General features: G+C 44.8%; 45 protein-coding genes (1 of these 45 running past the window's edge). 26 read left to right on the top strand and 19 right to left on the bottom strand.

Features of this window, described 5'->3' with window-relative positions; translation table 11 throughout:
• From ACF8EG_RS24005 to ACF8EG_RS24020, 4 genes are all read left to right on the top strand, one after another.
• A partial coding sequence (locus ACF8EG_RS24005) for an N-6 DNA methylase (RefSeq protein ID WP_392419824.1) occupies positions 1-1,056 on the top strand: 1,056 nt, incomplete at its 5' end.
• Positions 1,046-2,344, top strand: a complete 1,299-nt coding sequence (locus tag ACF8EG_RS24010) for a restriction endonuclease subunit S (protein WP_392419826.1) — start codon at positions 1,046-1,048, stop codon at positions 2,342-2,344. The genes ACF8EG_RS24005 and ACF8EG_RS24010, both read left to right, overlap by 11 nt.
• Positions 2,344-3,273 carry a COG2958 family protein gene (locus ACF8EG_RS24015; RefSeq protein ID WP_392419828.1) on the top strand — a complete coding sequence of 310 codons (930 nt, stop codon included), beginning with the start codon at positions 2,344-2,346 and terminating at the stop codon, positions 3,271-3,273. The genes ACF8EG_RS24010 and ACF8EG_RS24015 overlap by 1 nt, the downstream gene beginning before the upstream one ends.
• Before the next feature lie 16 nt (positions 3,274-3,289).
• Positions 3,290-6,514, top strand: a complete 3,225-nt coding sequence (locus ACF8EG_RS24020) for a type I restriction endonuclease subunit R (RefSeq protein ID WP_392419830.1) — start codon at positions 3,290-3,292, stop codon at positions 6,512-6,514.
• A gap of 871 nt (positions 6,515-7,385) precedes the next feature.
• On the opposite strand, the gene ACF8EG_RS24025 is transcribed toward ACF8EG_RS24020, so the two are convergent.
• The 9 genes from ACF8EG_RS24025 to rpsU form a co-directional block, all read right to left on the bottom strand.
• Complete coding sequence (locus ACF8EG_RS24025) at positions 7,386-9,590, bottom strand: AAA family ATPase (protein ID WP_130250695.1); 2,205 nt, start codon at positions 9,588-9,590, stop codon at positions 7,386-7,388.
• Positions 9,581-10,045, bottom strand: a complete 465-nt coding sequence (locus ACF8EG_RS24030) for a hypothetical protein (RefSeq protein ID WP_130250694.1) — start codon at positions 10,043-10,045, stop codon at positions 9,581-9,583. Before ACF8EG_RS24030 ends, ACF8EG_RS24025 begins: the two co-directional genes overlap by 10 nt.
• The gene (locus ACF8EG_RS24035; protein ID WP_130250693.1) at positions 10,045-10,683 is read right to left on the bottom strand and encodes a hypothetical protein; all 639 of its coding nucleotides are present in this window, start codon (positions 10,681-10,683) and stop codon (positions 10,045-10,047) included. The genes ACF8EG_RS24030 and ACF8EG_RS24035 overlap by 1 nt, the downstream gene beginning before the upstream one ends.
• Positions 10,676-13,795 (bottom strand): hypothetical protein, encoded by a 3,120-nt coding sequence (locus tag ACF8EG_RS24040; RefSeq protein ID WP_130250692.1) that lies wholly within the window; start codon positions 13,793-13,795, stop codon positions 10,676-10,678. Before ACF8EG_RS24040 ends, ACF8EG_RS24035 begins: the two co-directional genes overlap by 8 nt.
• Positions 13,785-15,182 carry a site-specific integrase gene (locus ACF8EG_RS24045; protein WP_242525377.1) on the bottom strand — a complete coding sequence of 466 codons (1,398 nt, stop codon included), beginning with the start codon at positions 15,180-15,182 and terminating at the stop codon, positions 13,785-13,787. The genes ACF8EG_RS24040 and ACF8EG_RS24045 overlap by 11 nt, the downstream gene beginning before the upstream one ends.
• Positions 15,183-16,331: 1,149 nt before the next feature.
• Entirely contained in the window at positions 16,332-18,194 is a 1,863-nt protein-coding gene (gene rpoD, locus ACF8EG_RS24050) for an RNA polymerase sigma factor RpoD (RefSeq protein WP_005453778.1), read from the bottom strand.
• A gap of 99 nt (positions 18,195-18,293) precedes the next feature.
• Positions 18,294-20,054 carry a DNA primase gene (dnaG, locus tag ACF8EG_RS24055; RefSeq protein ID WP_005453774.1) on the bottom strand — a complete coding sequence of 587 codons (1,761 nt, stop codon included), beginning with the start codon at positions 20,052-20,054 and terminating at the stop codon, positions 18,294-18,296.
• 148 nt (positions 20,055-20,202) lie between these two features.
• Positions 20,203-20,646 carry a GatB/YqeY domain-containing protein gene (locus ACF8EG_RS24060; protein WP_005453780.1) on the bottom strand — a complete coding sequence of 148 codons (444 nt, stop codon included), beginning with the start codon at positions 20,644-20,646 and terminating at the stop codon, positions 20,203-20,205.
• Between the two features lie 28 nt (positions 20,647-20,674).
• A complete protein-coding gene (gene rpsU, locus ACF8EG_RS24065; RefSeq protein WP_001145625.1) occupies positions 20,675-20,890 on the bottom strand; it encodes a 30S ribosomal protein S21 in 216 nt (71 codons plus the stop codon).
• A gap of 230 nt (positions 20,891-21,120) precedes the next feature.
• Between rpsU and tsaD the strand changes: the two genes are divergently transcribed.
• Entirely contained in the window at positions 21,121-22,137 is a 1,017-nt protein-coding gene (gene tsaD / locus ACF8EG_RS24070; protein ID WP_011105657.1) for a tRNA (adenosine(37)-N6)-threonylcarbamoyltransferase complex transferase subunit TsaD, read from the top strand.
• Between the two features lie 157 nt (positions 22,138-22,294).
• Positions 22,295-23,110, top strand: coding sequence for an alpha/beta fold hydrolase (locus tag ACF8EG_RS24075; RefSeq protein ID WP_392419834.1), 816 nt, complete (start codon positions 22,295-22,297; stop codon positions 23,108-23,110).
• Positions 23,111-23,131: 21 nt separating this feature from the next.
• On the opposite strand, the gene plsY is transcribed toward ACF8EG_RS24075, so the two are convergent.
• On the bottom strand, positions 23,132-23,743 hold the full coding sequence (plsY, locus tag ACF8EG_RS24080) for a glycerol-3-phosphate 1-O-acyltransferase PlsY (protein WP_005479185.1): 612 nt from the start codon (positions 23,741-23,743) through the stop codon (positions 23,132-23,134).
• Between the two features lie 248 nt (positions 23,744-23,991).
• On the opposite strand from plsY, the gene folB reads away from it, so the two are divergent.
• Genes folB through ACF8EG_RS24095 form a run of 3 tightly spaced genes read left to right on the top strand, consistent with a single transcriptional unit; the run spans position 23,992 to position 25,649 of the window.
• Positions 23,992-24,351, top strand: coding sequence for a bifunctional dihydroneopterin aldolase/7,8-dihydroneopterin epimerase (gene folB, locus ACF8EG_RS24085; protein ID WP_005465889.1), 360 nt, complete (start codon positions 23,992-23,994; stop codon positions 24,349-24,351).
• Positions 24,348-24,830 carry a 2-amino-4-hydroxy-6-hydroxymethyldihydropteridine diphosphokinase gene (gene folK / locus ACF8EG_RS24090; RefSeq protein WP_005497038.1) on the top strand — a complete coding sequence of 161 codons (483 nt, stop codon included), beginning with the start codon at positions 24,348-24,350 and terminating at the stop codon, positions 24,828-24,830. The genes folB and folK overlap by 4 nt, the downstream gene beginning before the upstream one ends.
• 15 nt (positions 24,831-24,845) lie before the next feature.
• Positions 24,846-25,649 (top strand): undecaprenyl-diphosphate phosphatase, encoded by an 804-nt coding sequence (locus tag ACF8EG_RS24095; RefSeq protein ID WP_025505331.1) that lies wholly within the window; start codon positions 24,846-24,848, stop codon positions 25,647-25,649.
• 52 nt (positions 25,650-25,701) lie between these two features.
• On the opposite strand, the gene ACF8EG_RS24100 is transcribed toward ACF8EG_RS24095, so the two are convergent.
• Positions 25,702-26,922 (bottom strand): multifunctional CCA addition/repair protein, encoded by a 1,221-nt coding sequence (locus ACF8EG_RS24100; protein WP_140111047.1) that lies wholly within the window; start codon positions 26,920-26,922, stop codon positions 25,702-25,704.
• Between the two features lie 138 nt (positions 26,923-27,060).
• Here ACF8EG_RS24100 and ACF8EG_RS24105 point away from each other — a divergent pair, with 138 nt between their 5' ends.
• Both ACF8EG_RS24105 and ACF8EG_RS24110 read left to right on the top strand, forming a co-directional pair.
• Positions 27,061-28,680, top strand: coding sequence for an ExeA family protein (locus tag ACF8EG_RS24105; RefSeq protein ID WP_025557402.1), 1,620 nt, complete (start codon positions 27,061-27,063; stop codon positions 28,678-28,680).
• Positions 28,680-29,363: a general secretion pathway protein GspB gene (locus ACF8EG_RS24110; protein WP_005455433.1), complete on the top strand. Its 684-nt coding sequence runs from the start codon at positions 28,680-28,682 to the stop codon at positions 29,361-29,363. The genes ACF8EG_RS24105 and ACF8EG_RS24110 overlap by 1 nt, the downstream gene beginning before the upstream one ends.
• 93 nt (positions 29,364-29,456) lie before the next feature.
• On the opposite strand, the gene ACF8EG_RS24115 is transcribed toward ACF8EG_RS24110, so the two are convergent.
• The 3 genes from ACF8EG_RS24115 to ACF8EG_RS24125 all read right to left on the bottom strand — a co-directional run bounded on the left by ACF8EG_RS24115 (position 29,457) and on the right by ACF8EG_RS24125 (position 32,316).
• Positions 29,457-30,068, bottom strand: coding sequence for a TIGR04211 family SH3 domain-containing protein (locus tag ACF8EG_RS24115; protein ID WP_005455434.1), 612 nt, complete (start codon positions 30,066-30,068; stop codon positions 29,457-29,459).
• 177 nt (positions 30,069-30,245) lie between these two features.
• Positions 30,246-31,505, bottom strand: a complete 1,260-nt coding sequence (locus ACF8EG_RS24120) for an inorganic phosphate transporter (RefSeq protein WP_005479165.1) — start codon at positions 31,503-31,505, stop codon at positions 30,246-30,248.
• Between the two features lie 130 nt (positions 31,506-31,635).
• Positions 31,636-32,316: a TIGR00153 family protein gene (locus tag ACF8EG_RS24125; RefSeq protein ID WP_005479163.1), complete on the bottom strand. Its 681-nt coding sequence runs from the start codon at positions 32,314-32,316 to the stop codon at positions 31,636-31,638.
• A 212-nt stretch (positions 32,317-32,528) separates the two neighbouring features.
• Here ACF8EG_RS24125 and ACF8EG_RS24130 point away from each other — a divergent pair, with 212 nt between their 5' ends.
• On the top strand, positions 32,529-34,064 hold the full coding sequence (locus tag ACF8EG_RS24130) for an inorganic triphosphatase (RefSeq protein ID WP_020840070.1): 1,536 nt from the start codon (positions 32,529-32,531) through the stop codon (positions 34,062-34,064).
• Positions 34,065-34,126: 62 nt separating this feature from the next.
• Here the strand turns inward: ACF8EG_RS24130 and ACF8EG_RS24135 are convergent, their stop codons facing one another.
• Positions 34,127-34,945 (bottom strand): potassium channel family protein, encoded by an 819-nt coding sequence (locus ACF8EG_RS24135; protein ID WP_005497048.1) that lies wholly within the window; start codon positions 34,943-34,945, stop codon positions 34,127-34,129.
• Positions 34,946-34,993: 48 nt separating this feature from the next.
• Between ACF8EG_RS24135 and ACF8EG_RS24140 the strand changes: the two genes are divergently transcribed.
• From ACF8EG_RS24140 to hldE, 3 genes are all read left to right on the top strand, one after another.
• Positions 34,994-36,250 (top strand): methyl-accepting chemotaxis protein, encoded by a 1,257-nt coding sequence (locus ACF8EG_RS24140; RefSeq protein WP_005455439.1) that lies wholly within the window; start codon positions 34,994-34,996, stop codon positions 36,248-36,250.
• 108 nt (positions 36,251-36,358) lie between these two features.
• Positions 36,359-39,202: a bifunctional [glutamate--ammonia ligase]-adenylyl-L-tyrosine phosphorylase/[glutamate--ammonia-ligase] adenylyltransferase gene (gene glnE, locus ACF8EG_RS24145; RefSeq protein WP_392419838.1), complete on the top strand. Its 2,844-nt coding sequence runs from the start codon at positions 36,359-36,361 to the stop codon at positions 39,200-39,202.
• A gap of 77 nt (positions 39,203-39,279) precedes the next feature.
• Positions 39,280-40,710, top strand: coding sequence for a bifunctional D-glycero-beta-D-manno-heptose-7-phosphate kinase/D-glycero-beta-D-manno-heptose 1-phosphate adenylyltransferase HldE (gene hldE / locus ACF8EG_RS24150; RefSeq protein ID WP_005497052.1), 1,431 nt, complete (start codon positions 39,280-39,282; stop codon positions 40,708-40,710).
• A 209-nt stretch (positions 40,711-40,919) separates the two neighbouring features.
• Here the strand turns inward: hldE and vpoC are convergent, their stop codons facing one another.
• Positions 40,920-42,248: an efflux RND transporter outer membrane protein VpoC gene (vpoC, locus tag ACF8EG_RS24155; RefSeq protein ID WP_005455451.1), complete on the bottom strand. Its 1,329-nt coding sequence runs from the start codon at positions 42,246-42,248 to the stop codon at positions 40,920-40,922.
• A 229-nt stretch (positions 42,249-42,477) separates the two neighbouring features.
• Between vpoC and nudF the strand changes: the two genes are divergently transcribed.
• From nudF to parC, 6 genes are all read left to right on the top strand, one after another.
• Positions 42,478-43,128, top strand: coding sequence for an ADP-ribose diphosphatase (gene nudF / locus ACF8EG_RS24160; protein ID WP_021454359.1), 651 nt, complete (start codon positions 42,478-42,480; stop codon positions 43,126-43,128).
• Positions 43,128-43,571 carry a DUF1249 family protein gene (locus ACF8EG_RS24165; RefSeq protein ID WP_005482022.1) on the top strand — a complete coding sequence of 148 codons (444 nt, stop codon included), beginning with the start codon at positions 43,128-43,130 and terminating at the stop codon, positions 43,569-43,571. Before nudF ends, ACF8EG_RS24165 begins: the two co-directional genes overlap by 1 nt.
• Before the next feature lie 61 nt (positions 43,572-43,632).
• Positions 43,633-44,439 (top strand): 3',5'-cyclic-AMP phosphodiesterase, encoded by an 807-nt coding sequence (cpdA, locus tag ACF8EG_RS24170; protein WP_069505209.1) that lies wholly within the window; start codon positions 43,633-43,635, stop codon positions 44,437-44,439.
• Between the two features lie 48 nt (positions 44,440-44,487).
• Positions 44,488-45,072 (top strand): esterase YqiA, encoded by a 585-nt coding sequence (gene yqiA / locus ACF8EG_RS24175; RefSeq protein ID WP_020840076.1) that lies wholly within the window; start codon positions 44,488-44,490, stop codon positions 45,070-45,072.
• A 252-nt stretch (positions 45,073-45,324) separates the two neighbouring features.
• On the top strand, positions 45,325-47,205 hold the full coding sequence (parE, locus tag ACF8EG_RS24180) for a DNA topoisomerase IV subunit B (protein ID WP_005457157.1): 1,881 nt from the start codon (positions 45,325-45,327) through the stop codon (positions 47,203-47,205).
• 3 nt (positions 47,206-47,208) lie between these two features.
• The gene (gene parC, locus ACF8EG_RS24185) at positions 47,209-49,494 is read left to right on the top strand and encodes a DNA topoisomerase IV subunit A (protein ID WP_069505207.1); all 2,286 of its coding nucleotides are present in this window, start codon (positions 47,209-47,211) and stop codon (positions 49,492-49,494) included.
• A gap of 42 nt (positions 49,495-49,536) precedes the next feature.
• Here parC and degS read toward each other — a convergent pair whose 3' ends face one another.
• The 3 genes from degS to zapG form a co-directional block, all read right to left on the bottom strand.
• Positions 49,537-50,601 (bottom strand): outer membrane-stress sensor serine endopeptidase DegS, encoded by a 1,065-nt coding sequence (gene degS, locus ACF8EG_RS24190; RefSeq protein ID WP_005490480.1) that lies wholly within the window; start codon positions 50,599-50,601, stop codon positions 49,537-49,539.
• A gap of 196 nt (positions 50,602-50,797) precedes the next feature.
• Positions 50,798-52,165, bottom strand: a complete 1,368-nt coding sequence (locus ACF8EG_RS24195) for a Do family serine endopeptidase (protein ID WP_005457169.1) — start codon at positions 52,163-52,165, stop codon at positions 50,798-50,800.
• 336 nt (positions 52,166-52,501) lie between these two features.
• A complete protein-coding gene (gene zapG / locus ACF8EG_RS24200; protein ID WP_005457173.1) occupies positions 52,502-52,945 on the bottom strand; it encodes a Z-ring associated protein ZapG in 444 nt (147 codons plus the stop codon).
• A 196-nt stretch (positions 52,946-53,141) separates the two neighbouring features.
• On the opposite strand from zapG, the gene zapE reads away from it, so the two are divergent.
• The 5 genes from zapE to ACF8EG_RS24225 form a co-directional block, all read left to right on the top strand.
• Positions 53,142-54,245, top strand: coding sequence for a cell division protein ZapE (gene zapE, locus ACF8EG_RS24205; RefSeq protein ID WP_017449190.1), 1,104 nt, complete (start codon positions 53,142-53,144; stop codon positions 54,243-54,245).
• 252 nt (positions 54,246-54,497) lie between these two features.
• Positions 54,498-54,926, top strand: a complete 429-nt coding sequence (rplM, locus tag ACF8EG_RS24210) for a 50S ribosomal protein L13 (protein ID WP_005396465.1) — start codon at positions 54,498-54,500, stop codon at positions 54,924-54,926.
• Positions 54,927-54,941: 15 nt separating this feature from the next.
• Complete coding sequence (gene rpsI / locus ACF8EG_RS24215) at positions 54,942-55,334, top strand: 30S ribosomal protein S9 (RefSeq protein ID WP_005458217.1); 393 nt, start codon at positions 54,942-54,944, stop codon at positions 55,332-55,334.
• Between the two features lie 546 nt (positions 55,335-55,880).
• Entirely contained in the window at positions 55,881-56,471 is a 591-nt protein-coding gene (gene petA / locus ACF8EG_RS24220; protein WP_005479718.1) for a ubiquinol-cytochrome c reductase iron-sulfur subunit, read from the top strand.
• A protein-coding gene (locus ACF8EG_RS24225) for a cytochrome bc complex cytochrome b subunit (RefSeq protein ID WP_005479717.1) crosses the window boundary here: on the top strand, positions 56,471-57,671 show its 5' portion. The gene runs 65 nt beyond the window's last position; the window shows 1,201 of its 1,266 coding nt (coding positions 1-1,201); its start codon is at positions 56,471-56,473; its stop codon lies beyond the right edge, outside the window. Before petA ends, ACF8EG_RS24225 begins: the two co-directional genes overlap by 1 nt.

Genomic DNA, 57,671 nt, shown 5'->3' on the forward strand with positions numbered 1-57,671 from the left:
TTTACGCCAGCTTCAATTGTTAGCTTAATTGTAGAAATGATTGAACCGTTTGAAGGTCGTGTCTATGACCCTGCAATGGGTAGTGGTGGCTTCTTTGTGCAATCAGAGAAGTTTATTGAACGTAGAGCCAACCAAAAAGAAATCGACCCGCTGACGCAAAAACAAAGAATCTCGATTTACGGTCAGGAGTACAATTACACCACATGGCAGCTTGCTGCGATGAATATGGCAATCCGTGGCTTGGATTACGATTTTGGCAAGGAACCTGCCAGTACTTATACCAATGACCAGCACCCTGATTTACGTGCCGATTTCATAATGGCAAACCCTCCTTTCAACATGAAAGAGTGGAATACAGGTGTCGATGATAACGATCCACGCTGGGTATATGGCACTCCACCATCAGGTAACGCCAACTTTGCTTGGATGCAGCATATGCTCTACCACCTTGCACCAGATGGTTCTCAAGCCTTACTTCTTGCTAATGGCTCGATGAGTTCAACCACCAACAACGAAGGCGAAATTCGTGCGGCCTTGGTCGAGAACGATTTGATCGAGTGTATGGTTGCGCTTCCGGGGCAACTGTTTACCAACACGCAGATTCCGGCTTGTATCTGGTTCTTAACCAAAAACAAGAAAGCACGTACTGATAAATCAGGTCGTAAGCTACGTGATCGAAAAGGCGAAGTACTATTCATAGATGCGCGTAACCTTGGCTATATGAAAGACCGTGTACTGCGCGATTTCACTCGTGATGACATCCAGAAAGTTGCTGACCTTTACCATGCTTGGAAAACAGGCGAAGAAGTTAATGGTGTGGCTTACGAAGACCAAGCAGGCTTTTGCAAATCCGCAGCGTTGGAAGATATTAAGAAACAGGATTTTGTACTCACTCCGGGACGTTACGTTGGTGCGGCTGAAGAGCTAGAAGATGGCATTCCATTTGGTGAGAAGATGGCAGCACTAACCGCTAAGTTGAGCGAGCAGTTTGAAGAGTCAGCAATGCTTGAAGCCGAGATCAAGAAGAACCTAGCGGGGTTGGGTTATGAGCTGTAATTGGCCTCTAGTATCTCTAGCTGAAGTAACGTCAAAAATTGGTGATGGCTTACATGGAACGCCAAAATACGATGATAACGGTGAGTATTTCTTCATTAATGGAAACAACTTATCAAATGGTTCCATTATCATTAATGAAAGTACAAGACGTGCATCTGAAGAAGAATACCTGAAACACAAAAAGGACTTAAATGATCGAACTATCTTGGTTTCAATCAACGGCACGCTGGGAAATATTGGTACTTATCAAGGAGAGAAAGTCTTTTTAGGTAAGAGCGCCTGCTATTTGAACGTATTGCCAGAAGTCGATAAAGATTTCATAAGGTATGTTTTAACGGGCAATGATTTTCAATATTACATACACAATCTCGCTACAGGTTCGACTATTAAAAACGTCGGACTCAAATTGATGAGAGAGTATTCATTTAAGCTACCCGATCTTAAAACACAAAAATCCGTATCTTTAGTCTTGGGGGCAATTGATTCGAAAATTAATACGAATACAAAAATCAACCAAACCCTAGAACAAATGGCCCAAGTCATCTTCAAATCATGGTTTGTCGATTTCGACCCCGTGAAAGCCAAAATGAATGGCGAGCAACCCGAGGGTATGGATGAGGCTACTGCCTCGCTATTCCCCGAAAAGCTAGTTGAGTCTGAGCTTGGCCTGATCCCTGAAGGTTGGGAAATCAAACCGATTAAAGACCTTTGTACCAAAGTTCAAAACGGTGGTACGCCTAAAAGAAACGAAAAATCATATTGGGATGACGGCACGATTCCATGGTTAACCTCTGGTGAGGTTCGGCAGTCAATTATAACTGCGGTTGAGAATAGGATTACCCAATTAGGTTTAGATAAGTCTTCTGCTAAATGGGTGCCTGAGCTATCAACGCTTGTAGCACTCTATGGTGCTACTGCTGGGGAAGTATCCTTAACATCAATACCTTTGACGACGAACCAAGCTGTATGTGCATTAATGCCTAAAAAAGAACACCAGTGGTATAACTATCTTCAACTCAAAAATAGAGTTGCTGAGTTAGCTGGAAAGGCTGTTGGCTCTGCACAACAAAATATTAGTAAAGGGTTGGTTGAAAGTACGGAAGTATTGTCAGTTCCTGAATCATTGTTAGAAACATTTAACTCTCAAGTAGAAAATCTCTTCAGGCTTCGTATCTGTAATTTGAATGAAAATGTTGAGCTAGCAAAACTGCGAGACACACTGCTTCCTAAATTGCTTTCCGGCGAAATCGAGTTAGGAAAAACTCAAGAATTAATAGAGGTCGAATAGTGGCAACCCGAGTAGAAATGATTATCGAAACGCTGAAAGCGAATCCCGACAAGAAGTTTACTGCTCGGGATTTAGCAAAAGAGTTTGTGCTTCGTTACCCAGAAGAAATTGCCGAAAAGCAAACCAATCCTCGTTATGATACCGATGAAAAGTTGATCGCCCAGTTGGCGGCAGAAGTCGGTGGTCAACGAACCCGTGCCGCTCAAAAAGCGTGCGCTAACGTAGCGACTCGCGATAAGCCACGTCCACGTATTTACTATTGGAACGAGAATCCCGACTTAGTTTCTGTTGATGACAGCCATGATGAATTGGAAGAGCCGGAAGTCGACACCCCTCTAGTGTCTCAAAGCTTCAGTGAGCACGATCTCTACCCAATGTTGATTGAGTACCTCAGCAAGGATTTGGGTCTTTACTGTCAGCGCATTGACGAGCGTAAATCTAAAAACTCTCATGGCAACGGTGGCAATCACTGGTTACATCCTGATGTGGTGGCGCTAGAGCCGCTCGACCAAGGTTGGGATGAAATTGTGAGAAGCTGTGTGCGCAGTGGGAATCACAGCTCGGTTCGACTTTGGTCTTTTGAAGTGAAGAAGCATCTTACCAAAGGCAATGTACGAAAATACTTTTTCCAAGCCGTATCGAATTCGAGTTGGGCCAATTTCGGCTACCTTGTTGCCACAGGCTTAAATAGCGACGTTGAAGGTGAGCTGCAAATGTTGTCGAGCTTGCACGGGATTGGCGTGCTGATTCTGGATACTGAATCTTTGTTTGATAGCCAAATACTCATTCCAGCTCAAGAGAGAGTCAACGTGGATTGGCAATCTGCGAACCGAATCGTCTCTGAAAATAGGGATTTCCACCATTACATTGAGCAGGTTGGCATTTATAACCAAACCGGACGGTTGATTAAGAGCGCATGGAATAAATAATAAGGATAAAGGCTTAATGATTACTGAAGACCAACTAGAACAACAATGCCTCGATTGGTTTAAAGAGCTAGGTTACCAATACCAAAATGGCTATGACATCGCACCAGATGGTGATACGCCTGAACGTGAAAACTATCAGCAAGTCACGCTACAGGCGCGTTTAGTCTCTGCCTTGGAAACCTTAAACCCAAATGTGCCCAGTGATACCTTAATCGAAGTGGCGAAAACTGTTGCCACGCCGCAAACGCCTGTACTGATTAAAAACAACAAACTCTTTCACCAATATTTAATCGAAGGTGTGCCTGTTGAATACTCGGTAATGGAGCAAGAACAGTGGGTGACCAAGCATACTCATGTTCGATTAATTGATTTTGAGAACCGCGAGAATAACGAATTCTTAGTGGTCAATCAGTTCACCATCACGGGCACCAAAGTCAAGCGCAGACCAGATGTGATAGTCTTTATCAATGGCTTGCCTTTGGCAGTGATAGAGCTGAAAAACCCAGCCGATGATCACGCCGACATTTGGAATGCTTACAATCAAATCCAAACTTATAAAGAAGAAATCGCTGATCTCTTTGTGTTCAATGAAGCGCTGGTCATTTCTGATGGCTGGACGGCGCGAGTCGGCTCGTTAACGGCTAATAAAGAGCGTTTTTTGCCATGGAAAACCATCGAGGACGAAGACGATAAGCCGTTACTCGAATTCCAATTAGAAACCATGGTGCGTGGCTTCTTTAAGCCAGAATTGCTGCTCGATTACATTCGCTACTTCGTATTGTTCGAAAATGATAGCGACAAGATCATCAAAAAAATCGCAGGTTATCACCAATTCCATGCAGTCCGAGCTGCTGTTAAGGCAACCGTCACGGCTGCCACAACGTCTGACCAAATTACTGAGCCACGGGCAAATTACGCCAATACCGTGGTGCCCGGAAGTAAAAAAGCGGGCGTGGTTTGGCATACTCAGGGAAGTGGAAAAAGCATTTCGATGGTCTGTTACGCAAGTAAATTGCTGCAACAACCAGAAATGAATAACCCAACCTTAGTAGTGGTGACTGACCGTAATGACCTAGATGGCCAGCTATTTAACACCTTTACGATGGCGCAAGAAACGCTAAAACAGATTCCTCAGCAGGCAGAAGATCGTGATTCATTACGCGATTTACTGCTCAATCGTCAATCCGGTGGCATCATCTTCACAACCGTACAAAAGTTTGCGCTGCTCGATGAAGAAATGGTACATCCTGTCCTTTCTGAGCGCTCGAATATCGTGGTAGTTTCCGATGAGGCTCACCGCAGCCAGTACGGCAATAAAGCTCGCCTTGTTGATGTCAAAGACGAGAATGGCAATGTGATTGATCAGCGTTATGTTTATGGTTACTCCAAATATATGCGTGACGCGCTGCCGAATGCCGCTTTTATTGGTTTTACAGGTACACCGATATCGATGGACGATAAAGACACTCGCGGTGTCTTTGGTGATTATGTTTCTATCTACGATATTCAAGACGCGGTCGATGATGGCGCGACAGTGCCAATTTACTACGAATCTCGCTTAGCCAAGCTCGATATCAATCAAGATGAAATTGAAGCGCTGAACGATCAGGTTGAAGAAGAAATTGGTGAAGACGAAGAAACCGCCAGCCGTGAGAAAATCAAATCACACTGGTCGGCGCTAGAAAAACTGGTCGGTGCCGAGCCACGCATCCAGCAGGTGGCAAAAGATCTGGTCGAGCATTTTACCACTCGTTGTGAAACCTTTCCGGGCAAGGCAATGATCGTTGCCATGAGTCGCGAGATTTGTGTGGATTTATACGATGCCATTGTGGCGATTAAACCTGAATGGCATAGCGATGATCCAAACAAAGGCGCGATCAAAATTATTATGACAGGCAGCGCCGCTGATAAAGCAAAAATGCAGCCTCATATCCATGATAAGAAGACCAAGAGGCTGTTCGAGAAACGCTACAAGGATACCGATGACGAATTGCAACTGGTGATTGTGCGAGATATGTGGTTAACAGGTTTTGATGCACCTTGCTGCCATACAATGTATATCGACAAGCCAATGAAAGGCCATAACCTGATGCAGGCGATAGCGCGTGTGAATCGTGTGTTTAAGGATAAGCCCGGAGGTTTGGTTGTTGACTATATTGGTATTGCCAATGAACTTAAAAACGCACTGAAGACCTATACCAATAGTCAGGGTAAAGGCAAGCCAACTGTTGATACCGCTGAAGCTTTCGCAGTCTTTATGGAAAAAATCGACGTAATTCGCGGTATGTTTGCCACGCCTGTTGATGGTGACATCTTCAACTATCGTCCGGATTTTGAAACCAAACCGCTGCAACTGCTTCCGGGAGCCGTGAACCATATCTCTGGTCTCTCACACCGCAACAGCAAAGGCGAAGAATGTCGTGATGGTAAACGCCGCTTCCTTGATGTCATGGCAGCGCTTATGAAAGCCTTCTCGCTATGTAATACCTTGGATGAAGTGGACGGCTATAAGAGCGAGATTGCTTTTTATGGAGCGATCAAGACCGCCTTCTTAAAACACTCGACAGTTGATAAAAAGCGTAGTGATGAATTGCGTAATTCTGCTTTGCGCCAGATCCTAAACAATGCCATTGTGGCAGATGGAGTCGATGACATCTTCAAAACCGTTGGCTTAGATAAGCCCAATATTGGCTTGCTCTCTCCTGAGTTTTTGGAAGATGTTGCCAATATGAAAGAGAAGAATTTAGCCGTAGAACTGCTAGAAAAACTGCTGCGCGACGAAGTGAAAGCAAGAATGAAAAACGATGTGGTGCAAGAGAAAAAATACTCAGAGCGCATCATGGAATCACTGCGCAAATACCATAACCGTAGCATTGAAACCGCACAGGTGATTGAAGAGTTGATCCGCTGGGCGAAGGAAATGCAAGCCGATGCCGACATGATGGCTAAGCTCAATCTCTCTCCAGATGAAATTGCTTTTTACCGCGCTCTGATCGCTAATGAAGCGTCAGTTCGCACCTTAGGTGATGATAACTTGCGCCAACTCGCGATTGAGCTAACCCACCAACTGCGTCAATCCGCTACGGTAGACTGGCAGAAACGAGAAAGCGTGCGTGCAAGGATGCGTAACCTTGTGCGTCGTTTATTGCGCCGCTGGAAGTACCCACCGGATGCGGCTGAAGAGGCAATTAAGTTGGTGCTCGATCAAGCCGAAGTGCTAGCTGATGGATGGTATAAGTAACTAAAAAGGCATGGGTTTTCCCTTGCCTTTTATATAGCCTAATTTAGACATCACTCAGGAATTGTTTAAGTCGCTGAATTTTTCACTAGTGAAAATTCTGTCATCTCACGGTATATCTCAGGAAAATCGTTAATCTATCGACTTTTTCACGAGTGAAAATTTTGAGTTTATCTGAGAACACTGGTGATTATAGGTACGCTAATGCCCTCAACTATGGTGTTCTTAGGATCGCAATCATTAAATCGATTAAAATATAACCCACAATCAACCTTAACTATGGTTATTCTGGGATCGCTTATCGCCCAACACTGGTGATTATAGGTACACCGATGCTCTCAAATATGGTGTTTTTAGGATTGCCGTGCTAAATCGGTTGAAATATCGCCCAATGCTGACTCCAACCATGGTGATTCTAGGATCGCTTATCAGCAAACATTGGTGATTGTAGGTACACCGATGCTCTCAACTATGGTGTTTTTAGGATTGCCGTGCTAAATCGGTTGAAATATCGCCCAATGCTCACCTCAACCATGGTGATTCTGGGATCGCTTATCAGCAAACATTGGTGATTGTAGGTACACCGATGCTCTCAACTATGGTGTTTTTAGGATCTCCGCGCCAAATCGGTTGAAATATCGCCCAATGCTCACTCCAACCATGGTGATTCTGGGATCGCTTATCAGTAAACACAGGTGATTGTAGGTACACCGATACTCTCAACTATGGTGTTTTTAGGATCGCAACGCTAAATCGATGGAAATGTAACCTCATCCACTTAACTATGGTGACTCTGGGATCACTAACGCCAACAGTGGTAAGTTTAGGAGTACAGCCATTAAGAACATGAGGTTTTTTTGTGTATTAGCTAGAACTAAGTGCAGATATCAAAGAGAGTGTCTATCTCGGAGGCTCGGTTTCCTCTTTGAACGGCATTTCTAGCGACATCATATCGTCCGGCGATAAGAGTTAGTTTTTTAGATCTTGTTAGGGCGGTGTAAAACATACTCCGATCTAAAAGTGGGGAGTCCTCAATAGCACATACAATAGTTGTATCATATTCGGAGCCTTGGGATTTATGAACGGATATTGCATAAGCAAGATCTAAACCAAGCGCCCATGCATTTGACCTTGTTATACTGATGATTCCCTTATCGCCAAAACATACGTCGCATGCGACCTCATCGCTCTCCTCACACAGGTATACAGACTTAACAACACCAGTATTACCGTTATATAAGCCAAACTCATACATGTTTTGAGTAACAATTACGGGGTCGTTTTCCATTATTCGAGTCTTTCCTAGCTGCATACAATATCTACCGTCGAGAAAGCTCTCTTGGATGCTGTACTGCATGAAGTTATTGACGCCTCTAGCTGAATCAATTCGTTTTTCGGTAACATGTGAGGTAACAATCTGAGCCTGAGGTTTCATTTTCTTGGCTGATAAGAGCACTTGATGCATTTCTTTTTCTGTGCGGCATGGTAATAAATATACGCCCTCATTCTCTCCAGACCACTCGGCAAGGATTGGTAATCTCCCCTCTCGGACTTCCATGGATACATGATGCAGCATACTTGTAGATTTAGCTCGATGAACCTCTCTCAGTTTGACCACTTTCAATATCTCTGGTTCTTGAATGGAAACCAAGCGGTGAAAGCATAGACCAAAACCTATAGGTGGCAACTGTCCTTCATCTCCAACCATGATAAGTTTGAAGTCTGTGTCTCTAAGAGCCTTAAATAGTTTATTCATCAGTAGGATATCAACCATTGATGCTTCATCTATAACGACGAGCATCTTGTTGATTCTTGATATCTTTTGGGAGTGAAGTCTATTTATGAAGTCATGAATCGTATAAGTCTTTAGCCCAGTTGACTCTGCTGCTCGTTCCTTTGCCTTTCCACTCAATGCCAAAATATATGGGATTCTTTCTCCAGATAGATCAGCTATAGCTTTTAATATGGTAGTTTTTCCTGTACCACCATACCCATCAATAACAGCTAGATTGTTGGTTAAGCTTGCTGCTATCGCGTTGAGTTGTGATTCCGTTAGAGAGTATCCGTTATTTTCAAAGAAAATTTTGTTGTATGCATATAAAGTTGATCCAATATCGGTACATGTGCCATCAAATAAATCTGTTTTAATGGTTTTTTCCTTAAGATTACGGATAGATTTTTCAACTTCATATTCAATGTAACCGACAGAAGACAACTGGTAATACCTAGTGCCATCGATATTTTTATGGCAGATAACTTTTTTTGAAAGGGCTACTCGGATCGCTTGAGCTACAAGAATTTCATCATTCATTAGCCTCAGCGTCATTAATAGACGATTGAGTTCTCGACAGCTCGTGCCTGTATGTCCACGTTGGAGCCTCTTATATAGGCAAAACTCAATCATCCCTATTAATCGGCGTTCATCGTGTTTTGGAATTCCAAGGCATTGAGCGACCTTGTCCACCAAAGTCCATATGTTGGGTATGATGTCATAGAACGAAATTAGTGCGTAGGGATTAGCCTGTAAGCGTTCAACTGTATTTATTCGGCATACGTTTAGTAATCTATTCGCAACTGAAAGAGGTATGTTGTGCGTAGTTAAAAACTGAATGGTTTCAAATTCATTTTTAAGGAACATCCATTTTTTAGTCAGAGTTTGAGCAATTCGTTCATTGACTAGACCAGAGAGAGGATGCCAATTTCCATTATTGAGCAAGCTGATTAACTCACTTCCTCCAATTGCATCAATCAGTTTATCAATCTTCTTTGAGCCGAGACCGAAACCACGAAATGAATTGTGTTTTTTAAGATGCCAAGCGAGTAACCTATCATTATTGATTGTTTCAATGCTTTCAATAGAGCAGGACTCTAAGGTGATGAAAGTTTTGTATTCATCACGGGCTGTTTCACTGCCTTTTACAGACCAGATTTCTCCTATTCGAGGTGAGCGAGTGCAGATGTTATATTTGGCTTTACATAGGTATGTTTTTTTAGCCTTTCGGTCTATCCGCATCCCACCAAAGACAAATCCACCAAAGACACCTAAAGAAACGGATGTAACACGGAGAACTAGTTCCACAAAAAACTTCTCCCACTTTCCATCATTTCATCAAATCGATTTGCAGACTCTTCTTGGGTCATTTTTAGTTGGCTTTTGAGCTTTGCATTCTCATTTCTTAACTGTTCAACTTCAGCAGTGGCTAACTCTACCTTCTTATACAAGCGATTGTTTTCCTTTCTCAGATCGTCAGCTTTGTCTGAGAGGGGAGGGCGGTGAGTCTTAGGCTTAGTAGTCGCAGTTCCAAGCATCTTAATATCAAAATTAATTTGATCCTTCAGTCTCTTCCCGTTGGGCATTTTCTTATCTAAGCTTTCGCTAAACCATTGCCTGCGAACGTTGCAAGCCTTCCCAATAACGGTGAAATTTATATCGCCGAAGTTGTTAACAGGCAGTGGCTGCTGGTCAATTATTAGTTTCTCGATATAAGATTGATACCTTTCGAATGGCGTTGTTTTTTTTGTGCTGTCACCCATTACTTACCCTCAAGAATATCAAAGTAAGATGAACTGATCGTCTTATGTAATTCGCCATTTATATCATCTGCAAGATTGGTTATTGTCCTCGTCTCTTTATCAATGCTCACTACACCATCTGTAGCCTTAATAAGAAAATCAATAGTTGCAATCAAGTTGTTAACGGTCTTATTGTCCATTACAGAACTCTCAGTGGGAGATTTATGCTCCAGCTTACTTTTAGCGATATATCGGTTTAGCGCCTCATTTTCTTTTTGAAGCCTATTTTTCTCTGATTGCAACTCTTCGATCCTCATTTTATCGTTGAGTACATTCAAACCTTCTTTCCTGAGGGCTTCCAAGGTTGTGGAGTTTTTGGGGTCATAGTACGAATGAAAAACGGCACCGACAATACTCCAGTATTTATCGTTGGAAGCAATTGTTCTTTGGGTTATCTTTTTTTCGTTTAAGGGTAAATCTTTGTTAAATACGTCGGCGCAAAACTTCTGAAACTTAGTTTTGTTGGGTATGTGAGCGTTGTCACAGATGGCTTTCATCTGTGGTACGACATGTTCCTCTAATCGCTTAACCCGAAAACTGATGTTGGCCTCTTGAGTCTTTTTGAAACGATTTTGCCCCTTTAGAGCGCCTTTAGGCATTCTTATCTCCTGCATTCATTTTTGGAAGATTTAAAGTGTGACTAAGAGCTTTCTGGGCATCAGTGTTAATCTCTTCGAGCTGCCTAGGTAGCTGTTCTATTCCAATACCAGATATATCACAGATGCTTTTTATTACGCCTTTAAAATCCGAAAGAAGAGTTCTTCCATCAGGAATGGGGCCTAGTAAGGCGCTGAACTGCCCTGTACTAGCAAGGATTTTGTTACGCAACAGAGTTACTTTTGCCTTTAATTGTGGCGTCAGAAATTCATGACTGCTGATGGCCTCGTCTACCTGAACCAAAACTTGGCTTAGTTCATTGGAGGCTCTCAATTTTGTGTATTGTTCTTTGATAAACTCGGGCTTAGTTACGAGCCATTTATCCCTTAATGATAGGTTTTGTGCCATTGATTCTAAGCACGTTGCTGTGGTCGCCCACGCGGACACTTCTCTAGAATAAAACTGTTTCAGTGCTATTGTATCCAAGTATCCTCTCATATCTTCGCCATTGATTTTCGCCTCATTGATTGTTACCTCACACTCTTTTGTTTTGTCGGTAAGTGCTCTAATTTTGGCGCTAATAGCTGGCAAGTTATCTACGGTTTTTACTGAATATGAGCACTCTCCACAGGGGGCAAGCCCAATAGGATAATCCTCGATTACATCATCAGGGCAGATATTGTTAAAGGGACAAATATGAGTGGAGTTAATTACTATTACATCAAGAATAGATATTGTTCCATCAGGCTTTTCTTTAATATCTTGAGTTAAGTCACTGATTACCTTCATCCCACTACGAGGTGTTTTTGAATGGTTGTCGGAGAATGCGATTGCTCCAAAATCATTCATTGCACCTATTGGGTCTTTTCTAAAAGCTTGAGATAACGCTGACTTTTTAGCCCTAGTATTAATCATCATTGGTGCAGTGAGGTCTCTAAATTCTTGCTCCTGAGCTGACTTTTGGGCGTCAAGGTATGACGAACTTACTTGAGCATAATATATTACGTGAGAATCAGTGGCGTGCCCTGTTGTACGCTTAATAATTGAAGGCGGAAGAATCGTGATCTTGTCGCTTACGACTTGAGAGCGCATTGAGTGGGGGGTGATTGGTATGGCTTTATCACCTTTCATCTGTTCCAATCGTCCCAAGTTTCCAATTAGATCTAAGTTTTCATCAATACTTACAGGTGCTTCTTCCCCAAGGTGGTGATATATGTAGGAGAAATGCATTAGTATTGCTCTGAACTTAGTTCGGTAATTGTTGTCTGAAGCGGTAATAAAAGAATCACTTAAAGATAAATCAAAATTCAACGTTGCGAATAACGGCCTAATCAAATCAAAGTTGGACTCTTCATGTCCATCATATGGAATTGCCAGATCTTTACCGTTAAGGAATGTTTGTTTCCACTTAGATTGTCTATCTAAAATACCCATCACGCTTTCACTAACATCGGCTTCCCATGCCTCATGAGATTTATCTGTATTAACCCATAATTTAGTTGTCATATATGACTTATCATTAAAGAAGTTACGATCTACTCCTTTGTCATACGTTGCCTCATCCAACCATCTCAAAGCCATTAATCGGATGCCCGTCTCTGCTATTGCGATAGTTAAGTGAATGTAATGAGGTAGAATAGTATTTTCCTTAAGTTGAGACTCTAGGCGGGTTCTTACCCTTTGTATTGTCGCTATTGACGTTGGAATCTTATTAATAGGGTGGTAGACGTCATTGTGCCTAAAAATAGGCACAAACCCCGAGTCTTCAGTATCATAGAGTTTTGACGCACTATTATATTTGCTGATGAATTCGTCCTTGTGTTGATTGTGATGGTTCATGTACCAAACCCATTCAGCAAGACCATATAGATATGAGAGTAAAACAGGGAAACTCCCTTCCGGCGGTAACTTCTTTTTTGTTCCTTTGCTTCGAGACGTCACAGGAATATCTAACTTAGGACTCATAGGGTTTTGGAAGTTTTTATGAACCTTTTCAAGGTAATCAAAAAAAGCAATAACTTTATATAGCCTGTCTCTTAGCGTTGATTTTTGTACGCCTTCCCCTAAACTCTTTTTAATTAAATTCGTATGCTCTCGTGTTAATTCATGAGGCTCAGGAAGCGTGTCGAAATGCCTCATAAGGATTGCCATGGCATTTCTTATTTGGGGTTGATATTTAGTATGATTTTTTGTGCCTCTATCCTTGATTACTTCGGAAAATTTATTGATATCCCTAATCCACGTTATGATGGCAGGGTGCTGATCTAATTCTGTATGCGAGAAGTTATCAATTGATAATTTTTGTGATTTTCCAGAAACATGATTCGTATTAGAGAAAAGAGATTCTTCTCGGAATTTAACTCTTTCAGGAGCGGCAGCTAAAATTGCGTGATACCAATCCACTGTTCTTGGGGCGTTACTAATGGGATGTACCTGACTCAATAGTTCGTCGGTAATGTCTTCTATATTCCACGCAGCGCTCGCTCTTGCATATCTATAAGCATACCAATCGAGATTTTTAAGTCCTTGGGAGGGTATATGTTCACTAATGTCTACACTACACTCCAAATCTTCATTGAATGGCTTTCGGATAATTTTGAGCACTTCAGGGTAGGCCCCAAAGGCGAACTCTTTTTTAAATTTACCAGTGTCTCCATCCAGTACGACAACTGGAAGTCCACTGTATTTAACAGGAAGTAGGATAAATCGGCTTGCCCAGCAGCAATGAAGGAATATATTTAAATCCGTCCGCAATCCTCTAGCATCATTGAGGGTTATATTCTCGTAGCGAGAGTTCTCTGGAAGAACACTTGTATATTGATGTCGTGCGTCCTTAGGGTTCTCTCCGATTATGCGATAAATTTCAAAAAACCACTGTTCATTGAGTTCAAAATCATCTTCGAAGTGATCAAAGTATTTGAATAAAGAAAGTTTTGTAGCGCCAACTCTTGCTTTCTCATTTTTACCATCGCTATTAGAAAGGCTGCTCTTCCCCTGCCTAATACAAATCTGCTTTTTGGCTAAATCAAATGACTCAATAATCTTTTGCCTAATTTCTGATTTATTACAGATGATGATCGGTTTATCTGTGTCATTAAATAGCTTAGGCTGCATTTAGACTTTCCTTTTCCAACTCTAGTTTCTTTATCTGTCGGTCATAGTATTCATTTTGGAGATCTTTGAATGAAATGCACTTATCCCTCATATATCCATTTGATGCAGAAAGCATGAATTCGATTAAGTCTGTATCTTCTTTCGCATACACCTCTGTAGAGCTTAAGTTCTGGTGTCCCAAGAGAATTTTTACGTAAGTAATGGGTAAGCCTTGGTTGCCTGTTGGATTGCCATTTTCATCAACGATAGGTAGGTAGTTTAGTGTGTAAAATGCATAAGTGTGCCTAAACCCATGTAAGCTCAGGTGCATAAGTGATTTGTCGTACTTGCTAATGTGTTTCTTAAATGCATCAGAGCGTGTCTTTCTGTCAGTGGAAAAATAAGGGCGACCATTAATTTTCTGAAAGATGAAGCGGTGACTGACATTGGATTTGTAGTGCTTCGACATGTAAATATTCAGTATTGACCAGAAAATACTGGCGAATGGCTGAATCATGAAGGTCATTGATGTAGCTCTACCTTTATCAAAAAGCTTTGATTCTTCCTTAGGTGTTAACCCGACGTTTTTGCGAGTAAACGGCGAGACTACATTGATGGATCGATTATTCCAGTCAATATCGTCAATAGTAAGCTGGAGAGCTTCGGAAGTGCGTATGCCTGTTGCAGCTAAGAGTGAGTAAAGTAGGAAGTCTCTCACTTTTGTAAATCTAGTCGTTGAGTTTATACTTGCTTGACTAAAAAAATCTACGCTTCGATTTATAGGGAAAGATTTGTCAATTTTTTCCTGTGTCTCTACTTTAATTGAAGCTTTATTTGCTCTTCTTGTAGAACGACGGAAAAGTTTGACGCTAGTTTTGCCCCTTCTTTTCAGACGCATTGTCGCTGCGAGCCATGAGTTTCGAACCATATTGGAAAGTTCTACATAGTTAGGATCTCTTTCTTGGGTGATCTGCCTGCGAAATGAATCATCGTCAGAGTCATTGAATAACCTCATTGACATAAAAAGTGATAGAGATGCTTCAATGCCTTCACTAATGCTTTTGTGGCTGGTTCTGTTGGTTTTGCCAATATTTTCTGCTACTTGTCGTATTACTTCGGATTCTGAGTTGGTACCTTGAAGTAAGTAATCCTCGTATAGGCGAAAAACGTTGCATGGTTCAATGGCTGTTTTCAGTTCTGTCGATACAACCCTTAGCTCGTAAAGGAAGTCAAGGAATCGGCTGACATGACCTGAATATTGCTCAACGGTGTTATTGGAGTAGCCTTTATCGTAGATCAGCAAATCAACGTACTCTTCGAATGGTCTGTATTCTTCTGAGGTATCAATATTTAGCAGAATCATTCCCTGACTGATGACGTCGCTTTTAATGCATACAAAGTTCTTCAATGCTACTAATCCTGTTTTTTTACACAGTGGTATCTTTTTTTAGGTTATATTTGGAAAAGTGGGGTTGTCAAGAGAAATGACTGAGTTTCTTTTCTATCCTATCGGATGAGATTTGTTGGAAAGGTGGTATTCATCAGCATACAACCGTCTCGGTTTCGCTCTGATCGGTTTCATATTGGTAAGTTCTTTGTCAAAACGATCTTTCTTTGGAGCGAAGAAGATTAGTTTCTAAAGCTTAGATGTAGATTGGGTTTGTCAAGAGGTAAATGTTTAGTTGTTGTAGTGTGGAAGATATTGCTGGATACGAAATTCCAAATATAACCTTATTTTATAGGTCTAGACTCCATTCTTTTTTAGCATAGTTCGGAAAATAGTTATTGTGATTTTTAATGTAACCTTAATTGGGTCGTATTTGTAATGTCGTATGGTAGGGAATTTTAAAACAAAAAAAGAAGCCTTAGGGGCTTCTCTTTTCTCTTAACCAAATTATTTGATTAAGTAAGTATGTGGTGGCCCCTGACAGACTTGAACTGTCGACCAATCGATTCAGTTTATCCAATACTTTCGTAAAGGGCTGGACTATATCATCATCCTCGCATTGCGGTGGGATGTCGGACGCTAGTGTTGTATTACACAGCAAGATCGTGCTGAACCAACTAGTCTCTGAACCTTCCTCTCACGCTTGAGAGGCTTGGCTGCTGATTGGCTTGGGATAGATAACTATCCTGTAGCTTTCCAGCAATTCATCCGATTTTTCCATATGTTATTACTAACATAGGTCACAATAATTCATGAGTCGACTGCTCTAACCACTGAGCTAAGGGGCCATATTTTGTTGCTGAAACATTTAGAATGTTCAGGCTTTTTTCCATGTAGTTATTATACAAAATAACTACGTGGCAATTTTTACATTTTTGAGGTTCAAATACAACCTCAAGAGTTACCCCTCATAAGAACTGGGGACCAATCGATTATGAGTCGACTGCTCTAACCACTGAGCTAAGGGGCCTTAATAGGTCAACGATTATAGGGGAAGCGTTGCAAGGTGTCTAGATAGCAACTAGGGCAATTGCGCTTAGTTTTTATCCACTTAGAACCAGTGATAATAAAAAAGGTGACCTAAGGTCACCTTTTTTGTCCAACGCTTTATTATTCGTCGAGGAAGCTGCGCAGAGTTTCTGAGCGGCTAGGGTGACGAAGTTTACGTAGAGCTTTTGCTTCGATCTGACGGATACGTTCACGAGTAACGTCGAACTGTTTACCAACTTCTTCTAGAGTGTGGTCAGTGTTCATGTCGATACCAAAGCGCATACGAAGTACTTTCGCTTCACGTGGTGTTAGGCCTGCAAGTACATCTTTTGTAGCCATTTTCAGGCTTGTTGCTGTTGCAGAGTCTAGCGGTAGTTCTAGCGTTGTATCTTCGATGAAATCACCTAGATGCGAATCTTCGTCGTCACCGATTGGTGTCTCCATTGAGATTGGCTCTTTAGCGATCTTCAGTACTTTACGGATCTTGTCTTCTGGCATTTGCATACGCTCTGCCAGTTCTTCCGGTAGCGGCTCACGACCCATCTCTTGTAGCATTTGACGAGAGATACGGTTTAGCTTGTTGATCGTTTCGATCATATGTACCGGGATACGAATCGTACGTGCTTGGTCCGCGATTGAACGAGTGATTGCCTGACGGATCCACCACGTTGCGTAAGTCGAGAACTTGTAACCACGACGGTATTCAAACTTATCTACCGCTTTCATCAGACCGATGTTACCTTCTTGGATTAGATCCAAGAACTGTAGGCCACGGTTGGTGTATTTCTTCGCGATAGAAATTACAAGACGTAAGTTCGCTTCAACCATCTCTTTCTTCGCACGGCGTGCTTTCGCTTCACCGATAGACATGCGACGGCTGATGTCTTTAATGTTTTGTACGTTTAGAGATGTCTCTTCTTCAATCATTTTTAACTTAGCGATTGAACGACGGATCTCTTCTTCGTTACGTTTGATTTTCTCAGCGTATGGCTTGTCAGATGCTAGGATCTCGTCTAGCCATGCATCACTTGATTCGTTACCAGTGAATAGGGCAATAAACGATTTCTTCGGCATTTTGCCGTATTCAACCACAGACTTCATGATCAAACGTTCTTGAGTACGAACGCGATCCATTGCTGTGCGAAGTTCGTTCACTAGGTGGTCGAACTGTTTTGGTGTTAGACGGAATTCTTTGAATACGTCTAGCATCATTTCGTTAGCAACGGTTGCTTTCGGGCTGTCGTAGCCGTACTCATTGATCGCTAGCTGAAGATTTTGGTAAGTGCTGCGTAGCTGGTTGAATTTCTCAAGCGCTAGCTCTGGGTCAATACCTACATCTTCTTCCGAATCATCTGAATCGTCATCGCTTTCTTCATCATCTTCTAGGTCTTCTTCGTCTTCCTCTTCTAATTGAGTTTCAGACAGTTCAGAACCGATGTGAGTCGCGGTTGGCGCTGCTGTATCGTCAGCGTCAGGATCTACAAAGCCAGAGATTAAATCAGTCAGACGAAGTTCTTCTGCCTGAACCTTATCAAATTGCTCTAGGATGTAAGGAATAGTGCCAGGGTATTCAGCAACAGACGATTGAACTTGGTTAATACCTTCTTCAATGCGTTTTGCGATGTCGATTTCGCCTTCGCGAGTCAGCAGCTCTACAGTACCCATTTCACGCATGTACATGCGAACTGGGTCTGTTGTACGACCAATTTCACTTTCTACGCTAGAAAGTGCTGCTGCTGCAGCTTCAGCTGCATCTTCATCGGTAATGTTTGTGTCATCGTTCAGTGCTAGATCATCAGCATCAGGAGCAGTTTCTACTACCTTGATACCCATGTCGTTGATCATCTGAATGATGTCTTCTACCTGTTCTGAATCTACGATTTCAGCAGGTAGGTGGTCATTTACTTCGGCGTAGGTCAGATAGCCTTGCTCCTTGCCTTTAATAACAAGTAACTTTAGCTGTGACTGCGGATTTTGATCCATAGACGGTATCCAACTTCGTAATCTGGTGAAGGAATCAGTATGCGAAATGCAAACCACTTACTATAACAAATTAAATTGTTGCTGACTAATTAAACAGGGTTACGCTTTTAAATCTAGCATAAGTGCTAGCAGCTCCCTTTTCTCTTCGGCTGATAAACCGACACTTCTTGCTTTGGCCTGCAGGTTTTCAATTTGCTTTTCTACGCACTGGGCAATAATTTTATCCAGTGAGTCTAAAAATATTTCTTCTTGGTTGTCTTCGTCGAGCGGAATATCCCAGCTCGCAAGACGAGACAGAAGTGCCTCATTCTGGCTGTTGCGCCAGTGCTCTAATAATTGGCCTGTGTTGATATGGGGATGCGCCTGGCATTTATCAAGTACATCTGCAAATAAACTTAGGCCTGGTATGGATAAGTCTCTCACTGAGGAAAGGTCCGGTACCATTTGAGCATAGCTCGGATTTTGAATAAGTAGAGCAATAACCTCACGCATAGGAGTTCGTTTGATCTCTTTGTGCGGTTGAGGTCGAGTTTCACTTATCTTTTTACGAGGCTGACGTAAGCGGTTATCAAACCCCGTGCGCTCATCCAATAGTTTTTCGAGCAACTCCTGAAAGTATGGGTCAGGAATCTTGTCAATCAAGGCGCTAGCGTATGCTCTCAACGCAGACTTACCTTCGTTGTTACCCAAATTAATTTGGTGTAACTCAATCAAGTTGTCAAAAAGGTAGCTCGATAGTGGTGTCGCTTGTTCTATTTGTTGCTCGAACGCGGCTTTGCCGTATTTACGAACGTAGCTGTCTGGGTCTTCCCCATCAGGTAAGAATAAGAACTTCAATGTGTTCCCGGTTTTGAGGAATTGAAGTGCGTTTTCTAACGCTCGCCATGCCGCTTCTTTACCTGCTCGGTCGCCATCGTAACAACACACAACGGTATTGGTTTGGCGGAACAACATTTGAATATGATCGCCCGTTGTCGAAGTGCCTAGCGAAGCGACGGAATAATCTACGCCGTATTGAGCCAGAGCGACAACGTCCATATAGCCTTCAACCACCAAAATTTGTGCTGGTTCACGATGCGCTTGTAACACTTCGTACAGGCCATAAAGCTCTTTGCCTTTATGGAATATTGGCGTTTCCGGTGAGTTGAGATATTTTGGCGTACCTTCACCAAGTACTCGACCACCAAAGCCAATTACTCGACCACGACGGTCACGAATTGGAAACATAATACGACCACGAAAGCGGTCATAACGGTTGCCTTTGTCGTTTTCAATCAGCATGCCACCAGTGACAAGCATGTCTTGATTGTCTTTATTCTGGCCGAAGTTTTTACGGACTAAATCCCATTCGTCAGCCACGTAACCAATGCCAAATTTCTGAACGATTTCACCAGATAGACCACGGTCTTTTAGGTATTCAATCGCGACCTTGCTCGAAGGTTGTTTGAGTTGGTTACGGTAAAACTGGGCAATGCTACCCATTAAATCGTACAGGCTGCGTTTTTCACTGCTACTTGCTTGCGGTCCAGATTTGAACTGACCACTGCCACCACTACGTTGTTCGCGAGGAACGTCCAAACCTAGATAAGAGGCAAGTTCTTCAATCGCTTCAACGAACTCTAGGCGTTCAAACTCCATCATAAAGTCGATAGCGTTGCCATGTGCACCACAGCCAAAACAGTGATAGAACTGCTTCTCTTGGCTCACGCTGAATGACGGTGTTTTCTCGTTGTGAAATGGGCAACAAGCGCCGTAGTTTTTGCCTTTTTTCTTAAGTTTCACGCGTGCGTCGATGATATCGACAATATCAAGCCGAGCTAGAAGGTCATCAATAAAACTGCGAGGGATGTGTCCAGCCATAAAACCTAACAAAAAAGAAAAATCATGATTGGTGTGAATGGGTTATAGAGAAAAGCATGTGCGAGACTTTGTTTTATTCCATTCTGCCAGATACAAACAAGCCGTGCGTTCCAAAGGATAGCACGGCTTGCTGCAATTGGGTGGGGTATTAAGCCAATTTAGCGCGAACTAAACCGCTTACTTTACCCATATCTGCACGCCCTTGAATTTGTGGTTTCAGAACGCCCATTACTTTGCCCATGTCTTGCATGCCAGCTGCACCAGATTCTGCAATTGCTTTCTCGATAAGAGCAGCAACTTCTTCTTCTGTCAGTGGTTGAGGCATAAATTCCTCAAGAACTGTAATTTCTGCTTGTTCCACATCAGCAAGATCTTGACGACCAGCTGCTTCGTACTGCGTAACAGAGTCGCGACGTTGCTTAACCATTTTAGTCAACACAGCAAGAATGTCGTCATCGTTCAGAGTGATCTGCTCGTCAACTTCACGTTGCTTGATTGCTGCTAAGGCTAAACGAATAGTACCAAGGCGCAATTTGTCCTTGGCTTTCATCGCTAATTTTTGCTCTTCTTTGAGTTGATCAATGAGAGCCATAACTAAATTCCTTTTGGGAGCTCAGTTATTAGTACAGGCGAACGCGACGAGCGTTTTCGCGAGCTAGCTTCTTAGCGTGACGCTTTTGAGCTGCTGCTTTAGCGCGTTTGCGAACTGTAGTTGGTTTTTCGTAGTGCTCACGACGACGCACTTCAGAAAGGATACCTGCTTTTTCGCAAGAGCGCTTGAAACGACGTAGAGCAACGTCGAACGGTTCGTTTTCACGTACTTTAACTACTGGCATATGCCTTTCACCTCAGGGGTTATTCGTTAACGCTGGCATTCAACAGACCAAATCATAATTGTTTGGTCACTTACCAGCTTGATCAAAAATGGTGCGGAATTTTAATCCGATCACAACAGCTTTGTAAAGCCTTTTGTCGTTTATTGTCTGTACAAAATTTGTTTGAAGCACCAAGGCGAGGTAATATGACGCCCAAATTTCCTCTATACAGAAAGCATACTGAGAAAACCATGCGCATTATTGGTATCGAAACCTCTTGTGACGAGACAGGAATCGCGATTTACGACGATGAAAAAGGCCTGTTGGCGCACAAGCTTTACAGCCAAGTAAAACTTCACGCGGATTACGGCGGCGTGGTGCCAGAGTTGGCTTCACGTGACCATGTAAAGAAAACCATTCCTCTTATTAAAGAGGCACTAAAAGAAGCAAACTTAACATCCCAAGACATCGACGGCGTGGCTTACACGGCCGGTCCTGGTTTGGTTGGTGCTTTGCTAGTGGGTGCAACCATTGGTCGTAGTATTGCTTACGCATGGGGTGTGCCTGCTGTTCCTGTTCATCACATGGAAGGTCATTTACTTGCGCCAATGCTAGAAGACAACCCACCACCATTCCCATTTGTGGCGGTGCTGGTTTCTGGCGGTCACTCGATGATGGTGGAAGTAAAAGGCATTGGTGAATACAAGATTCTAGGCGAATCCATTGATGATGCAGCCGGTGAAGCATTTGATAAGACGGCTAAGCTGATGGGGCTAGATTACCCAGGCGGTCCTCTGTTATCTAAGCTAGCAGAGAAAGGTACTCCGGGTCGCTTTAAGTTCCCACGACCAATGACCAATGTGCCGGGTTTGGATATGAGTTTCTCGGGTTTGAAAACCTTCACGGCAAACACGATTGCAGCGAATGGCGATGACGAGCAGACTCGTGCTGATATTGCATACGCTTTTGAAGAAGCCGTTTGTGCAACGTTGGCAATCAAATGTAAGCGTGCATTAGAGCAAACCGGTATGAAGCGCATCGTTATTGCTGGTGGTGTAAGTGCGAATCGTCGCTTGCGTGCAGAGCTTGAGAAGCTTGCGAAGAAAATCGGTGGTGAAGTGTATTACCCACGTACCGAGTTCTGTACTGACAACGGTGCAATGATTGCGTATGCAGGTATGCAACGTTTGAAGAACGGTGAAGTTGCAGATATGTCGGTGGAAGCGCGTCCGCGCTGGCCAATTGACCAGCTAACGCCAATCGCGTAATCAAACCTTGTATATTGACTGGCCTCTATTTATAGAGGCCTTTGTTTTTGTGGTTTATTTCCCCAAGAAAAAGGCGCGAGATTTCCAGACTGATGTGAGCAGTTTTCTTTGTGTTCAGTGATAGGATGGCGCGGAAGAATAATAAATGGATATAACAATGAAGAAGTTTGAAATTGAAGGTCAGCAACTTGCTTACCTAGACAAAGGCGAAGGGCCTGTGCTGCTGTTTGGACATAGCTATTTGTGGGATTGCCAAATGTGGGCGCCTCAAATTGAAGTTTTGAGCCAGTCCTATCGTTGTATTGTGCCTGACTTATGGGCGCATGGTGAATCGGACGCCGCTCCTGCTTCGACCACGTCTTTAGTTGATTATGCCCAACACATGCTGGCGCTAATGGATCATTTGGAAATCGACAAATTTTCCATTGTTGGCTTATCTGTTGGCGGCATGTGGGGTGCGGAACTGACCGCTCAAGCCCCGCAACGAGTGAAGTCATTGGTGTTGATGGATACCTTTATTGGTTGGGAACCAGAAGTGACGCATAAAAAATACTTTGCGATGCTAGATACCATCAGCCAAGTTCAAGGTGTTCCTGAGCCTATTATCGAAGCAGTTGCACCACTGTTCTTTACGAATAACGTTGATCAAGTTCACCCAGAATTGGTCGCTTCATTTAAACAAAGCCTTGAATTGCTAACAGGTGAGCGAGCTGTAGAAGTTGCTCGTATCGGTCGCATGGTGTTTGGGCGACGTGATGTGATTGAAGATGCAGAAAAATTCGCACTGCCAACATTGATCGCAGTTGGTCGAGAAGATAAGCCGCGTCCGGTATTTGAATCTTACCTAATGAATGACTGCATTACGGGCAGTGAGTTGGTGGAGATTCCAGATGCGGGTCATATCAGTTCGCTTGAACAGCCCGAGTTTGTGAATCAGATGCTGTTGAACTTCCTAAACAAAGTTCACGCTTAAAATCCATTTAAAAACTCGGCGTTATGCCGAGTTTTTTTCTGTCAGTTTCTTTTCACCAATTTTAGGCTCTTCACCCGAAAGTAAACGACGAATGTTTTGATGATGTTTAAACACGATTAGACAACACAACATGGCAACGGGCAGGGTGTATTGCGGTTTGAACATCCAAGTATAAAACGGTGTGACTAACACAGTGACGAGTGCGGCAAGGGAAGAGTAGCGAAACAGGACGGCAACCGAGAGCCAAGTCAGCATAACTAGGCCTGTAAGGTCTAAGCCAATTGGAGCAATGGCACCAAGCGCGGTAGCGACGCCTTTACCCCCTTTAAAGTGGAAGAAAATTGGGTACATGTGACCAAGGCATGCCGCGATAGCAATAACGCCAAGAATGATAGGATCGATACCAAGAAAGTACCCCCCCCAAACTGGAATCGTCCCTTTGAGCATATCGCACAACAACACCGATACGGCCGCGCCTTTTCCGCCAATGCGCAATACATTGGTCGCGCCTGGATTGTTTGAGCCAACGTTACGAGGGTCTGGCAGTTTTAACAGGCGACAAATCAACACCGCACTAGAAACAGAACCCAGTAAGTAGGCGGCCATTGTCATTATTAGTGCCAGTGCGTCCATAGAAGTCCTTGATGGATTGGAAATTAATGCTCAGTTCCCGCGTAGTTGGTATCATAGCCTGATTCAGCGGTGAGCTGAAATACTCTCTGCGATAGAGCTTGCATTATGTGAGTTCTTGTATATAAAGATGCAGCGCAGTTTATACCTAAGTAACATTTCGATGACCTAGCCAAAGGTTACTTAGGTATAGAATATTACGATCAAATTACCCCTGACGGGTATCCGACCTCTGTAAAGAAGGACATAAGATGGCTCTGGATAAAGTATTTATTGAACAGTTAGAAGTAATCACCACGATTGGCGTGTATGACTGGGAACAACAAATTAAACAAAAGTTGGTTCTGGATATTGAAATGGCGCACGACAACAAGCCTGCGGGTAAAAGTGATGATGTTCAAGATGCCTTAGATTACTCACAGGTGAGTGAAGCAGTATTAAATCATATTGAAAATGGTCGCTTCTTGTTGGTAGAGCGCGTGGCGGAAGAAGTTGCAGAACTTATCATGCAACGCTTCAGCGTCCCTTGGGTGAAGATTCGTTTAGCGAAACCGGGCGCCGTTCCTCAGGCACGATCTGTTGGGGTTGTGATTGAACGAGGCCAAGCATGATCACCACTTATATCGGTGTGGGGACAAACATAGACAGAGAGCAACACGCTAAGGTTGCCTATCTCGAGTTGCAGAAGCTCGGCGAAGATCTCCTCGTCTCACCGATATACGAATGTGAACCTATCGGCTTTAGTAGCCAAAACTTCTACAACTTTGTGATTGCGATGCGCACAAAGTTGTCACTCGAAGAGTTGAGTCACCACTTACGTGAGATTGAATATAAGTGGGGGCGTGAGGAAAATGCGCAAAAGTATCAGGATCGAACACTGGATCTCGATATAGTGCTCTTCGGTGAGTGCATCTCGACACAAAAACCGGAGCTACCTCGCAGTGATATCTATAAATATCCTTTTGTCACAAAGCCCTTGTATGATCTCGAACCTCATTTAGTGATCCCCGGCGATGGACGCACTGTAGCCGACATTTGGCATGCTATGCAGCCCGTTGATTCACTCAAACCAGTTTCTTTTTCACTTTAAATTTGAGTTGTTTACATGAGTTATTTTGAAGCCTTTATTTTGGCTCTGATTCAGGGTCTGACAGAGTTTTTGCCCATTTCCAGCTCTGCGCACTTGATCCTACCCTCTGCCATTTTCGGCTGGGCCGACCAAGGTCTAGCGTTTGATGTGGCAGTACACGTCGGTACATTGATGGCGGTTGTGATTTATTTCCGCCACGAAGTGATCACTTTATTCCGAGCATTGTTTGCTTCGATCTTCAAAGGTGACCGCAGTAAAGAAGCAAAACTGGCATGGATGATCGTGATCGCGACGATTCCGGCGTGTGTGTTCGGTTTGCTGATGAAAGACGTTATCGAAGTCTACCTGCGCAGTGCCTATGTGATTGCGACAACCACTATCGTGTTCGGTTTGTTGCTTTGGTGGGTGGATAAGAATGCCAAGCTTGTTTCCGATGAGTACCAAACTGACTGGAAGAAAGCGGTGTTTATTGGTATTGCTCAAGCACTTGCGATGATCCCTGGAACTTCACGTTCTGGCGCAACGATCACTGCCGCTCTGTATTTGGGCTTCACTCGTGAAGCGGCAGCGCGTTTTTCATTTTTGATGTCGATTCCTATCATCACATTAGCTGGTAGCTACTTGGGTATGAAGCTGGTTACCAGCGGTGAGCCTGTGCACGTTGGCTTTTTGCTGACTGGTATTCTGACTTCATTTATTAGCGCTTACATCTGTATTCACTTCTTCTTGAAAATGATTTCACGCATGGGCATGACGCCATTCGTGATTTACCGTCTGATTCTAGGTGTAGGCCTATTTGCATTCTTGCTTAGTGCTTAATCCTTGAAAATAAAAACGCCCGCTCAATTGAGCGGGCGTTTTTGTTTTGGCGTTACTTATTTAAAGCGACTTTGACCGCTTCAATACGTCGTTTTTCTTGTTCATCACGAATAGCTGGACCTTTGAAGCCATCCTGAATGATGGCTTGCACATCTACTGATGCCGCAGCTTGATAGGCCAGCATGAAAATATCCGCTTGTGGATACGGTAGATTTTCTAAACCTTTGCGGCCTGCGTGATCTGCTTGGCAGCAAATTAGAATGTCTTTTAGGCGCTCCGACTTGCGCCATACATCAAACTTGTTCAGGATTTTGATGATGGTTTGCGGCTTTAACTCAGCGGCGCGATGAATGTTGGAGTGTTGCTCGCAGACCATGAGCGCTAAATCTTTAAATTCATTCGGTACACGTACACGTTCGCACAGTTTTTTAATTAGCTTTAAACCGGTATGACAATGCATTTTATGGCTTGGCCATTCGCTCTCTGGTGTCACGCCTTTCCCTAAGTCATGCACCTGTGCGGCAAATCTAACAGGGAGTGATGTGCTCAGCTTTGCGGCTTGCTCTGCTACCATCAACGTATGGATACCCGTATCGATCTCTGGATGCCATTTTTCAGGTTGAGGCACCCCAAACAGCGCATCGATTTCTGGTAGCACGACAGCTAACGCGCCGCAATCTCGCAATACTGATAAAAACACATCGGGACGAGGCGTTGAAAGCGATTTATGCCACTCTTGCCACACGCGTTCTGGTGTTAGCGTATTGAGTTCACCTGAGTCTGCGATGTCGCGCATGAGTTGCATGGTTTCTTTTGCTACCGTAAATCCCAGCGAGGCAAGTTTTGCAGCAAAACGTGCGACCCGAAGTACTCTAAGGGGATCTTCCACAAAAGCATCTGATACATGACGCAATATGCGATTATTCAAATCGGCTTGGCCGCCATAAGGATCGTACAGCTGGCCGCTATCATCCATCGCTATGGCGTTAATGGTTAAATCACGGCGAATCAAATCCTCTTCTAGCGTTACGCTTGGATCGAAGAAACAGTCAAAGCCCGTGTAACCTGAGCCTGATTTTCTTTCGGTTCGTGCAAGTGCGTGCTCTTCTTTATTTTTAGGATGAAGAAAAACAGGAAAGTCTTTTCCGACGGCAGTGTATCCTTGAGCAAGCATCATTTCTGGTGTGGCTCCGACTACCACCCAATCGTTGTCATAACTGTCAATGCCGAGCAATTGATCTCGAACTGCGCCACCTACTAAATAAACTTGCACGAATTACCTCTGAATTTATGGATATGACGTTGGACATTGTAGCAAGCAATGGTACTTTTCTTTACTCCCAAGAACAGATGCAACTATGTTTACATCATATTTGATTCTTTTGGGATGGGTTTTTAGCTGGAGATCCTAATGTATAAGGACTTTTTTGGGTTTGTTGAACAGCCGTTTTCGATTGTTCCAAACTCACGTTATTTGTATTTAAGCCAACGTCATAAAGAAGCGATCACGCACCTCAATGCGGGATTGGGCGACGGCGGTGGTTTTGCCATGCTGACCGGTGAGGTAGGAACAGGCAAAACGACAGTGGCCAAAGCTATGCTCGCGAATTTAGATGAAAGCACCAAAGCGGGGCTGATTCTCAATCCGACTTTTTCGAGCCGAGATCTGCTAGAAGCGATTTGCGATGAATTTAAAATCTCTTATCCGCAGGATGCGACGTTAAAACAGCTAAACCAAGTCATACATCATTATTTGCTGCGTAACCACAAGGTGGGTTGGCAGACGTTGCTCGTCATTGATGAGGCTCAGCATCTTGCTGCCGATGTACTTGAGCAACTGCGCTTGTTAACGAACTTAGAAACCGATACCAGAAAGCTGCTTAAGGTGCTGTTGGTAGGGCAGCCAGAGTTGCAACGCTTGTTACAGACTACGCAGTTGCGTCAGCTCGCACAGCGTATCACTGGCCGTTATCATCTGTTACCTCTTGATGAGAAAGAGACTGCGGATTACATCGCGTTTCGTTTGCACACGGCTGGTGGCGATCAGCAACTGTTTCATCGCAGTTCCAGTAAGTTGATTGCGAAGTATAGCCATGGCATTCCGCGTCTCATCAACCTGATTTGTGATAAAGCATTGAATATGAGTTATCACCAGGGCAGTGTCGTTGTCGATAAACAGACGGTGCAACAAGCCTGCGAAGAAGTCATGCAGTTTCAGGCGGACATTTACCAGCAAGATAAACCTCGTCAATCATTTACATGGCCAGCGTGGGGATCGGCTGCTATTGGTGTAATGGCAGCGGTTGGTGTTGGCTGGGCTGCAATAAATTACATGCCAGTGAAGCCTAAGACTCCGATGTCGGAAGTCCCCGTTGCTGCGTCTTCGTCTACTCCTGCTCCTCTTATGGCAAGTGAGCAGCTAACTGATGCACAGCGCGATATGCTGTTGGCGCAGAAACAATCCAATCTTGCCGTGAATGATCTTTACCGCCTTTGGGGATATCGAGCATCAGTGCGCGATAATCTTTGCTTGTCTGAGCCTCAATCCACCATGCGTTGTGAAAGAAAAATGGCAACGTGGCCCTTGCTGATGCAGCAAAATCGACCGGTTATTTTAGAGCTGAATTATCAAGGCGATGTTGGTTACGTGATTTTGTATGCAGTTGGCAACGACCAAGTAGAAGTGCTCAATGGCAAACAGCGTCTACGTTTACCTGTTTCGTGGCTGAAACCAATGTGGCAGGGCAACATCATTGAATTGTGGCAAGCGCCGCTTAAAGAGACGTTGCGTTTAGATATGGAAGGGCCGGCGATCGAAGTGCTTGACCAATTGCTTGCCAAAGCGGTCAGTGAATCACCACTGGAAACGTCTATTTTTGACGGTGCGTTAAAAGAGCGAGTGGAACTGTTCCAACGTTGGCAAGGCATCGGTGTGGATGGCATTGCGGGTCATCGCACGTTAGAGCGCTTACAACAAAGTGTGCAACCTAATGCGCCAACACTAGCAAGCATTAACAAGGAGGAGGCGTAATGTCAGTCATCAAACATGTTGGACTCTTTCTTGTGCCTATTAGCGTGTCAGCGATTGCGGTTGCGTGGCATTTAGATTTGCTTACGCCAGAGACTCAAGCGGTTACGCCAGAGGTAGTGGTGGCGGAAGTCGTACAACCATTTGAAGTTTTAGATTATCCAGAATCAACGGATCTTGCTCAACTGCCACGAGAATGGCCGAGTGCCGAGTTATCTCGCGACATTGGGACATTCTTGCAACCCTCCGAGTATGCCAACGAGGGTGAGGCTCCAGATCCGACAACGGCTACTCCCGTCACGAGCACAGCATCTACGCATCGTCGTGACGACTTAGGTTTGTCATTGGATGATCTAGACTTGTCTTCCTTGTCTCCAGATCTTGCCAAAAAAGTGGAAAATGCGCTGTCTCAAAACGATGCGCCGACTTCTGCGCCGTCACAGGTGAATGACTTGGAGCGCAATGCGCAGCAGTGGCAAGGACGTCTTCCTGCCCTTAATTTGCAAACGCATATGTATGCCAGTGACGCCAATCGTCGTTGGGTGAAAATCAATAATGTGGAGTATCACCAAGGGGATGTGGTGGATGGACAAGTCACGCTGAAAGAGATTCAGCCGCAGGCTGTCATTGTCGAATTCCAAGGTGAGCAAATCCGAATCCCTGCACTTTACGAATGGGATGGTTAGTGCTCTCGCGTGAAACCATTAGATAAGCAAAAGGCCACATGAATGTGGCCTTTTTCGTATCCGCTATGTGCAAACCGGTAGTTTGCGGGGCAGTTATGCCCAACCTGCAGGTGATTTCTTTCTGCGTGGAATGATATGAGGAAGAATCAAACCAAATAAAAGACCAAGGCCTGCTACACCGCCACCATAAGTGAAGTACTTAAGCAGCATGTCATCTTTTTGCGTATCCAGCTTGGCGCGAAGTTCACGGTTTTCTGTTTCAACAGAAGTGAGCTGGTCGCTGATCTCAGAGTATTTTTTCTCTAGATCTGTAATTTGTTGGTTACGAGTTTCTAGTGATGTTACTAGACCCGCTTTCTCGGTATCAGAAGTTTGACGAGCATTTGCTAGCTGTTCTTTCACTTCTGACAGCTCTTTCTCAATACGAGGAAGGCGAATTGCCATGCTTTCTTGATTTGTCACAAACTTGCTTTGTACCCAACCAGTGCGGCCGCGGTCATCACGAACTTGCGTGTAGCCTGTATCTTTGTTGGCTTGTAAAAGCTGAACTTTAGAGCCAGCGTTAATGCTGCCAATGATACGGTAAGTGTTGTTTGGACCTGAGTGCATGAAAGTGAATAGGTCATCAGAAATATAACGGTTTGCTGCTAGTGCCGCTGGTGCTGCTAGCAAAGTAAACAAAACCGTGATGATTAGTTTTTTCACAGTAAATCCCTTAACGATTTTCTTGGATACAGCGTTGGCACCGAATGATTGGAGCCGGAAATAGACGAATAGTATGCAGTTTCAAAGTTCGGTGCAACAAAGAAGGGAGGCAAAGCCTCCCTTTCTGTGCGTTTGAGTCAATAATGACAAAGCGCTTACATTCTATTGACGGATGTATTAAGAGAACATCGCTTGAATGCCGTAGAAGAATACGACAGCCAATAGTGCACCTGCTGGTAGCGTAACAATCCATGAAGCCACGATGTTACGTACTACACCTAGGTTTAGCGCCGCGATACCACGTGCAAAACCTACACCTAGAACCGCACCAACCAGTGTTTGAGTGGTAGAGATTGGCAGACCAGTACCTGATGCCAATACAACCGTACATGCAGTTGCAAGCTGAGCAGCAAAACCACGGCTTGGTGTTAGTTCAGTGATGCCTGTACCAACGGTTGCCATTACTTTGTGGCCCATTGTTGCAAGACCGACAACAATACCGATACCGCCCAATGGAAGAATCCACCATGCGATAGTGCTTTTCGCTGTAACCTCACCCATATGTTCAACAGTCGATACTACAGCAGAAAGAGGGCCAATTGCGTTTGCTACGTCGTTTGAGCCGTGAGCAAATGCCATCGCACAAGCTGTGATTACCATTAGAACGCTGAAGATACCTTCTACGCCAGCAAAGCTGCGGTCTTCTTCACGGTTAGCGAATTTTTTCTGAATGTAGAAGTAGCCGCCAGCCATAACAAGTGCAGATACCGCTACTGCCCACATCCACGCTTCGCCGTTAGTCAGGTGAAGACCAACGTGCTTCAGACCTTTTTTGATGGTTACAAGTGCAATCACCATTGTCGTGATGAACATGTAAACAGGAACGAAACGTTTTGCGTTGAATAGTGGGTTCTCAGTATCAAAAATCAGACGCTGTGCGCTGACGAAAATGACGTAAGCAAAGAAGCCTGAGATAACCGGAGTAATGATCCAGCTACCGACAATCCCTTGAACGCTGCTCCAGTCAACCGCTTCAGTACCTACAGACACACATGCAAAACCGATGATTGCACCGATGATAGAGTGAGTCGTTGATACAGGCCAGCCCATGTAAGAAGCAAGCAGTAGCCATGTACCAGCAGCAAGAAGTGCTGACATCATACCGAAGACAAGAATGTCTGGTTGGCTAGCAAAGAGAGATGTTTCGATAACACCTTTACGGATAGTGTCGGTTACTTCACCGCCTGCAAGGTATGCACCCGCAAATTCGAAGATCATCGCAATGATGATAGCTTGTTTTACGGTTAGCGCTTTTGAACCTACTGATGTACCCATCGCATTAGCAACGTCGTTCGCGCCAATACCAATCGCCATCATGAAACCAAAAATCGCTGCAACAATAATCAGGACAGTGCCGTAGTTCGCAAGGATATCCATCGTAATACCTAGTTGTTTTATAACAAGCGGAGCAAAATTTTACGCGCGCCAAACCATAAGACGGTGAAAATAGTCATCGTCCATCTGACACGTGTTCATTATGCTCTTCGTTATGTCGTTAACTTATGTTTTAAGATCGAGATAGCATCACTTCCAAACGAGCACCTACGCGCTGCGCTTGGTCGGCAATACCACCTACCCATTCAAGAATCTTGTACAAGAACATGACATCGATAGGGTTCATTTCAGATTCAATCGCCATCAGTTGTTGGCGCAGTTCAATCTGCATGGCATCGGTATCATCTTCAATAACGTCCAACTGATGAATCATTTCAGCGACGAGCGTCACTTCGCGGCCTTTGAAGCCGGTTTCTAGCAGTTCATCAAGTTCATTGATTACTTTTTGCGCTTGGTTAGCAGCATCAAGACAACGTTGAACGTAAGCGAGGAAGTTTGGTTGGAGAGCCTCAGGAATGACAAGTTGTCGACCATATACACGGCCAGCAATGTCTTTTGCCAGGTTAGCAAGTTTGTCCTGTTGAGTCAGAAGCTCAAGCATGTCAGTACGATCGACTGGCATAAACAAACCGCGAGGCAGTTTTAGACGGATTTCACGTTTTAGCACGTCCGCTTCTTTCTCTAGATGAGAAATTTGTGCACGGATCTCAGATGCTTTTTCCCAGTCACCCTTTGAAGAAACTTCAAAGAACTTCACCAGGTGTGAACAACATTCGTTGACACACACAACGTGGCGTTGCAAAGGCTTAATTGGGGACTTTGCAAATAACCCCATAATTGTATTTACTGGCATGGTCATTCAACCTAATAACTATAACCTTAAAAAAACATACACCATTTCTTAGTTCTTGGCGAAATGTTGAACGATGGCTATAAAGGCGCGCATGTTAACGCATTAAATGGCTCATTAAAACTGTTTTAGATCATCATTCGGGTGATATTTCTTTCTTGCCGTGCGAGAAATTAGGCAATATCCTGTTTCTATCTGCTTTGAAAGGTATAGCTATGGAAACCGAGATAGAACTGAAGTTTTTTGTTTCTCCTGAATTTTCAGAAACTTTACGAGCAAAAATTTCTGAAACAAAAGTACTTCAGCATAGTTGTCGTGACTTGGGTAACACCTATTTTGATACAGCCGACAATTGGCTAAGACAGCACGACATTGGTTTAAGAATTCGCCGTTTTGATGACGTTTTCGTCCAAACCGTAAAAACCGCAGGACGCGTTGTCGCAGGCTTACATCAAAGACCAGAATACAATGCTGAGCACACAAATAATGAACCGGATCTTTCGCTTCATCCTTCCGATATCTGGCCGTCAGGCAAAGATGTCGCGACTCTACAATCCGAGTTAGTTCCGCTTTTTTCGACCAACTTCACGCGTGAGCAGTGGCTGATTGGTATGCCAGATGGCAGCCAAGTAGAGGTCGCGTTTGACCAAGGCATGGTTGTCGCGCAAGGGGAAGACGGAGAAGAGAGACAAGAACCGATTTGTGAAGTCGAACTTGAACTCAAATCTGGCCAGACCGATGCACTATTTACCTTGGCGCGCAGTTTCTGCGAACAAGGTGGGATGCGTCTGGGTAACTTGAGCAAAGCCGCAAAAGGCTATCGCTTAGCGACTGGTTACACTGGCGACGAAGTGAAGCCGCTTTCTTTAGTGGACAGTAACAAAACAGACACCGTTGAATACTGCTTAATCAATTCACTTGAACATGCTTTATCGCATTGGCATTACCACGAACAAATTTACTCAGAGCGCGACAGTGTGGAAGCGCTGCGTGAAATCAGTAACGCCATTCGTTTTATTCGCCAAACATTGACCATTTTTGGTGGCGTAGTGCCTCGCCGTGCGAGCGCTATCTTGCGTCAAGAATTGAAGTGGTTAGAAGAAGAGCTCGTTTGGCTTGATGAACATGCTCACCTTGAAGAGTTGCTTGATGATAAAGGTAACGTATTGCGCAAACTTGACGCGCGTAAGTTCCTTGTCTCTGAGTTGACTCAACAGTTGGAAGAGTTGCCAAGTCGTGAAGAGATGCTGACATTGTTGAGTTCGGCGCGTTACACAGGATTACTGCTGGATCTTAGCCGCTGGATCTTAGCACGTGGCTGGCAGCCATTCTTGGATGAGAAAGCGCGCGAGAAGATGGCAAGCAACATCATGCCGTTTTCGGTGACGCAATTGGATCGCACTTGGGCAGAGCTGATGGAAGCTTTCCCTGCAGAGCGTGATTTGTCTGCGCAAGAGTATGTGGATCAGCGTTACCGTCTGCTGCGTAACCTTTACACTGGAATTGGTTTTGCGAGCTTGTACAACTTCGACGAGCGTAATAGCTTCCGTCTTCCTTGGGCTGACTTAGTGCATGGCATTGATGATCTGTTGATGCTGAACCATCTATTGCCTTTGGTTGATATGCTGGAAAATGAAGAGAAAGAACAGCTAGAGCGTTGGCTGCACCGCCAAGAGCGTTCGATTCTTCATGCAATGGATCAAACAAGAGCAATCAGCGTAGAGACTCAGCCGTACTGGCGTGAAAAATAAGATAAGCGAGCGCAAAGTAGCGTTATCTTCATTAATTTAAAGAGAAATAGGACCGATAGGTCCTATTTTTTTGTCTGAATTTTGCGTTGCTGCATTTCCTCTTCGATAAGAGTTAGTCGATCAAGGATTTGTTCTTGCTGTTCTAATAGCTGTTCTAACATCCGCTCTTTGTTCTTAGAACGGTGATCTTGCTGTTTAGTCGGAGCGGTTAAAATCGACGTAATCACACCAGAGATCATACCGAAGATCCCCACTCCACAAACGATGATGATGACGGCTAAAAACTTTCCTCCAGAGGTCACTGGATAATGATCGCCGTAACCCACAGTGGAGATCGTCACAAAGACCCACCACAAAGCATCAGCTCCAGTACGGATGTTCGCAGCTGGGTTTTTGGCTTCGATAAACAGCATGGCGGTGGAACCGAGCGTTATGAGGATCACCATCAATAGCAATATGGACGCGACGGTGGTTTCTCGGCGGTTTTCTTTGAGCTGATGCAGAATGAACTTTGAAGAGCGCAGCACCAACACCACGCGCAAAATATGAAAGATGCGAGCAAAGCGTAATGGCTCGATCATTGGGATGCTGGCCACAAAATCTATCCAATGCAGCTTAATAAATGAACGTCGATCTGTGGAGCGGATCAAATCAATGGTGAGCTGCAATAGAAAAATACTACAGATTATAAAATCCAGACCGATAAGAACTTGACGGGTTTCGTTATCGATTGGAAAAAACAACAGGCCAGAGATCACAAATAACGCCATAAAGGACAAGATTAGTGACAACAGGCCCATCGGTCGAGTGCTGTCTTTGATATCATTATTTTTCATACGAAGCTCGAAATAAATCGCGTGATAGAACCCAAGCGCAAACATAACTATAAGAGATGTAAAAACTATATAAGACTCAGTGGAGAACTGACAATGGAAAAGCTGGCATTCAAGCCATGGGAAAGGGTCATATCCGACATTCGACTTGTACCGAAAATGGTCATGTTGATGGTATTCAGTACCGTTCTGATCGTGGCAAAACAACTTTGGGACGCAAACACATTTTACGATTCACTTTTAGCAGCCACTCAAAATGCGCAAGTTGCTCAACAACATTATGAAGCGTATTTGACTCAAGTAGTGTGGCAAACCGCGCTACTTATCGTCGTTTTTGTGGCTTTACTGTTGGCCGCCGCACGCGTAATGCTGCGCCAAACTCAGTATCTCAATGAAGCCATCAAATTAATGGCGAGCAAAAACTTGTCGGTACCGTTTGGTATGGACTGTAAAGATGAATACGGAGATGTGGCACGAGAGCTAGAGAAAACGCGTCGCCAACTGCATGACGTGATTCAAATGCAAATCAACGCATCCGACGAGCTAGCGACACTGACGGAAGTGATGACGCTGAGCATGTCAGAAACTAAAGAGTCGGCGCAAGAAGAATTCAACGAGATTGACCAACTGGCGACGGCCATGAGTGAGATGTCATCGACCGTACAAACGGTGGCCGATCATGCTCAAACGGCTTCTTCTTTGACGGAACAGGCGTCCACGCAAGCCGTAACGGGTCAACAGTTCTTGCAAAGCACAGTGGCGAAAATGAGCGAGCTATCTTCAGATATTGCGTCTTCTGCACAAGCCGTAAACCAAGTCGAAGAGCGTGTGGAGTCGATTGGTAGCGTAGTTGGTACGATTCAAGGCATCTCTGAGCAAACCAACTTGCTTGCTTTGAATGCGGCGATTGAAGCGGCGCGTGCTGGTGAAGCAGGGCGTGGTTTTGCTGTGGTGGCGGACGAAGTTCGTAACCTTGCGCAGCGCACGCAACAAGCGACGGTGGAAATTCAAGAAATGATCACTCAGCTACAGGCCAGCGCGACTTCTGCGGTTGATTTGATGGAGAAAAGTGTTGTCGAAGCGGCTGAAGGCGTGGAACTGGTTTCTAACGCGGGTAGTGAGCTTGATGGCATTGTTGCTCAAGTAACACAAATCAACGACATGAACTTCCAAATTGCCACAGCTTCAGGACAACAAAGCAGTGTAGCGGAAGAAATGAGCCAGAACTTAACGAACGTTCGTGAGCTGGTTGAAGCATCGGTCGTGGTGGTCACAGAGTTACTGGAAACCTCTGAAATGATGCAAAGTAACGCCGAAGAGCTAGATAAGAAGATTAAGTCATTTAGCGTATAAAGCGAATTGGATTTGATAAAACGCCCACAAACCTTTTGTGGGCGTTTTTATTTGCTTTAAGTCTGGTATAAAGAATGAATCACCGTGCTTTTCACACAAGGAAGAAACATGCAGCTGCCTTCGTCACTGGTCTCTGTCGCCGAATCTGTCGTTCAAAATGCCCAAGAAGCGGGTTACCTTCAATCATGGCCAAATGAGGTCGTAGAGCAGTTTCATTACGTCTCGGCGTTGAGCCAATTTATTACGGAAACCATTCACCGTGACGAGGCTCTCGCGCAGCAGTTACCAACGATGTTAAGTGAGCTTAGCCGACACCAAGCTTATCGCACCCGTCTGGCCGCTTTATTGGCAGAATGCCCAGATGAAATGTCTGGTCATCGCGTTCTGCGTCAGTTCCGAAATCGAGAAATGGTCTACATCGCGTGGAAAGACTTCTTACATGCTTGGACACTTGAAGAGTCATTACGTCATTTGTCCCAATTGGCAGAGGCGATGATCTTTGAGACATACCAATGGCAATACAAAATTTGCTGCGCAGAATGGGGAACGCCAACAAATGCAGAGGGTGAAGCTCAACCGATGTTGATCATTGGGATGGGCAAGCTAGGCGGCAGTGAACTGAATTTCTCTTCCGATATCGACCTGATTTTTACTTACCCTGAAAACGGCGAAACCCAAGGTGCCCGCCGCAGTATTGCTAACGCGCAGTTCTTTACTCGTCTTGGTCAGCGGATCATCAAAGCACTCGATCAACAGACGTTTGATGGTTTTTGTTATCGCGTCGACATGCGGCTGCGTCCGTTTGGAGAAAGCGGCCCGTTGGTAATGAGCTATGCCGCGTTGGAAGATTACTACCAAGAGCAAGGACGGGACTGGGAACGTTACGCGATGATCAAAGCGCGCGTGATGGGATGCGAAATGTATCCGCAATATCAAGAGCTACGCAAAATGTTGCGTCCGTTTGTGTTCCGTCGTTACATCGACTTTAGTGCGATTCAGTCGTTGCGCCGCATGAAATCAATGATCAGCAGTGAAGTGCGACGTCGCGGTTTAACCAACAACATCAAGCTGGGTGCTGGTGGTATTCGAGAAATTGAGTTTATCGCGCAAGTTTTCCAACTGATTCGTGGCGGGCGAGAGCCATCTTTGCGCAATCGTGGCTTGCTCGAAACCTTAAATGGTATTGAGGAACTTGCACTGTTAACCCCGCAAGAAGTCAGCAATCTGGAAGCGGCATATAAATATTTACGCCAGCTAGAAAATCTACTGCAAGCAATGGCAGACAAGCAGACTCAAACGCTGCCCGATTGCGACATTGAGCGTTTAAAACTGGCAACTGCGATGCAGCTAGAGTCGTGGGAGCTGCTCATCGAACAAACTCAGCAGCACATGAATAAAGTGCATCAAGTATTTGAAACCTTGATTGGTGACGACGAAGAAGATGAGGGCAGCACGATTGCTCGTCATTTCCATGAATTATGGGATATGGCCAATAAACAAGATGTGCTAGAGCTGATTTTAGATCAGGACATTCATGTTGAAGAGCCCGCCATATTCTCTAAAGCTATCATCAACTTTAAAGCCGACTTGGCCAAGAAAACGCTCGGCCCCCGTGGGCGAGAGGTCTTAAACCGCTTGATGCCAAAAGTGTTTGATGCGGTGTTTGCCCACCCAGATGCGCAGTTTGGTTTACCGCGAGTGTTGCACTTACTGCACAATATTTGCACGCGCACGACGTACTTAGAATTGTTGGATGAACACCCTGCCGCATTGGTGCAGTTAGTGCGCTTGTGTACCGCAAGTCCGATGATTTCTGAACAGTTGTCTCGTTATCCAATCCTTCTGGATGAGTTGATAGATCCTCAACAGCTGTACAACCCAATTCCACTCGATAGCTATCGCACTGAATTGCGCGATTTCCTTGCCCGTATTCCCGAAGATGATATGGAGCAGCAAATGGAAGCGCTGCGTCAGTTTAAGCAAATTTGTATTTTGCGTATCGCGGCGGCGGATATCGCTGGCGTGCTGCCAGTCATGAAAGTAAGTGACCACTTAACTTATCTAGCAGAAGCCATTGTTGAAGCGGTGGTCAGCCAAGCGTGGCTTCAAGTGTCTGAAAAATACGGCGAGCCAACACACGTGAAAGACCGTGAAGGCAAAGGCTTTGCCGTGATCGGTTATGGTAAAGTCGGTGGATGGGAGTTGGGCTACAACTCAGACTTAGATATTGTCTTTATGCACGACTGCCCAGTTAATGTATACACCGATGGTAAGAAGGAAATTGACGGCCGCCAGTTCTACCTTCGTTTAGCACAGCGCATCATCCATATTTTCTCAACCCGCACCGCATCAGGCATTCTATACGAAGTGGACACTCGCTTACGTCCTTCTGGTGCGTCCGGCCTGTTGGTGAGTCCAACCGATGCGTTTGATGATTATCAACATCAAGATGCGTGGACTTGGGAGCATCAAGCTTTAGTGCGCGCTCGCATGATTTATGGTGATGAACCATTGGCGATTGCTTTCCATAACACTCGTCATGATGTGTTGTGTAAACCGCGTGATGAGCAAACGTTGAAAAAAGAAGTCGTCGAGATGCGCGAAAAAATGCGCGATCATTTAGGCGGTAAGAAATCTGGTCGCTTCATGATCAAGCAAGACGTCGGTGGTATTACCGATATCGAATTTCTGGCTCAATATTTGGTGCTTAACTATAGTCACGAGAAACCTAAGCTTACGCGTTGGTGTGACAATGTCCGAATATATGAAACGCTAATTGCTCAAGGTGTCATGGAAGAAGACCAAGCGATGCAACTGATACGCGCGTATACGACGATGCGTAACGAAATACATCACAGAAACCTACTTAATTTGGATGCAGATGTGGTTGAAGATAAGTTTGTTGCAGAAAGAGAATGGGTGAAGCAAGCATGGAACCAGTGGTTCGCCTAAGTAGAAGTAGTGCTCAAGGTTCAGCCTAGAAAAAGGCTGTGCTAAACTCACCACGATTTAATTTTTGGAGACCAATAATGAAACCAATTCTACCTGATTACAACAGCGCTGGTGTGCTCATCATCGGTGATGTCATGCTAGACCGTTACTGGTATGGCCCAACTGGACGTATCTCGCCAGAAGCACCAGTACCTGTTGTAAAAGTAGAAAACAATGAAGAGCGTCCGGGTGGTGCTGCGAACGTTGCGATGAACATCGCGTCACTAGGTGGTCATGCTCACATTGTTGGTCTGACTGGTGAAGATGAGCCAGCAAAAGTGCTAACGGAAACACTCAGCGCATTGAACGTGAAGTGTGATTTTGTTGCGCTGCCTGATTATCCAACCATTACTAAATTACGCGTTATGAGCCGTGGCCAGCAACTTATCCGTCTTGACTTTGAAGATAAGTTTGAGAATACCGACGCGACCCCGGTTCTGTCTCGTATGGATGCAGCGCTACCAAACGTGAAAGCGGTGATCATGTCTGACTACGCAAAAGGCTCTCTAGAGCACGTTCAAGCGTACATTCAGAAAGCGCGAGCAGCGAATATTCCTGTTTTCATTGATCCTAAAGGTGCGGACTTTGAACGTTACCGCGGTGCAACTCTACTGACACCAAACATGAAAGAGTTTGAAGATGTGGTCGGTAAAGTGAAATCGGATCAAGAGCTGGTAGAGAAAGCTCTGGCACTTGTTGAAGAGTTTGATTTTGAAGCGCTATTGGTAACACGTAGTGAGCACGGTATGACGTTGATTCGTCGTGGCCAAGAGCCATTCCATCTACCAACGCAAGCGAAAGAAGTCTACGACGTAACAGGTGCTGGCGACACGGTGATTTCTGTACTTGCAGCGTCGGTTGCGGCAGGTAAGTCCTTCGAAGAAGCGTGTGCACTTGCTAACGCAGCTGCTGGCGTTGTCGTGGGTAAACTGGGTACGTCGACGCTGTCTGAAATTGAATTGGCAGAAGCGGTTCATGGCAGTCAAGATACCGACTTTGGTGTCATCTCAGAAAAAGCACTGATTGAAGCGGTGAAAAAAGCACGTGCTCGTGGCGAGAAAGTCGTCATGACCAATGGCTGTTTTGATATTCTTCACGCTGGTCATGTGTCTTACCTTAATCATGCTGCTGAGCTAGGTGATCGCCTAATTGTCGCAGTAAATACCGATGAGTCTGTAAAGCGTTTAAAAGGCCCTGGTCGTCCAGTAAACCCAACCGATCGCCGTATGGCAGTATTGGCAGGTTTAGGTGCAGTTGACTGGGTTGTACCGTTTAGTGAAGATACGCCACAGCGTCTGATCTCTGAAGTGCTGCCAAGCATGTTAGTTAAAGGCGGTGACTACAAACCAGAAGAGATTGCCGGTGGTAAAGAAGTGATTGCAGCAGGTGGTGAAGTTCGTGTTTTGAACTTTGAAGATGGTTGCTCAACCAGCGAAATCATCAATGCAATTAAAGGCGGCAAAGGCTAAGCCTTACAGCTTTGAACAACACTATCTGAAAGGTCGCTGCAAAGCGGCCTTTTTGTTTTTTTATGCTTGCTGTTCTACGTTCTGGTATAGCAATGCATTTGCGAGATAATCGCTAGGCGTACAATGTTAGGTACTTTGCATCGAATGATAGACAACAAAAAACGCCAGTTGAATCAACTGGCGTTTTAATTTCATTGTATAACTGAACGTTATTTCGCTGGTTTCAAACCTGCATCCACATCCAAGATGTCTTGTTCGCTTAGTGTACCAACCGCTTGGCGAAGCTGAAGAACACTCAGGATGTAGTTGTAACGAGCGTCTGAAAGGTTTTTGTTCGCATCGTATAGACGACGAGTTGCGTCTAGAACATCAACGATAGTACGAGTACCTACATCAAAACCTGCTTCCGTCGCTTCTAGCGCAGATCTCGCTGAAACTACCGATTGCTCATACGCTTTTAACGCACCAATAGAAGCGTTGATGTTGTTGTTTTGTGCGCGAACATCTTTCACTACGCTACGGTACTGAGCTTCAAGATCTTCGCTTGCTGCAACGTACGCAAATTCTGCTTGTTTGGTTTGTGATGTCACGTTGCCGCCAGTGTAAAGTGGCACTGCTAGGTTAACGCCAATATTGAAGTTATCCGTCGTGTTATCACGAGCACTGTTTGAAGTATCACCGTAGTTGTAACCACCGTCTAGAGACAGTGTTGGTAGGTGACCAGAGCTAGCTAGTGAGATGTTGTCGCGCGCGATGTCTTGTGAAATACGAGCTGACAATAGGCTAAGGTTCTTCGTTTTCGCTTCATCGATCAACGTTTCAGCAGGGCTGTTCGTACGTGTTGCAGAGAAACGGTTAGTATCAAGAACGTTTAAGTTTTTGTGTTCTTGACCTGTGATTTCACGTAGTGATTCGTAGCTGTTGATCAGATCATTTTCTGCCAACACTTCATCTGCTAGTACTGCATCGTACTGAGCTTGAGCATCGTGAACGTCAGTAATTGCCGACAAACCAACTTCAAAGCGTTGTTTTGTTTGTTCTAGTTGGCGACCAACGGCTGCTTTCTCTGCACGAACGAAGACTAGATTGTCTTGAGCGCGCAATACTTCGAAGTACGCTTGAGATACGCGAAGGATCAAACCTTGTTGTGCTGCTGCGTAAGTAGCGTCTGCTTGGCGAGCGCTTTTTTCAGCAGTATCTAATGTGATCCAAGATGCGCGGTTGTAAAGTTCTTGCGAGAAGTTAACGCCAGCAGTTAGGGCATTTGAGTCGTTTGACACGTCACTAATAAGATTTGAATCGTATTCTGTGTCGCCACGAGTCAGGTTGTAACCCGCTGTTAGGTTGATTTGTGGTAATAGAGCACTACGGCTAGAGGTGATTGCTTCAAAAGCTCGGTCACGCTGTGCTGCTACACTGAGCAATTGTGGATCATTTTGCTTTGCTAAGTCGTAGATTTCAGCTAAAGAATCTGCCCATGCAGAAGAACTTATGCCACCTAGCGCTGCACTGATAAATAGTGGAAGCAATTTTTTCATTTTCTATTCCCGCGGTCAATAGATTGGTTAATTCTCAGTAGTTTAACTCAATTTGAACGATATTTACTCTAAAGTTTGCACTTTTTTACACGTAATTGTCCGTCTGTGCAATAAATTTTTGACTCAGACTTAAAATAAATTATAACTATTGTACAAAAAGTTGAGCCAAGTCCTTTGAGCAAGTGATTAACAATGAGTAAACTACAAGATTCACTCAGAGAGGTGTTGAATGCAACAGTGTGACAAACGACAAGATGAGTTTACTTCACAAGACGTAGAAATCATCTCGAAGGAATCTGTGTTTGAAGGCTTCTTTAAAATGGTGAAGTACCGTTTTAAGCATAAGCTATTCGCTGGTGGTTGGAGCGACGTGGTCGAACGAGAAATGTTCGAGCGTGGCCATGCCGCAGCAATGCTGCCCTACGATCCTAAAACGGATCAAGTGGTTATCATTGAGCAGATCCGCATTGGCGCATTGGAACATGAACACCCTTGGCAGCTAGAAATTGTCGCCGGTATGATCGATCGCGATGAATCCGCAGAAGAGGTGATTCGCCGTGAAGCCGAAGAAGAAGCAGGCATTACCGTAGGGCGAGTGGCATCAGTCACGTCTTATTATCCTTCTTCCGGTGGATGCTCTGAAAAACTGGATGTGTTTGTTGGTGAAGTTGATGCTTCTAAAGCGCACGGCATTCATGGTTTAGACTATGAAGATGAAGACATTCGAGTTCATGTGCTAAGTCGTGAGCAAGCGTACCAATGGGTGAAAGACGGAATATTTGAGAATGGTGCTTCTATTATTGCGTTGCAATGGTTGCAACTAAACCATCAAGAGTTGAGGTCACAATGGGGATATCCCCAAATAGTGGAGAGTAAGTAATGGCGCAGGTGGCTGAAAAACAGCGATATCATGTTGATTTAGCAGGTCTGATGAGAACCTATGAGACCAATTACGCTAAGTTAAATGCCTTACTGCCTGTCTCTGCTGAGGTTGGGGATGTACGTTGCTATCAAGCGGCGAACATGGTTTACCAACTGACCGTGAATGAAATCACAAAATACACCACAGTTGTTGAGATATGTCAGAGTGATGAAACGCCAGTGTTTCCTTTGCCGACGATGTCTGTCAGGCTTTATCACGATGCGAGAGTGGCTGAAGTATGCTCAAGCGGAGAGTTCTCACGCATTAAAGCTAAATATGATTATCCCAATGACCAGTTGATGCAGAGAGATGAAAAGCATCAACTTAATACGTTCCTTGGTGAATGGCTGACGTTTTGTTTACGAAGTGGCATTAGTAGAACGCCGCTTGCCTTCAATTGATCGTCACGTCATTCAAGGAAAATAACAAGAAACTATAGAGTGAACGAATCAGGTTTTCATTTTGCAATCATCGAATGACAGCATCAAACTTTTACAAATCACGGATACTCATCTGTTCGCTGCAGACGAGGGAAGTTTGCTGAGCGTAAAAACAGCCGACAGCTTTTCTGCTGTGGTTAACGAAGTTTTGCGCCGCAAAGTGGGGTTTGATTACATTTTAGCGACTGGCGATATTTCACAGGATCATAGCGCCGAGTCTTATCAACGATTTGCTGATGGCATTGCGCCGCTGCAAAAGGATTGTTATTGGCTGCCGGGAAATCACGATTACAAACCCAATATGGGCAGTGTGTTACCTTCACCACAAATTCAAGCGGCAGAACATGTGTTGCTGGGTGAAAAGTGGCAATTGATTTTGCTTGATTCTCAAGTAGTAGGCGTGCCTCATGGGCGTTTAAGCGATCAGCAGTTGACTCTTTTGGAAGAGAAATTAACGGAATTTCCTGAGCGTCATACACTGGTTTTATTGCATCACCATCCTTTGCTGGTGGGGAGCGCTTGGCTTGACCAGCATACGTTGAAAGACGCAGAAGTGTTTTGGCAAGTTGTGGATCGATTCGACAATGTAAAAGGCATTTTGTGTGGGCATGTTCATCAAGACATGAACGTAATACACAAAGGTATTCGAGTGATGGCAACACCATCAACGTGTGTCCAGTTTAAGCCGAATTCCGATGATTTCGCGCTTGATACCACATCCCCAGGTTGGCGTGAGCTAGAACTGCACACCAACGGCGACATCACAACCCATGTCGACCGTTTACTAGAAGGCCAATTCCAGCCAGATTTCTCTTCCAACGGATATTAATGATGCCCGAGCTCTAAGTTCGGGCTCGCTTTTTCATGCGAGACTTCTATGAGTAAACCTTCACTTCTATTGTACATCCACGGTTTCAACAGCTCACCGCTCTCAATGAAAGCCAATTTAATGAGAGAATATTGCGCGCAGCATCGTCCGGACATCAAAGTCATCGTCCCACAATTGCCTTGCTTTCCTGAACAAGCCGCTCAATTGTTGTTGGATATTGCTGAGCAATACAAAGATGACTACAACATTGGCTTAGTGGGTAGCTCGCTTGGTGGTTACATGTCGACATGGCTGAATGCGAAGTATGGTTTTAAAGCGGTGGTCGTTAACCCAGCGGTCAAACCTTATGAGCTACTCGTTGATTATTTAGGCGAACAAACCAATCCATATACGCATGAAACCTATACACTTGAAGCTTGTCATATTGACGAATTAAAAGCTCTTGATGTACAAAGCATCGCGTCGCCACACTCTTTCTGGTTGTTGCAGCAAACAGAAGACGAGGTTTTAGACTATCGCCAAGCGGTAGATAAGTTTGCAAAAGCTAAGCAAACGGTAGAACAAGGTGGTGATCACAGTTTTGTAGGCTTTGAGCGTTATCCTGCTAAGATTATCGAATTCCTTGAACTGTAATACTAATGAGACGATTGGAATAGGCTCATAGTTTTTATTGATATATCCAACTGTTTCTTGACATAGGCGGTGTGCTTTCCGACTATGTTTTGCCTAAAGATCTTAAGGGTCATCGACCCTGGCTACGTTGTTATGCATCAGATTTATAAACACTTAACGATGCTGACAGGGTAGCTTTTTCGTTTCCTGAGTATGTGCTTACCGATAGGTAAGACTTGGGTAACAAGTAAACTTTGAGAACAATTCCGTATTATGACTGAACAATATAATGCTGGTGCCATTGAAGTACTGAATGGCCTTGAGCCAGTACGTCGCCGACCAGGGATGTATACGGATACAGCGCGCCCAAACCATTTGGGCCAAGAAGTTATCGATAACAGTGTCGATGAAGCGCTAGCCGGACATGCCTCAAAAGTACAAGTCATCCTACATGCTGACCAATCACTAGAAGTGATCGATGATGGTCGAGGCATGCCTGTTGATATCCACCCTGAAGAGAAAGTATCTGGTGTTGAGCTGATCTTATGTAAGCTCCATGCGGGTGGTAAATTCTCCAACAAAAACTACCAGTTTTCAGGTGGTTTGCACGGTGTAGGTATCTCAGTAGTAAACGCGCTGTCTAAGCGAGTTGAAGTGACGGTACGTCGTGATGGTCAAGTGTACGAAATTGCTTTTGAGCACGGTGACAAAGTATCAGACCTTACTGTAACGGGCACATGTGGTCGCCGCAATCGCGGTACTAGCGTGCACTTTTGGCCGGATGCGAAGTATTTCGATTCAGCTAACTTCTCTGTAACTCGTTTGGTGAACAACCTACGAGCGAAAGCGGTACTTTGCCCAGGTCTAGAAATTACGTTTACCGATAAAGTAAACAACAAAGACTACCAGTGGTACTACGAAGATGGTTTGAAAGACTATCTAGCCGAAGGCGTAAAAGGTTACCCAGTACTACCAGAAGAACCGTTTACTGGGGAGTTTTCTGCAGACACAGAAGCAGCAAACTGGGCAGTAATCTGGCAGCCAGAAGGCGGCGAGATGATCACCGAAAGTTACGTGAACCTTATCCCAACAGCTCAGGGTGGTACACACGTAAATGGTCTTCGCCAAGGTTTGTTGGATGCGATGCGTGAGTTCTGTGAATTCCGCAACTTGCTACCACGTGGTGTGAAGCTAACGGGCGATGATGTTTTCGACCGTTGTTCGTACGTGTTGTCGGTTAAGATCCAAGATCCACAGTTTGCTGGTCAGACTAAAGAGCGTCTCTCTTCGCGTCAAACCGCTGCGTTTGTCTCTGGTGTGGTAAAAGATGCATTCAGTCTGTGGCTAAACGAAAAGCCTCAACTTGCAGAGCAACTAGCGGAAGTGTGTATTGCTAACGCGCACCGTCGTATGCGCGCAAGCAAGAAAGTCGTACGTAAGAAAGTCGCATCGGGTCCTGCCTTGCCAGGTAAGCTAACAGACTGTTCCGTACAAGACTTAAATCGCACCGAAATCTTCTTCGTGGAGGGTGACTCGGCGGGTGGCAGCGCGAAGCAAGCCCGAGATCGTGAATTCCAAGCGGTAATGCCACTGCGTGGTAAGATCCTAAACACATGGGAAGTCTCTGCCGATCAAGTTCTGGCGTCTCAAGAAGTGCATGACATCTCGGTTGCGTTGGGTATCGACCCAGACAGCGACAACCTTGACAGCCTACGCTACGGTAAAATTTGTATCCTTGCCGATGCGGACTCGGACGGTCTTCATATCGCAACGCTACTGTGTGCTTTGTTTACTCGTCACTTCCGCGCGCTCGTTGAAGCGGGTCATATCTATGTAGCAATGCCGCCTCTGTATCGAATCGACTGTGGTAAAGAAGTCTTCTACGCCCTCGATGACGATGAAAAAGATGGCATTCTAGAACGTTTGTCGAAGAAGAAAGCCAAAATCAACGTACAACGATTCAAAGGTCTGGGTGAGATGAACCCAATTCAGCTACGCGAGACCACAATGGATCCGAACACGCGTCGTTTGGTTCAACTTACGATCGACGACTCTGAAGCCACTATGGAAATGATGGACATGCTGCTAGGTAAAAAACGCGCAGATGACCGTCGTTCTTGGCTACAAAACAACGGCGATTTGGCAGAGGTTTAACGGATGTCTACAGAAATTACCTACGATGGCGTTGAACAGTTGCCAATGCGCAAGTTCACTGAAGACGCTTATCTGAACTACTCGATGTACGTAATCATGGACCGTGCATTGCCATACATTGGCGATGGTTTAAAACCGGTTCAACGACGCATCATTTACGCGATGTCGGAGCTTGGTCTTTCGGCATCAGCAAAATACAAAAAGTCTGCACGTACCGTTGGTGACGTGTTAGGTAAATACCACCCGCACGGTGACTCTGCATGTTACGAAGCGATGGTATTAATGGCGCAACCATTTTCTTACCGTTACCCACTGGTTGATGGTCAGGGCAACTGGGGTGCGCCGGATGACCCGAAATCTTTCGCGGCAATGCGTTATACCGAAGCGAAACTGTCTAAGTTTGCAGAAGTATTGCTTGGTGAGCTAGGTCAGGGCACCGTGGAATGGCAACCAAACTTTGATGGCACGATGAAAGAGCCTCAAATGTTGCCAGCACGTCTACCTCATATCTTGTTGAATGGCGTAACGGGTATCGCGGTTGGTATGGCGACAGATATCCCACCTCACAATGTTCGTGAAGTGGCTGACGCAACTATCCATCTGATCGACAATCCGAAAGCAGAATTGCCTGAAGTTATGCAGTTTGTGAAAGGTCCAGATTATCCGACAGAAGCGGAGATTATTTCGCCTCAAGCGGAAATTGAAAAGATCTATCGCAACGGCCGTGGCAGCATCAAGATGCGTGCGGTATGGCATAAAGAAGGGGCAGACATCGTCATCACGTCGATTCCGCATCAAGTGTCTGGATCGAAGCTGCTTGAGCAGATCGCAAACCAAATGCGTGCGAAGAAGCTACCGATGGTAGAAGATCTTCGTGACGAATCGGATCATGAGAACCCAACTCGCATCGTAATCGTGCCACGTTCGAATCGCGTCGATTGCGATTTGCTGATGAACCACTTGTTTGCATCTACTGATCTAGAGCGTAGCTACCGTGTTAACTTGAACATGATTGGCTTGGATAACCGTCCTCAAGTGAAAGGTCTCGTACAGATCCTATCTGAGTGGATTGAGTTCCGCCGCAGTACCGTGCGTCGTCGTTTACAATACCGTTTAGACAAGGTGATGGCTCGTCTACACATCTTAGAAGGTTTGTTAGTTGCTTACCTCAACCTAGATGAAGTGATTGAGATCATTCGTACCGAAGACGATCCAAAAGCGGTGTTGATGGCACGCTTTGGTATCACCGATATTCAAGCCGATGCGATTCTGGATACCAAACTTCGTCACCTAGCGAAGCTAGAAGAGATGAAGATCCGTGGTGAACAAGACGAACTCGAGAAAGAGCGTGAGAAGCTAGAGCAGCTGCTTGGTTCTGAGCGTCGTCTGAACACTCTACTTAAGAAAGAAATTAAAGCCGACGCAGAGAAATACGGCGATGACCGTCGTTCTCCTTTAGTTGAACGTGCTGAAGCAAAAGCACTGACTGAGCGTGACCTAGTACCAAGTGAACCAATTACCGTTGTACTGTCTGAAAAAGGTTGGGTTCGTCATGCGAAAGGACACGATGTTGATGCGGAAAGTTTGAACTACAAGTCTGGCGATAAATACTTGGCGCATGCGCGCGGTAAGAGCAGTCAGCCGGCGGTCTTCCTTGGCAGTGATGGTCGAAGTTACTCGCTTGAGTCGCACTCGTTGCCATCAGCACGTAGTCAAGGTGAGCCGATTACTGGTCGCTTGAACATCACGGCGGGTAGCAGTATTCGTCAGGTGATCATGAGCGAAGAAGATCAGCTATGGCTGGTGGGCTCCGATGCTGGTTACGGCTTTGTGTGTAAAGGCGCTGATTTGCTATCGAAGAACCGCAGCGGTAAAGCGTTGGTTACGTTGCCTGCAAATTCTGAAGTGATGACGCCAAAAGAAGTCGGCGATCTGGATTCGGATGAGATTCTAGCGATTACCAACCAAGGGCGTATGTTGTTGTTCCCAATTAAAGACTTGCCGCAATTAGCGAAAGGTAAAGGTAACAAGATTATCAACATCCCAGCAGCTAAAGCGAAAGAGCGTGAAGAAGTGTTGTCCCACTTAATCGCGTTGCCGCAAGGTGCTTCTTTAACCTTGTACGCTGGTAAGCGCAAGCTAGGTTTGAAACCTGCTGATCTTGAGAACTTCCGTGGTGAGCGTGGTCGCCGAGGTAGTCTGCTGCCAAGAGGCTTACAGAGAGTGACGCGAATTGACGTTGAGCTTGGTGAGTCGAGCAGCACTGAAGAATCGATCGAAAGCGAATAAAACGAATAGAAACAAAAATCCCAGCCATTGGCTGGGATTTTTTTATGCTTCTTGTTTGTCTTCGGCGATGGTGACTTTTAGAGTCATTTCCTTGCCTTTACGAATGATACCAACGTCGACAGAAGTGCCTGGGCGTAAATCCGTGACGATATCCATCACGCTTTGACGGCCCTGAACTTTATTGCCATCGATACTGATAATGATGTCTTGTTTTTCAAAGCCTGCGGCACTTGCTGGACCATTTGGGTCGATACCTAAAACAACGATACCGCCAATGTGCTCGTTTCCTAGTAAACGGGCCGTCACTGCATTGATGTCTTGCCCATCAATACCGATGTAGCCGCGAATCACACGACCATCAGCGATGATTTTCTGCATAATTTTGCTGGCGAGTGGGGCGGGGATTGCAAATGAGATACCATAGGTTTCAAGATCGGTTGCCTGTTGGAAAGATGCGGTGTTGATGCCCACCAATTCACCTTGAGTATTCACCAATGCGCCACCCGAGTTACCTTCATTGATTGCAGCATCAGTTTGGATGAAGGCTTGACGACCATCGCTAATAGAAGAGCGACCTGTCGCGGAAATAATGCCGAAGGTCGTGGTTTGCCCTAAGTTGTATGGGTTACCAATCGCTAAAACGACATCACCAACCTGAGGTTTGTATTCAGAATTCAATGGGATGACAGGTAGGTTAGAACCTTCAACTCGTAAAACGGCAATGTCCGTGCGTTTGTCGGTGCCAACAAGTTGAGCGGCAGCAGCTCGACCATCTTGCAATGCAACAACGACTTGGTCTGCTTGAGCTACCACGTGATAGTTGGTAATGATATAACCTTTTTCGCTGACGATAACCCCAGAGCCCAGCCCTTGTGTCGAGAGTTTACTGCGATCGTTTTCAACGTATTTTCGGCTGTAGATGTTCACAACCGCTGGCGCCGCTCTTCTTACGGCTTGGTTAAACGACAACTCAAGAGATGCGATATTTTTCGGTTGTTGGTCGAGCGCGACAGGAATAACGTTATTGCGCAATGATGGAACTGCGAGCAGTACAACGGCAGCGGTTGCTAAGCCTAAAAAGACAGAACGTAATAAAAAGCTAAGCATATCCTCTCCATGCATGAGCGCCAAAATGGCATAGAAAGGTGAAGAATAGCATTACATTGAAAAATAACAAAAGGGCAGTGCGTGATCGCACTGCCCTTTTAATAATCAGATTGATAGTAAGATTAACTCTTCGAGCTTCATCACCAAGAGTGATGGATCAATCGTCTGGTTTTGCCCTGATTTTAGAGGCTAGAGACTATCGAATCACCAAGTAGATAGTGCGTTCCCCGCGTTGGATATTTAGTGCAAGCACACCTTTGTGTTTATCAACAATAGAGCGAAGCTCCGCAAGGTTTTTCACTCGTTGACGATTGACGCCAATAATGATGTCACCTTGTTTTAGCTGGTATTGCGCGGCTGGTGAATTCTCTGCAACACTGGAGACTTTTACCCCTTGGATGGCATCACTTGGTGTAGTGTTACTTAACTCTGCTCCTTTTAGGCCTTCATGCAACGTTTCCGCTTTGGCTTTCATGTTGGTGGACTCGCCAAGAGTCACGTCAAACGACTTGCTCTTACCATCACGAATAACGCCTAGCGTGATCTTCTTACCCGCTCCTAATGTGGCGACTTTAGCGCGCAACTCAGAGAAAGTGTCGATTGACTTACCGTTCACTGAGACAACCACATCACCGGCTTTTAGACCCGCTTTGTCCGCTGCGCTATCGGGCACGACTTGGCTAATGAATGCCCCTTTACTTGACTCGTAACCCAGTGCTTCTGCCAGCTCAGAGGTCACTTCACCACCTTGAACGCCCAACATGCCACGTTTTACTTCACCAAATTCTAAAATCTGCTCAGTGAGGTTTCTCATCATGTTCGATGGGATCGCAAAACCAATCCCGACGTTGCCGCCATTTGGTCCCAAAATGGCGGTGTTAATACCGATCAGCTCACCGTTAAGGTTTACCAGTGCACCGCCAGAGTTACCACTATTGATTGCGGCATCGGTTTGGATGAAGTTTTCGAAGTTCTCCACGTTTAAACCACTACGACCCAGTGCAGAAACGATACCCGAGGTGACGGTTTGGCCGAGGCCAAATGGGTTGCCGATAGCAACAGTAAAGTCGCCGACGCGTAACTTGTCAGAGTCGGCAATCTTAATCTGAGTTAGATTTTTCGCTTTTTCTAATTTCAGCAATGCGACGTCTGCCATCTCATCACCACCAACGAGTTCTGCATCGTACTCGCGGCCGTCATAGAGGCGCACTCGAATTTCATCCGCGCCTTTTATCACATGATAGTTAGTGACGATGTGCCCTTTTTGGGCATCAATAATGACGCCAGAGCCCAATCCGCGGAATGGACGCTCTCGAGTTTGCTCCATCGGGAAGTCAGGGCCGAAGAAGAACTGAAATTGTTCCGGAATACGACTGGTTTGAACTTGTTTACCCTCAACCGCAATGCTCACGACTGCTGGGGTCACTTTTTCTAGCATCGGGGCTAGGCTTGGTAATTGCTGGCCATCAACACTTAGAGGCAGTGCTGCCGTGGCCGTTATCGGCGTGATAATGGAACTCAAACTTAAAGATAGAACGGTTAGCGCAAGCAATGGCTTTTTCATCCAGTAACTCCTCTTGAAACATGTCTGCCAAAAAGAAATATCCGCACTTTACACCAATAAGAATAAGCGTTTGGTCATCCATGACAGGGTACGTTTAGCCCAACTGATAGCGCATGCCATTATTCAAAGGCCGCAATAGACTGAAACGAATTGCCTGCATAGGTTTATGAACATCAACTTATCTTGATTTATATTTTTAATATAAGGTCTAGTTTGGATATTCAAAGGGTGACGGCAGTTCACATGCAAGTTAGAGAGGGATTGCTGTAGAAAAGTTCAAAAAGGGTCGATACAAATTACGATTTATATCGACCCAAAAGAAAGGAAAAGAGCTGGTTAAGAGGCTTTAGCCGTCACCACGTCGGGAGCGTTGATGATCTCTTTTTCTTGATCTTTCAAAAGACCGGTCGCGCCGTTGGCGTAGTCTTTTGGTTGTTCGTTGACCTCTGGTTGGTCTTCTTTGATTTGCTCTGAAGACATCGCCGTTTTCTTATCAAACGGGTTATCTTGTTCTGGCAAGTTAGGCAGAAGTTCTGAAGAGGTCTTCGCCATATGTTGGTAGAGTTTAGTGTAATCCTTACCCAGGGTATCCAACATTTCTGCGGTTTGTGCAAAATGATCTACGAGCTCTTGACGTTGTTGCTCTAGTTCAAACTTAGCCGCTTCAAGTTCTTTTTGCACAGACTTTTGTTTCTTGTATTCAGGGGTGGTTAGTCTACTAATGACTACGCCTACGATTGTACCGACCAGCAAACCCACAATGGCATAAATCCAAGGCATAACTGCTCCTTATAGTTGTTTTAACAAGTCTTTTACTACTTAGTTACACGCGGTGCTTGTCCATGTTACTATGGCTTTCACAGCCGATAAAGAAAAATAGCAGTATGTCTTCGGGGACTGATAACTACTTCTCTCTATTCTCAAAGTTGACCCCGAGGTGACCATTTTCTCTGTACCTCTAACACGACTTAATCTGATGACACCACTAAAACGATATCAAAAAGATATAGCAGAACATGGATTCCAGCGCGATGAAGCCCAGCATCAAGCCGTAGTCGCTTTAGACAAACTCTACCATGATATTGTTGAGTTTCAGTCTGCGCCGATCCCTCAACTTTCTAAATGGCAGAAGCTCATGGGCAAAAAGGTCGAGATGCCTCAACCCCCAAAAGGTTTGTACTTTTGGGGCGGGGTAGGCCGAGGTAAAACCTATTTAATGGATGCCTTTTTTGATGCCTTACCTACTGACAGAAAAATGCGCGTGCACTTTCACCGCTTTATGTATCGGGTACATGACGAGTTAAAGCGCTTGGGGGAGGTAGAAAATCCTCTCTCCAAAGTTGCCGACTTATTTAAACAAGAAGCGGATATTGTTTGTTTTGACGAGTTCTTTGTCTCTGACATAACTGATGCCATGATTCTTGCCACATTGTTGCAAGAAATGTTTAAGCGTCAGATGGTGCTGGTGGCGACGTCAAACATCGAACCACAAAATTTGTATCGTAATGGCTTACAGCGAGCTCGTTTCCTTCCTGCTATTGATATGATTTTGGCGCGTTGCCATGTACTAAATGTGGATAGTGGTGTCGATTATCGTCTGAGGACGTTGGAACAAGCCGAAATCTACCATTATCCATTGGATGAGCAGGCTTCTATTAATTTAAATACCTATTATCAGCAGCTTACGGCTGAGCGTAAAAGCGTTGCCCACAAAATCGACATTAATCATCGACAGATTAACGTGATTGAAGCCAGTGATGGGGTGTTACATGCTTCTTTTGAGCAGTTGTGCCAAACCGCTCGAAGTCAAAACGATTACATTGAACTCTCACGTATTTATCACACGGTTTTACTGGCCGATGTTCGTCAGATGAATCGTAAAATTGATGATGCTGCGAGGCGTTTTATTGCTTTAGTCGACGAGTTTTATGAGCGTAACGTAAAACTGATTATTTCAGCGGAAGTCGAGATGGATGCCTTATATACCGAAGGACAACTGGAATTTGAGTTCAAGCGTTGTGTATCGCGTTTAACCGAGATGCAGAGTCATGAGTATCTTGCTCGCGAGCATTTGGCATAAATTTGATTGTCTCTTAAAAAAGTGAAGAAAAAATTAGTGATTTGGCGCAAAAAAAGGTGATTTTTTCTTCGCTCTTCTCTATAATCCTGCGACCCACCGTTACTGCAGACCGGATTATCGAAGTTATTTCGAAATAGATGGTCGAGAGTACCAACGACTCGAAGGGGTGATGACTGGGCTCTTAGACAGTGTGGGAGCACCAAACGGGTGTTCCTTTAAAGTTTAAATTTTAATTAACGGGTTATTATTAGCATGAAAACTTTCGTTGCTAAACCAGAAACTGTAAAACGCGACTGGTACGTTGTAGACGCTGAAGGTAAAACTCTTGGCCGTCTAGCAAGTGAAATTGCATCTCGCCTACGTGGCAAACATAAAGCTGAATACACTCCTCACGTTGACGCTGGTGACTACATCATCGTTATCAACGCTGAGAAAGTTGCTGTAACTGGTAACAAAGCTAAAGACAAAGTGTACTACCGTCACTCTGAGTTCCCAGGTGGTCTAAAATCTATCACTTTTGAAAAGCTGATCGATCGTAAACCTGAGATGGTTCTTGAGCTAGCAGTTAAAGGCATGCTTCCACGTGGTCCTCTAGGCCGTGCTATGTACCGTAAGCTTAAAGTTTACGCAGGCGCTGAGCACAACCATGTTGCTCAACAACCACAAGTACTAGACATCTAATTGGGGATTTCGAAAATGGCAGAGAATCAATACTACGGCACTGGCCGTCGCAAAAGCTCAGCTGCACGTGTTTTTATTAAACCAGGCAGCGGCAACATTGTAGTAAACAAGCGTAGCCTTGATGAATACTTCGGTCGTCCAACTTCTCGCATGGTTGTTAAACAACCTCTAGAGCTAGTTGAACTAACTGAGAAGCTAGACCTTTACGTTACAGTTAAAGGCGGCGGTATTTCTGGTCAAGCTGGTGCTATCCGTCACGGTATCACTCGCGCGCTTATGGAATACGATGAGTCTCTACGTCCTGCTCTACGTGCAGCTGGTTACGTTACTCGTGACGCTCGTTGCGTTGAACGTAAGAAAGTTGGTCTACGTAAAGCACGTCGTCGTCCACAGTTCTCTAAGCGTTAATTTCCTTTTACCGGAAATTATGCTTTCCAGAATTATTCTGGGACTGTGCACCAAAAGCTCGGCTATATGCCGAGCTTTTTGTTTTTTATTGTCAGATAAAACATCCGTTCTCTCTGGTTATCTCAGAACACTCCCCTTTAATATCCACGCAACATTTTACGAAGGTTTTGTCGCGATATTTACGCTTTCCTTGTGCTACAAAAGTTTAAATTTACGTGTTAGTGATTTTTGTCACTTATTGAAAACTTATTCGGTGTAATTCTCTGAAAACAACCAAAATAAAAGGCATTTGAGGCTTAATTTTGTTGTTCTTCATTTCGCTTTCTTGTTACAAATCACATCAATTTTTTATAATTCTGCCGCTTTTGTGACGACGCGAGCGATTTGCCTCACAAATGTTACAAAAAGGTAGCTTTATCTTGTCAAAAAGTAGGGTTTTCTTTATCATTTCTCCCCAATAATTAGAACTAAATTCATTATTTGTTAGCCATGCTCTTATAAGCGGAATAATAACGATCCAAAGGGAGCAAATGGGAGAATGTTTGGATGAGCAACGCGCCTTTAAATAACGGTCGCAGGCGTTTTCTAACCGCTACAACGGCAGTTGTTGGTGGGTTAGGGGCAGTCGCCGTCGCCGTGCCTTTTATTAAATCATGGAATCCGAGTGCTAAAGCCAAAGCGGCGGGTGCACCGGTGGAAGTGGATATAAGTAAAATTGAACCAGGTCAGCTGGTACGTGTTGAGTGGCAGGGGAAACCTGTATGGATTGTTCGCCGTACTCAAAGCGTTCTGGATAACCTAAAAACGATCAGTGATAAGCTTCGTGATCCACAATCTGAAATGGAACAGCAGCCAGAGTACGCTCAGAATGAGTTTCGCTCGATTAAAGAAGAGTACTTTGTTGCCGTTGGTTTCTGTACTCACCTTGGTTGTTCACCTACCTACCTACCAGACTCTTTCTCAGAGCAGGTGCAGGGCGTAAGGTCTGGCTTCTTCTGCCCTTGTCATGGTTCTAAGTTCGATATGGCAGGCCGAGTATTCCAAGGGGTACCTGCTCCATTGAACCTTGTCGTTCCTAAACACATGTATTTGAGCGACACCAAGCTCATTGTGGGTGTTGATGAGGGGGATGCATAATGCAAGCACTATTAGATTGGGTAGAAAAGCGTATTCCAGCAATGAATGCTTATAAAAAGCATTTATCTGAATACCCAATGCCGAAGAACTTCAACTTTTGGTATCTTTTTGGTTCTCTGGCGATGCTGGTTCTTGTTAACCAAATCCTAACGGGTATTTGGCTAACGATGAACTACGTTCCTTCTGGTGAAGGTGCGTTTGCATCTATCGAATACATCATGCGTGACGTTGAGTACGGTTGGCTTCTGCGTTACATGCACTCAACTGGCGCATCAGCGTTTTTCGTTGTTGTATACCTGCACATGTTCCGTGGTCTGATCTACGGTTCGTACCAAAAGCCTCGTGAACTACTGTGGATCTTCGGTATGTTGATCTTCCTAGTTCTAATGGCTGAAGCATTCATGGGTTACCTACTACCATGGGGTCAGATGTCATACTGGGGCGCTCAGGTAATCATTTCTCTGTTTGGTGCAATCCCTGTTATCGGTGATGACTTAACGCTTTGGATTCGTGGTGACTACATCATCTCAGGTGCAACGTTGAACCGTTTCTTCGCACTACACGTAATCGCGCTGCCTATCGTACTACTTCTACTTATCGTGCTTCACGTGTTGGCACTGCACGAAGTTGGCTCTAACAACCCTGACGGTATCGAAACTAAGTTACCAAAAGGTTCAATGGGCGATGATTACAAAACGCAGTTCAAGTTCCACGATTACTACACGAAGAAATACGATATTATTGACTCTATTCCTTTCCATCCATATGGCACGGTTAAGGATTTGGTTGGTGTTGCTGGTTTCTTGTTCTTCTTCTGTTATGTGTTGTTCTTTAACCCAGAAATGGGTGGATACTTCCTTGAGCCGCCTAACTTTGAAGCTGCAAACCCATTGAAGACGCCTGAACACATCGCTCCGGTATGGTACTTCACTCCGTTTTACGCAATCTTGCGTGCGGTTCCAGACAAGCTATTGGGTGTAATCCTAATGGGTGCGTCTATCGCTGTACTGTTTGTTCTACCTTGGTTGGATCGCTGTAAAGTACGTTCGTACCGTTACCGTAGCAAAATCCACCTATTGAATATTGTTCAGTTCACTATCGCCTTTATCGCTCTGGGCATTTTAGGTGCGTTGCCTGCAACACCGACGTACACACTACTATCTCAGATCTTTAGCTTGTGTTACTTCATGTTCTTTGTAC

It is taken from the genome of Vibrio sp. YQ_11, from assembly GCF_043103065.1.
Lineage (GTDB): Bacteria > Pseudomonadota > Gammaproteobacteria > Enterobacterales > Vibrionaceae > Vibrio > Vibrio parahaemolyticus.

Bases quoted from the DNA above. Each gene is read 5' to 3' on its own strand.
- ACF8EG_RS24010 (WP_392419826.1), top strand. From the start codon at position 1,046: ATGAGCTGTAATTGGCCTCTAGTATCTCTAGCTGAAGTAACGTCAAAA.
- ACF8EG_RS24020 (WP_392419830.1), top strand. From the start codon at position 3,290: ATGATTACTGAAGACCAACTAGAACAACAATGCCTCGATTGGTTTAAA.
- ACF8EG_RS24030 (WP_130250694.1), bottom strand. From the start codon at position 10,045: ATGGGTGACAGCACAAAAAAAACAACGCCATTCGAAAGGTATCAATCT.
- ACF8EG_RS24035 (WP_130250693.1), bottom strand. From the start codon at position 10,683: ATGCCTAAAGGCGCTCTAAAGGGGCAAAATCGTTTCAAAAAGACTCAA.
- ACF8EG_RS24040 (WP_130250692.1), bottom strand. From the start codon at position 13,795: ATGCAGCCTAAGCTATTTAATGACACAGATAAACCGATCATCATCTGT.
- rpoD (WP_005453778.1), bottom strand. From the start codon at position 18,194: ATGGATCAAAATCCGCAGTCACAGCTAAAGTTACTTGTTATTAAAGGC.
- dnaG (WP_005453774.1), bottom strand. From the start codon at position 20,054: ATGGCTGGACACATCCCTCGCAGTTTTATTGATGACCTTCTAGCTCGG.
- ACF8EG_RS24060 (WP_005453780.1), bottom strand. From the start codon at position 20,646: ATGGCTCTCATTGATCAACTCAAAGAAGAGCAAAAATTAGCGATGAAA.
- rpsU (WP_001145625.1), bottom strand. From the start codon at position 20,890: ATGCCAGTAGTTAAAGTACGTGAAAACGAACCGTTCGACGTTGCTCTA.
- tsaD (WP_011105657.1), top strand. From the start codon at position 21,121: ATGCGCATTATTGGTATCGAAACCTCTTGTGACGAGACAGGAATCGCG.
- ACF8EG_RS24075 (WP_392419834.1), top strand. From the start codon at position 22,295: ATGAAGAAGTTTGAAATTGAAGGTCAGCAACTTGCTTACCTAGACAAA.
- plsY (WP_005479185.1), bottom strand. From the start codon at position 23,743: ATGGACGCACTGGCACTAATAATGACAATGGCCGCCTACTTACTGGGT.
- folB (WP_005465889.1), top strand. From the start codon at position 23,992: ATGGCTCTGGATAAAGTATTTATTGAACAGTTAGAAGTAATCACCACG.
- folK (WP_005497038.1), top strand. From the start codon at position 24,348: ATGATCACCACTTATATCGGTGTGGGGACAAACATAGACAGAGAGCAA.
- ACF8EG_RS24095 (WP_025505331.1), top strand. From the start codon at position 24,846: ATGAGTTATTTTGAAGCCTTTATTTTGGCTCTGATTCAGGGTCTGACA.
- ACF8EG_RS24105 (WP_025557402.1), top strand. From the start codon at position 27,061: ATGTATAAGGACTTTTTTGGGTTTGTTGAACAGCCGTTTTCGATTGTT.
- ACF8EG_RS24110 (WP_005455433.1), top strand. From the start codon at position 28,680: ATGTCAGTCATCAAACATGTTGGACTCTTTCTTGTGCCTATTAGCGTG.
- ACF8EG_RS24120 (WP_005479165.1), bottom strand. From the start codon at position 31,505: ATGGATATCCTTGCGAACTACGGCACTGTCCTGATTATTGTTGCAGCG.
- ACF8EG_RS24125 (WP_005479163.1), bottom strand. From the start codon at position 32,316: ATGCCAGTAAATACAATTATGGGGTTATTTGCAAAGTCCCCAATTAAG.
- ACF8EG_RS24130 (WP_020840070.1), top strand. From the start codon at position 32,529: ATGGAAACCGAGATAGAACTGAAGTTTTTTGTTTCTCCTGAATTTTCA.
- ACF8EG_RS24135 (WP_005497048.1), bottom strand. From the start codon at position 34,945: ATGTTTGCGCTTGGGTTCTATCACGCGATTTATTTCGAGCTTCGTATG.
- ACF8EG_RS24140 (WP_005455439.1), top strand. From the start codon at position 34,994: ATGGAAAAGCTGGCATTCAAGCCATGGGAAAGGGTCATATCCGACATT.
- glnE (WP_392419838.1), top strand. From the start codon at position 36,359: ATGCAGCTGCCTTCGTCACTGGTCTCTGTCGCCGAATCTGTCGTTCAA.
- hldE (WP_005497052.1), top strand. From the start codon at position 39,280: ATGAAACCAATTCTACCTGATTACAACAGCGCTGGTGTGCTCATCATC.
- vpoC (WP_005455451.1), bottom strand. From the start codon at position 42,248: ATGAAAAAATTGCTTCCACTATTTATCAGTGCAGCGCTAGGTGGCATA.
- nudF (WP_021454359.1), top strand. From the start codon at position 42,478: ATGCAACAGTGTGACAAACGACAAGATGAGTTTACTTCACAAGACGTA.
- ACF8EG_RS24165 (WP_005482022.1), top strand. From the start codon at position 43,128: ATGGCGCAGGTGGCTGAAAAACAGCGATATCATGTTGATTTAGCAGGT.
- yqiA (WP_020840076.1), top strand. From the start codon at position 44,488: ATGAGTAAACCTTCACTTCTATTGTACATCCACGGTTTCAACAGCTCA.
- parE (WP_005457157.1), top strand. From the start codon at position 45,325: ATGACTGAACAATATAATGCTGGTGCCATTGAAGTACTGAATGGCCTT.
- parC (WP_069505207.1), top strand. From the start codon at position 47,209: ATGTCTACAGAAATTACCTACGATGGCGTTGAACAGTTGCCAATGCGC.
- degS (WP_005490480.1), bottom strand. From the start codon at position 50,601: ATGCTTAGCTTTTTATTACGTTCTGTCTTTTTAGGCTTAGCAACCGCT.
- ACF8EG_RS24195 (WP_005457169.1), bottom strand. From the start codon at position 52,165: ATGAAAAAGCCATTGCTTGCGCTAACCGTTCTATCTTTAAGTTTGAGT.
- zapG (WP_005457173.1), bottom strand. From the start codon at position 52,945: ATGCCTTGGATTTATGCCATTGTGGGTTTGCTGGTCGGTACAATCGTA.
- zapE (WP_017449190.1), top strand. From the start codon at position 53,142: ATGACACCACTAAAACGATATCAAAAAGATATAGCAGAACATGGATTC.
- rplM (WP_005396465.1), top strand. From the start codon at position 54,498: ATGAAAACTTTCGTTGCTAAACCAGAAACTGTAAAACGCGACTGGTAC.
- rpsI (WP_005458217.1), top strand. From the start codon at position 54,942: ATGGCAGAGAATCAATACTACGGCACTGGCCGTCGCAAAAGCTCAGCT.
- petA (WP_005479718.1), top strand. From the start codon at position 55,881: ATGAGCAACGCGCCTTTAAATAACGGTCGCAGGCGTTTTCTAACCGCT.